Annotated in this window: 55 protein-coding genes and 7 pseudogenes (2 of these 62 cut by a window edge); 32 read left to right on the top strand and 30 right to left on the bottom strand. The window is 32.9% G+C overall.

The genetic code is table 11. The features are described from left to right. The 3 genes from AC0IXC_RS04215 to AC0IXC_RS04205 form a co-directional block, all read right to left on the bottom strand. Positions 1-412 carry the start of an alpha/beta hydrolase gene (locus AC0IXC_RS04215; RefSeq protein WP_002127565.1) on the bottom strand. 545 nt of this gene lie to the left of the window's left edge, so 412 of the gene's 957 nt are visible here — the first part of the coding sequence; the start codon lies at positions 410-412; its stop codon lies off the left edge, out of view. A gap of 849 nt (positions 413-1,261) precedes the next feature. Then, positions 1,262-2,263, bottom strand: coding sequence for an alpha/beta hydrolase (locus tag AC0IXC_RS04210; RefSeq protein WP_471652623.1), 1,002 nt, complete (start codon positions 2,261-2,263; stop codon positions 1,262-1,264). 394 nt (positions 2,264-2,657) lie between these two features. Continuing rightward, positions 2,658-3,119 (bottom strand): GNAT family N-acetyltransferase, encoded by a 462-nt coding sequence (locus AC0IXC_RS04205; RefSeq protein ID WP_002032325.1) that lies wholly within the window; start codon positions 3,117-3,119, stop codon positions 2,658-2,660. A 512-nt stretch (positions 3,120-3,631) separates the two neighbouring features. Between AC0IXC_RS04205 and AC0IXC_RS04200 the strand changes: the two genes are divergently transcribed. Then, positions 3,632-5,062 (top strand): ABC transporter permease, encoded by a 1,431-nt coding sequence (locus AC0IXC_RS04200; protein WP_002032327.1) that lies wholly within the window; start codon positions 3,632-3,634, stop codon positions 5,060-5,062. A gap of 11 nt (positions 5,063-5,073) precedes the next feature. After that, the gene (locus AC0IXC_RS04195; RefSeq protein ID WP_003189466.1) at positions 5,074-5,751 is read left to right on the top strand and encodes an ABC transporter ATP-binding protein; all 678 of its coding nucleotides are present in this window, start codon (positions 5,074-5,076) and stop codon (positions 5,749-5,751) included. A 257-nt stretch (positions 5,752-6,008) separates the two neighbouring features. Here AC0IXC_RS04195 and bla read toward each other — a convergent pair whose 3' ends face one another. Beyond that, positions 6,009-6,941: a class A beta-lactamase gene (bla, locus tag AC0IXC_RS04190; protein ID WP_341085831.1), complete on the bottom strand. Its 933-nt coding sequence runs from the start codon at positions 6,939-6,941 to the stop codon at positions 6,009-6,011. 469 nt (positions 6,942-7,410) lie between these two features. Between bla and AC0IXC_RS04185 the strand changes: the two are divergent. Further along, a pseudogene (locus AC0IXC_RS04185) lies at positions 7,411-8,477 on the top strand (hypothetical protein). 57 nt (positions 8,478-8,534) lie between these two features. On the opposite strand, the gene AC0IXC_RS04180 reads toward AC0IXC_RS04185, so the two are convergent. Both AC0IXC_RS04180 and AC0IXC_RS04175 read right to left on the bottom strand, forming a co-directional pair. Next, entirely contained in the window at positions 8,535-10,007 is a 1,473-nt protein-coding gene (locus AC0IXC_RS04180; RefSeq protein WP_471652772.1) for a sensor histidine kinase, read from the bottom strand. Next, positions 10,000-10,665 carry a response regulator transcription factor gene (locus tag AC0IXC_RS04175; protein WP_000800741.1) on the bottom strand — a complete coding sequence of 222 codons (666 nt, stop codon included), beginning with the start codon at positions 10,663-10,665 and terminating at the stop codon, positions 10,000-10,002. Before AC0IXC_RS04175 ends, AC0IXC_RS04180 begins: the two co-directional genes overlap by 8 nt. A 216-nt stretch (positions 10,666-10,881) precedes the next feature. Here AC0IXC_RS04175 and AC0IXC_RS04170 point away from each other — a divergent pair, with 216 nt between their 5' ends. From AC0IXC_RS04170 to AC0IXC_RS04155, 4 genes and pseudogenes are all read left to right on the top strand, one after another. Continuing rightward, positions 10,882-11,016, top strand: coding sequence for a hypothetical protein (locus AC0IXC_RS04170; RefSeq protein WP_002141907.1), 135 nt, complete (start codon positions 10,882-10,884; stop codon positions 11,014-11,016). A gap of 212 nt (positions 11,017-11,228) precedes the next feature. Further along, positions 11,229-11,903 carry an HAD family hydrolase gene (locus AC0IXC_RS04165; RefSeq protein ID WP_471652622.1) on the top strand — a complete coding sequence of 225 codons (675 nt, stop codon included), beginning with the start codon at positions 11,229-11,231 and terminating at the stop codon, positions 11,901-11,903. 171 nt (positions 11,904-12,074) lie between these two features. Next, positions 12,075-12,432: pseudogene (locus tag AC0IXC_RS04160) on the top strand (DUF4180 domain-containing protein). Positions 12,433-12,622: 190 nt separating this feature from the next. Continuing rightward, positions 12,623-13,390 carry an arylamine N-acetyltransferase family protein gene (locus AC0IXC_RS04155; protein ID WP_471652621.1) on the top strand — a complete coding sequence of 256 codons (768 nt, stop codon included), beginning with the start codon at positions 12,623-12,625 and terminating at the stop codon, positions 13,388-13,390. 19 nt (positions 13,391-13,409) lie between these two features. On the opposite strand, the gene AC0IXC_RS04150 is transcribed toward AC0IXC_RS04155, so the two are convergent. Then, complete coding sequence (locus tag AC0IXC_RS04150) at positions 13,410-13,592, bottom strand: hypothetical protein (protein ID WP_002141911.1); 183 nt, start codon at positions 13,590-13,592, stop codon at positions 13,410-13,412. A gap of 143 nt (positions 13,593-13,735) precedes the next feature. Between AC0IXC_RS04150 and AC0IXC_RS04145 the strand changes: the two genes are divergently transcribed. Both AC0IXC_RS04145 and AC0IXC_RS04140 read left to right on the top strand, forming a co-directional pair. After that, on the top strand, positions 13,736-14,389 hold the full coding sequence (locus AC0IXC_RS04145; protein WP_471652620.1) for a YdeI/OmpD-associated family protein: 654 nt from the start codon (positions 13,736-13,738) through the stop codon (positions 14,387-14,389). Positions 14,390-14,515: 126 nt separating this feature from the next. Beyond that, entirely contained in the window at positions 14,516-15,631 is a 1,116-nt protein-coding gene (locus AC0IXC_RS04140) for an NAD(P)/FAD-dependent oxidoreductase (RefSeq protein WP_002085346.1), read from the top strand. A gap of 442 nt (positions 15,632-16,073) precedes the next feature. Here AC0IXC_RS04140 and pssA read toward each other — a convergent pair whose 3' ends face one another. Continuing rightward, on the bottom strand, positions 16,074-16,565 hold the full coding sequence (pssA, locus tag AC0IXC_RS04135; protein WP_002085344.1) for a CDP-diacylglycerol--serine O-phosphatidyltransferase: 492 nt from the start codon (positions 16,563-16,565) through the stop codon (positions 16,074-16,076). 442 nt (positions 16,566-17,007) lie between these two features. Here pssA and AC0IXC_RS04130 point away from each other — a divergent pair, with 442 nt between their 5' ends. From AC0IXC_RS04130 to AC0IXC_RS04100, 7 genes are all read left to right on the top strand, one after another. After that, positions 17,008-19,254, top strand: a complete 2,247-nt coding sequence (locus AC0IXC_RS04130) for an ABC transporter ATP-binding protein (RefSeq protein WP_471652619.1) — start codon at positions 17,008-17,010, stop codon at positions 19,252-19,254. After that, positions 19,251-21,125, top strand: a complete 1,875-nt coding sequence (locus AC0IXC_RS04125) for an ABC transporter ATP-binding protein (protein ID WP_471652618.1) — start codon at positions 19,251-19,253, stop codon at positions 21,123-21,125. Before AC0IXC_RS04130 ends, AC0IXC_RS04125 begins: the two co-directional genes overlap by 4 nt. A gap of 382 nt (positions 21,126-21,507) precedes the next feature. After that, positions 21,508-23,226, top strand: coding sequence for an alpha-keto acid decarboxylase family protein (locus tag AC0IXC_RS04120; RefSeq protein ID WP_471652617.1), 1,719 nt, complete (start codon positions 21,508-21,510; stop codon positions 23,224-23,226). A 91-nt stretch (positions 23,227-23,317) separates the two neighbouring features. After that, on the top strand, positions 23,318-24,748 hold the full coding sequence (locus AC0IXC_RS04115; protein ID WP_471652616.1) for a PQQ-dependent sugar dehydrogenase: 1,431 nt from the start codon (positions 23,318-23,320) through the stop codon (positions 24,746-24,748). A gap of 198 nt (positions 24,749-24,946) precedes the next feature. Beyond that, positions 24,947-25,519, top strand: coding sequence for a YybS family protein (locus AC0IXC_RS04110; RefSeq protein ID WP_002189725.1), 573 nt, complete (start codon positions 24,947-24,949; stop codon positions 25,517-25,519). A 68-nt stretch (positions 25,520-25,587) separates the two neighbouring features. Continuing rightward, complete coding sequence (locus AC0IXC_RS04105) at positions 25,588-26,151, top strand: GNAT family N-acetyltransferase (RefSeq protein WP_002189726.1); 564 nt, start codon at positions 25,588-25,590, stop codon at positions 26,149-26,151. A 77-nt stretch (positions 26,152-26,228) separates the two neighbouring features. Continuing rightward, the gene (locus tag AC0IXC_RS04100) at positions 26,229-26,609 is read left to right on the top strand and encodes a nucleotide excision repair endonuclease (protein WP_002013261.1); all 381 of its coding nucleotides are present in this window, start codon (positions 26,229-26,231) and stop codon (positions 26,607-26,609) included. A gap of 126 nt (positions 26,610-26,735) precedes the next feature. Here AC0IXC_RS04100 and AC0IXC_RS04095 read toward each other — a convergent pair whose 3' ends face one another. Further along, positions 26,736-26,942: a hypothetical protein gene (locus AC0IXC_RS04095; RefSeq protein WP_002127593.1), complete on the bottom strand. Its 207-nt coding sequence runs from the start codon at positions 26,940-26,942 to the stop codon at positions 26,736-26,738. Between the two features lie 155 nt (positions 26,943-27,097). Between AC0IXC_RS04095 and AC0IXC_RS04090 the strand changes: the two genes are divergently transcribed. From AC0IXC_RS04090 to AC0IXC_RS04070, 5 genes are all read left to right on the top strand, one after another. After that, positions 27,098-27,877: an undecaprenyl-diphosphate phosphatase gene (locus tag AC0IXC_RS04090; protein ID WP_002013258.1), complete on the top strand. Its 780-nt coding sequence runs from the start codon at positions 27,098-27,100 to the stop codon at positions 27,875-27,877. 80 nt (positions 27,878-27,957) lie between these two features. After that, positions 27,958-29,280 (top strand): FAD-dependent oxidoreductase, encoded by a 1,323-nt coding sequence (locus AC0IXC_RS04085; RefSeq protein WP_471652614.1) that lies wholly within the window; start codon positions 27,958-27,960, stop codon positions 29,278-29,280. A 63-nt stretch (positions 29,281-29,343) separates the two neighbouring features. Continuing rightward, complete coding sequence (locus AC0IXC_RS04080; protein ID WP_002032360.1) at positions 29,344-29,865, top strand: GNAT family N-acetyltransferase; 522 nt, start codon at positions 29,344-29,346, stop codon at positions 29,863-29,865. Positions 29,866-29,888: 23 nt separating this feature from the next. Beyond that, positions 29,889-30,410 (top strand): YfiT family bacillithiol transferase, encoded by a 522-nt coding sequence (locus AC0IXC_RS04075; RefSeq protein WP_002085329.1) that lies wholly within the window; start codon positions 29,889-29,891, stop codon positions 30,408-30,410. Then, positions 30,350-30,874, top strand: coding sequence for a GNAT family N-acetyltransferase (locus tag AC0IXC_RS04070; RefSeq protein ID WP_131929169.1), 525 nt, complete (start codon positions 30,350-30,352; stop codon positions 30,872-30,874). Before AC0IXC_RS04075 ends, AC0IXC_RS04070 begins: the two co-directional genes overlap by 61 nt. A gap of 120 nt (positions 30,875-30,994) precedes the next feature. Here the strand turns inward: AC0IXC_RS04070 and AC0IXC_RS04065 are convergent, their stop codons facing one another. Beyond that, positions 30,995-31,372, bottom strand: coding sequence for a PH domain-containing protein (locus AC0IXC_RS04065; protein WP_002065713.1), 378 nt, complete (start codon positions 31,370-31,372; stop codon positions 30,995-30,997). 179 nt (positions 31,373-31,551) lie between these two features. Between AC0IXC_RS04065 and AC0IXC_RS04060 the strand changes: the two genes are divergently transcribed. The 6 genes and pseudogenes from AC0IXC_RS04060 (at position 31,552) to AC0IXC_RS04035 (ending at position 36,024) form a co-directional block, all read left to right on the top strand. Beyond that, positions 31,552-32,403, top strand: a complete 852-nt coding sequence (locus AC0IXC_RS04060) for a patatin-like phospholipase family protein (protein WP_471652613.1) — start codon at positions 31,552-31,554, stop codon at positions 32,401-32,403. 12 nt (positions 32,404-32,415) lie between these two features. Continuing rightward, positions 32,416-32,787 carry a YxiJ-like family protein gene (locus AC0IXC_RS04055; protein ID WP_341085818.1) on the top strand — a complete coding sequence of 124 codons (372 nt, stop codon included), beginning with the start codon at positions 32,416-32,418 and terminating at the stop codon, positions 32,785-32,787. A gap of 270 nt (positions 32,788-33,057) precedes the next feature. Further along, positions 33,058-33,423 (top strand): hypothetical protein, encoded by a 366-nt coding sequence (locus tag AC0IXC_RS04050; protein ID WP_471652612.1) that lies wholly within the window; start codon positions 33,058-33,060, stop codon positions 33,421-33,423. Positions 33,424-33,506: 83 nt separating this feature from the next. Next, positions 33,507-34,702 (top strand): annotated as a pseudogene (locus tag AC0IXC_RS04045) (alpha/beta hydrolase-fold protein). A 21-nt stretch (positions 34,703-34,723) separates the two neighbouring features. Beyond that, positions 34,724-35,131 (top strand): DnaJ family domain-containing protein, encoded by a 408-nt coding sequence (locus AC0IXC_RS04040; protein ID WP_002032371.1) that lies wholly within the window; start codon positions 34,724-34,726, stop codon positions 35,129-35,131. 78 nt (positions 35,132-35,209) lie between these two features. Continuing rightward, positions 35,210-36,024 (top strand): annotated as a pseudogene (locus tag AC0IXC_RS04035) (YwqG family protein). Between the two features lie 740 nt (positions 36,025-36,764). Here AC0IXC_RS04035 and AC0IXC_RS04030 read toward each other — a convergent pair. Beyond that, on the bottom strand, positions 36,765-37,160 hold the full coding sequence (locus AC0IXC_RS04030; RefSeq protein WP_326997887.1) for a RidA family protein: 396 nt from the start codon (positions 37,158-37,160) through the stop codon (positions 36,765-36,767). 140 nt (positions 37,161-37,300) lie between these two features. Beyond that, positions 37,301-38,382: pseudogene (locus tag AC0IXC_RS04025) on the bottom strand (hypothetical protein). Positions 38,383-38,891: 509 nt separating this feature from the next. On the opposite strand from AC0IXC_RS04025, the pseudogene AC0IXC_RS04020 reads away from it, so the two are divergent. Further along, positions 38,892-39,665, top strand: a pseudogene (locus AC0IXC_RS04020) (MBL fold metallo-hydrolase); the annotation flags it as partial. On the opposite strand, the gene AC0IXC_RS04015 reads toward AC0IXC_RS04020, so the two are convergent. The 14 genes and pseudogenes from AC0IXC_RS04015 to AC0IXC_RS03950 form a co-directional block, all read right to left on the bottom strand. Continuing rightward, entirely contained in the window at positions 39,661-40,542 is an 882-nt protein-coding gene (locus AC0IXC_RS04015; protein WP_471652611.1) for a hypothetical protein, read from the bottom strand. The pseudogene AC0IXC_RS04020 and the gene AC0IXC_RS04015 sit on opposite strands and share 5 nt — an antisense overlap. Before the next feature lie 64 nt (positions 40,543-40,606). Then, positions 40,607-41,128: an NUDIX hydrolase gene (locus tag AC0IXC_RS04010; protein WP_078176600.1), complete on the bottom strand. Its 522-nt coding sequence runs from the start codon at positions 41,126-41,128 to the stop codon at positions 40,607-40,609. 22 nt (positions 41,129-41,150) lie between these two features. After that, positions 41,151-42,281 carry a DNA polymerase III subunit beta gene (gene dnaN, locus AC0IXC_RS04005; RefSeq protein WP_471652610.1) on the bottom strand — a complete coding sequence of 377 codons (1,131 nt, stop codon included), beginning with the start codon at positions 42,279-42,281 and terminating at the stop codon, positions 41,151-41,153. A 30-nt stretch (positions 42,282-42,311) separates the two neighbouring features. Continuing rightward, positions 42,312-42,755 carry an NUDIX hydrolase gene (locus AC0IXC_RS04000; protein WP_002192873.1) on the bottom strand — a complete coding sequence of 148 codons (444 nt, stop codon included), beginning with the start codon at positions 42,753-42,755 and terminating at the stop codon, positions 42,312-42,314. A gap of 184 nt (positions 42,756-42,939) precedes the next feature. Beyond that, a pseudogene (locus tag AC0IXC_RS03995) lies at positions 42,940-43,355 on the bottom strand (GNAT family N-acetyltransferase). A 179-nt stretch (positions 43,356-43,534) separates the two neighbouring features. Beyond that, positions 43,535-44,743, bottom strand: a complete 1,209-nt coding sequence (locus AC0IXC_RS03990; RefSeq protein ID WP_002013226.1) for an L-lactate MFS transporter — start codon at positions 44,741-44,743, stop codon at positions 43,535-43,537. 279 nt (positions 44,744-45,022) lie between these two features. Then, a complete protein-coding gene (locus tag AC0IXC_RS03985; protein ID WP_002013225.1) occupies positions 45,023-45,166 on the bottom strand; it encodes a hypothetical protein in 144 nt (47 codons plus the stop codon). Between the two features lie 31 nt (positions 45,167-45,197). Next, positions 45,198-46,226, bottom strand: coding sequence for a serine hydrolase domain-containing protein (locus AC0IXC_RS03980; protein WP_471652609.1), 1,029 nt, complete (start codon positions 46,224-46,226; stop codon positions 45,198-45,200). Positions 46,227-46,339: 113 nt separating this feature from the next. Next, a complete protein-coding gene (locus AC0IXC_RS03975) occupies positions 46,340-46,615 on the bottom strand; it encodes a heterocycloanthracin/sonorensin family bacteriocin (protein ID WP_002032388.1) in 276 nt (91 codons plus the stop codon). 199 nt (positions 46,616-46,814) lie between these two features. Next, positions 46,815-47,261, bottom strand: coding sequence for an NUDIX domain-containing protein (locus AC0IXC_RS03970; protein ID WP_002032390.1), 447 nt, complete (start codon positions 47,259-47,261; stop codon positions 46,815-46,817). 372 nt (positions 47,262-47,633) lie between these two features. Further along, entirely contained in the window at positions 47,634-48,203 is a 570-nt protein-coding gene (locus tag AC0IXC_RS03965; protein ID WP_215591263.1) for a DUF4256 domain-containing protein, read from the bottom strand. A gap of 183 nt (positions 48,204-48,386) precedes the next feature. Beyond that, positions 48,387-48,851, bottom strand: a complete 465-nt coding sequence (locus tag AC0IXC_RS03960; protein WP_002032392.1) for a GNAT family N-acetyltransferase — start codon at positions 48,849-48,851, stop codon at positions 48,387-48,389. A 77-nt stretch (positions 48,852-48,928) separates the two neighbouring features. Then, a complete protein-coding gene (locus AC0IXC_RS03955; RefSeq protein WP_002189748.1) occupies positions 48,929-49,852 on the bottom strand; it encodes a nucleoside hydrolase in 924 nt (307 codons plus the stop codon). A gap of 283 nt (positions 49,853-50,135) precedes the next feature. After that, positions 50,136-51,047 (bottom strand): DMT family transporter, encoded by a 912-nt coding sequence (locus AC0IXC_RS03950; protein ID WP_471652608.1) that lies wholly within the window; start codon positions 51,045-51,047, stop codon positions 50,136-50,138. A gap of 152 nt (positions 51,048-51,199) precedes the next feature. Here AC0IXC_RS03950 and pdxR point away from each other — a divergent pair, with 152 nt between their 5' ends. Beyond that, positions 51,200-52,633, top strand: coding sequence for a MocR-like pyridoxine biosynthesis transcription factor PdxR (pdxR, locus tag AC0IXC_RS03945; protein ID WP_471652607.1), 1,434 nt, complete (start codon positions 51,200-51,202; stop codon positions 52,631-52,633). Positions 52,634-52,678: 45 nt separating this feature from the next. Here pdxR and AC0IXC_RS03940 read toward each other — a convergent pair whose 3' ends face one another. Then, a complete protein-coding gene (locus tag AC0IXC_RS03940; RefSeq protein WP_471652605.1) occupies positions 52,679-53,209 on the bottom strand; it encodes a DUF4269 domain-containing protein in 531 nt (176 codons plus the stop codon). A gap of 175 nt (positions 53,210-53,384) precedes the next feature. Here AC0IXC_RS03940 and AC0IXC_RS03935 point away from each other — a divergent pair, with 175 nt between their 5' ends. Beyond that, positions 53,385-53,852, top strand: a complete 468-nt coding sequence (locus AC0IXC_RS03935) for a DUF2306 domain-containing protein (protein WP_471652603.1) — start codon at positions 53,385-53,387, stop codon at positions 53,850-53,852. Between the two features lie 144 nt (positions 53,853-53,996). Continuing rightward, positions 53,997-54,410, top strand: a complete 414-nt coding sequence (locus tag AC0IXC_RS03930) for a magnetosome magnetite crystal formation protein family (RefSeq protein WP_471652602.1) — start codon at positions 53,997-53,999, stop codon at positions 54,408-54,410. Between the two features lie 133 nt (positions 54,411-54,543). Here AC0IXC_RS03930 and AC0IXC_RS03925 read toward each other — a convergent pair whose 3' ends face one another. After that, positions 54,544-55,419, bottom strand: a complete 876-nt coding sequence (locus AC0IXC_RS03925; RefSeq protein WP_471652601.1) for a glycerophosphodiester phosphodiesterase — start codon at positions 55,417-55,419, stop codon at positions 54,544-54,546. Positions 55,420-55,465: 46 nt separating this feature from the next. Then, positions 55,466-56,266 (bottom strand): GNAT family N-acetyltransferase, encoded by an 801-nt coding sequence (locus AC0IXC_RS03920; RefSeq protein ID WP_471652600.1) that lies wholly within the window; start codon positions 56,264-56,266, stop codon positions 55,466-55,468. Between the two features lie 507 nt (positions 56,267-56,773). Between AC0IXC_RS03920 and AC0IXC_RS03915 the strand changes: the two genes are divergently transcribed. Continuing rightward, entirely contained in the window at positions 56,774-57,472 is a 699-nt protein-coding gene (locus AC0IXC_RS03915; protein ID WP_012261012.1) for a hypothetical protein, read from the top strand. A gap of 91 nt (positions 57,473-57,563) precedes the next feature. On the opposite strand, the gene AC0IXC_RS03910 is transcribed toward AC0IXC_RS03915, so the two are convergent. After that, positions 57,564-57,671, bottom strand: the final stretch of a protein-coding gene (locus AC0IXC_RS03910; protein WP_002032407.1) for a winged helix-turn-helix transcriptional regulator. It continues 276 nt past the right edge of the window; 108 of the gene's 384 nt are visible here — the last part of the coding sequence; its start codon lies beyond the right edge, outside the window — the gene reads right to left on this strand; the stop codon is at positions 57,564-57,566.

Below are 57,671 nucleotides of genomic sequence, written 5' to 3'. Positions count from 1 at the left end.
CAGCAATCCATTTTAAAGCTGAATAACAATCCTCAATTGGTGCTGGGTAAGGGTGTTCAGGTGCTAAGCGGTAGTCTACAGACACGACCACACAGCCAGCTTCTTTTGCAAACCTCATACAAGTATCATCGTTATCATCTATAGACCCTAAGATATAACCACCACCATGTATCCATAATAAGACAGGTAAAGGCTCATTATTTGATTTTGGACGATAAATTCTTAATGGTAACGGATTATCATCAGGTCCAACAATGACTTCATCTGTTAATGAAAGGGATTCATCAACAACGGTAGGTGGTCTCATTTGAGCTATTCCTTCTCTGATTGATTGCAAGTTTTCCGGGTGTAAATCGAGATTTGGAAACATCTCTAACCCTTGTAATAACTCTGGATTTACTCTTGTTTTCATTTTAGCACCTCTATTTGTAATTGTTTTCGAATAAATGAAGTGTATTCTAAGTAGTTTAATTGTGAAAAAATATCACAATTAAATTGTAAATTGGATATGCGACAACAGTCAACAGAATATTCGGAAATTAAAACCTTTCTCAAGAAGGAGTTTCACGCAACCAATAATACAAGTAGTGGATTTAGGAGAAAAGTGTTTTCATGTCGTTGTATTTATGTACACTTAGTTTTCTAATTAAACCAAGTGATAATCCTTTTTATTTTAATGACATATTGCAAGTGATACCTATTCGAATTCATACTCGGAAAGAATTAATACATTTTCATTCCTTAATATATAATTCAGGGAAATACTCATGGGCAGGCATTAATATAGGAGAACAGTACAAATTAAAATAACTGTTTAAAAAAATTCCTTTTATTTGGCTAGAAAAGGAGTAGATTCTTTTTTCTTATCTAGACTCATGAAGAAGTATGAAAATCAGAATTTATAATTCAAAAGCCAGCTTAAAGTAATTGCAATAATTACTTTGGATAGTAATCTTAAAAAAATATAAAAAAGAGAAGAACTCACCAAGGTTCTTCTCTTTTTTATATGTAATTAGGGTTTCCATAACTGTAGATATGGATGGTGTAAATTAATGGATGAATAATTTACTCTTAAAATTATAACAGAACAATTAAAGATTTTTATATGTAATATTGCATATAAAGGGTAAACAACAATAATTTCTTTTTATAAAAATAAGCCCCTGGTGAAAATGATGAGTAACCCTTTTCTATATGAAATGAACTTGGTATAAAATGAAAGATTACAAGTATAAGATTCTATACTTAGTAATCCCTCACTTTAAGGTATGTCTTTGGGGAAGTGTGAGGAGTTCAATCGATTCTGAATAAAATTGATAGTATCAGTTGCAATTTTATTACGTTTAAGAACAATCCCGGCATGTCCACATGTATAAATATATCGCGTAGGTCTTTCCCAGGATTCCCACAAATAGTCCGTATCCTCAGAGTGTACATATAGATCGTGCTTACCTGAAATTAATAAAATATTTTCTTTTTTTACTTTTGGTAACGCTTGACTCGGTTCAGTGATTTTCCAATAAGCTATTAAATCATCATACGTAACACCATGATGTTCCAAATCTTCTCTAATAAATTTACCTGGATTTGTCTTCCAAATTGAATAAGAGAGTCGATTCGCGTAGAAAATGGATGCTAACATATCAATTTCTGGTTCAACAAGAGATGTTAAGTTAGTAATAACTCCACCTAAACTGATTCCTATTAAAATCAAGGGACCATTTTTATTTTCTTTAATCCATTTGATCAAAGTTCGTAAATCAGCTACCGCTTGTCTAGTCGCTTCTACAGTTCGTTCAACATTGGCACTTACCATGTACTCTCCACTGTATAGGGATTGGTTCGGTTTTCTGTCAAAATGATATGGTAAAGTGAAATAATACATATTCCACTTCAAGTTGGTCATATGGTCGTGGAATATTTTTTTTACACGTTCGTTAGAATCCATTCTCCAACCGTGAACAAAGATAACATGAGGTGCATCTTCATTTTTATGTAAAAATAATTCTCCAGTGGCAGAATCGTTGCGTGAATCACCAGATTGAACCGAGCTTTTATATTTGAATTGTCCAACCATGTATTCCTTTTCTTGTTTTAAATGCTTAATGTTAAAATGAATATGAGATGGTTTTACTTTATAAAAAAATTCTATGTCCTTTATATATAGTGAGGTGTTAGAAAGAGAAGTATACTGGAACTTTACACTTCTTTTTTTGTGCAAATCATACAAGGCGTATCGATCAATGAGTTTTGAAAAAATCAAATTAACCTCCTCCAAAATACATATCGTCTAAAAGATGGACAAAATTTATGCTGTAAATTAATTGTAAAATATTCTCTTTTCCTAATAGTAGATGCTTGAATTATAAAACAGGTGGGGAATTTGCATATTATATTATAAAGCTATCAATAAAATAAAACTATAAATATCTTTTACAAAAACTTAAAAAGCAAGTTAATGTTCTCTTTTATGAATGAGAATATTAACTTGCTTATTTTCGTATCAAAAGGTACACCTTTTGAAGTGACGTAATTTATATGAAAGACAATGTGTCAATTTGTATATTTAATACAGTGATAGTTACCATAATTTTCGAATCCTATAGTTAATTAACCTTACAATATACGTCTTTTTGGTATATAAATAGCTATATTCATTAGAGAAAGAGTTTTAATCCTTCATGAGAATCTTTAAAACCTAATTTCTTATAAAAGTGTAAAGCTTCTTGTCGTTCTTTATCTGTTGTTAACTGTACTAAATGACATCCCCGTAATTTAGCACGTTGAATAGCCCATTTAATAAGTTTACTTCCTATACCTTTACCACGTTTTGATGAGGCTGTCCGTACACCCTCAATTGTAGCTCTCCACCCCCCTTGACGTACAATGTAAGGCGTAAATGTAATTTGTTGAATACCAACAATCTCCGTCCCATCACACGCTACAATCAACTCGTTATTTGGATCACAATCAATAGCATGAAATGCTCTTATATAACTATCAGGGAGTGGTGTTTCATAGCGCTCTCTTTTATTTCCTAAAACATCATCAGCAAGCATTTTTACAATTTCATCTAAATCATCTGCCGTTGCAATCCTAAATGTTATAGTTTCTGTCACTATCAAAAAACCTCCTTAATGTATGCACTTGTTACTTTTATTTTACTTGTTTAAATACAAAAGGTTAAATTATAAAATATTATGAGTCTCTATAACTTTTTCTTATAGATAGCATAAAAGCCTAACTTATAAAATTATAAGTTAGGCTTTTTAACACAATATTATTATTAGAGAATCCGACCAACTTCAATAAAAGTCCATATTCTTTAATGAATTTTCATATTTAACAAGCACACATATAACCATCCAAATAGGGTGGTTTTTATTTTTTGTATAGAAATTACGAAATAAGCATGGATTTGTATGCTCTCATTCAATGCTATCTAAAGCCATAACTTCCTTGCCAATATTCAAAACGATTACGTTTTTGAATATGTGTTCCGGTCTTTCTTGACCAGGTCAATGAATAACTACACATAAACTCCTTATATCTCTAGATAAACTACCGATTAGCTCCATATAGACTCTAGATAACCTATATAGAATACAAGTTATCAAGGAGGTAAGAAAAAATGAACTTTATGAAACGAGCAATTCTCAGTATGAAAAAAAGAGTAGGAACATCATTAATTTTGATGGCAGTTTTCCTAATTGTTACAAATTTAGTGTTGGCAGGATTCACAATCCAAAATGCATCAAAAAAAGCTGCTGATGCAGCAAGAAAAAAACTCGGTGCAGATGTTACTTTAAGTCTTGATTTTGACAAATTAGGTCAACAAGCTAGGGAAACTGGAGAGATGCCTAATCCACCGAAGCTTAATACAAAAGAAGCAGATCAATTAGCGAAGTCAAAGTATGTAAAAGACTATAATTACATAACTAGCACTCTCGGAATTTCTGACGGACTTAAACTAGTAGGAGCTTCAGAAGGAGAAGAAGAAGGAAAAGGTAAGGCGGGAATGGCGGCTGTACGAGGCGGTTCAGGCTCCGGTACAGAAATAGATATGAATTCTTCTTTTATGATTGAGGGAGTTCGCAAAACTGCATTACAAGAAAGCTTTAAGAATGGAAAAAGTAAAATCATTGATGGGAAACCAATTACAGAACAGATGAAAGATCAGAATGTAGCTTTAATGGAAAAACGATTAGCGGAATTAAACAACTTGAAAGTAGGAGACAAAGTTAAAGTGCAATCAGGGGATAAGAAGGAAACCCTGGAGGTTGAAATTATCGGTATTTACGAAACGAATGAGCAAGCAATGGGGCAACAAGCTCCTCCTATAATGGATCCAGCTAATAAACTATATATGCCGCATTCAACTATGAAAAAATTAGAAATAGATCAAGGTATAAGTAGCATTCAAGTCGTGTATTTCTTGAAAGATCCACAAAACATTGAAGCATTTAAAGAAGAAGCAAAAAAATCTGATATTGATTTTAATTATTATAAATTAGATGCACATGATTCGTTGTACAAACAAATGATTGGGCCTATCGAAAATATCTCATCTACTTCTCAAATGATTATTTATATTGTATCAATTGCAGGTGCGATTATTTTAGGGTTAATCATTATGTTATCGATTAAAGCACGTCGTAAGGAAATGGGGATTCTATTGTCCATTGGAGAGAAAAAGTGGAAACTGATGGCGCAGTTCGTAGTAGAAGTAGTATGTATCGCTATTTTAGCATTTGGATTATCCATAACAACAGGAGCAAAAATTTCTCAATTCATAGGGAATAATTTACTTTCGAGTGAAATTGCTACAGCAGGAGAAGAAACAAACACCTCACAAAATGGAACTGTAATGGTAGCTGGACCTGGTGGAACTGTACAAAATCAAAAAGAGGATCCAATTGATAAAATTAATGTAAGTGTAACAGGCGAAGATGTAGGGAAAATGGGGGGCATTGGACTAGCTATTGCTATATTAGCAACGCTTCTTCCAGCATTATCTATTCTACGCCTGAATCCAAAACAAATTCTTTTAAAAGATGAATAAGGAGGCTCGATATGGAGACGATTTTACAATTTAAAAACTTAGATTATTATTATGAAAGTAATGGAAAAAAAGTAGCGATACTAGAAAATGTTAACTTTTCTTTTCAAAAAGGACATTTCTACACGATTCTAGGACCATCCGGATCTGGTAAAACCACTACGCTTAGCTTAGGTTGTGGGCTAGATATACCTAAAAATGGTTATGTACTATTTAATGGAAAGGATATTCGGAAAATTGGTTTGGATCGGTACCGTAATCAAAATGTATCGGTAATTTTCCAATCTTATAATTTGATTACCTATATGAGTGCTCTTCAAAATGTCTTAACAGCAATGGAAATTACAGGTGTTAAAGTGCAAAATAAAACGGCAAGGGCATTAGAATTATTAGAGAAAGTAGGACTTACAGAAGTAGAAGCGAAACGAAATGTTCTGCAACTAAGTGGCGGGCAACAACAGCGTGTTGCAATCGCTCGAGCGTTATCTTGTAATGTTGATTTACTGATTGCGGATGAGCCGACAGGAAACCTCGACGAAGAAACGGCAATGGATATAATAGAACTGTTTCAAGAACTTGCACATAAAGAAAATAAATGTATTATTGTTGTGACGCACTCACAGGAAGTTGCTAAAAAATCAGACCGTGCAGTCTATTTAAGTAAGAAGAAGTTGGTAGTAAACGAAATTTAATATAAACACCCTAGTTTTTTAATTCACATAATTTTCGAAATCAGTTTCTTCAAATATTTATATTTGATATACAATATAACCAAGCCATAATCAAAATGGTCTCCCTGTATTGAATGTTAAGATAGTTTGTTATTCCCTTTTTAACAATTTTTGAAAAAGAACTTGTAGTATATTCTACAGGTTCTTTTTTGTGCTCTTTCAATATCAACGGTCTTCAAATGAAATATGAATTTTAACTAAGTCATTCTTTGGAGTAATTATTTATTCGTTACTTTTAAATTGTCTAACACTATTTTAGTTGCATCTGCAATAAGTTTATCATCGTATTTCGCATCCTCTTTAGCATGATTAGAAAGTATCGCAAGCATAATTGGCTTTTTATTTGGTGGCCAAATGATTGCAATATCATTCCTTGTTCCATAAGACCCAGAGCCGGTCTTATCGGCTACTTCCCATTCTCCTGGAACTCCAGCACGAATTAAGTTGTCCCCCGTAGTATTTCTTTTCATCAAATCTATTAAAAAGTTCCGTTTCTCAATGGAAAGTATATCGCCTAGCGCGTATGCTTGAAGACTAGTAGCTAACGCCTTTGGGGTACTAGTATCACGAGTGTCTCCTGGCTGCACTTCGTTTAATTCTGGTTCAAAACGTTCAGGATTCGTGACAGTATCTCCTATTTCTCTCAGTGATTTTTTGAATTCACTTGGCCCACCTAATTGCTTAAGAATAAGATTTTGTGCAGTATTATCGCTATATCGAAGGGAAGCATCCGCAAGCTCTTTAAGAGTCATACCTGTATCTACATATTTTTCAGTAATTGGATTGTAATTCACAAGATCTTTGCTAGTATACTTAATTCTTTGATCTAAATCTTCTATTGATTTCTTTTGTAACAGTGCTCCAACAGCAAGGGCTTTGTGGGTAGATGCGTATGCAAACCGTTCATCTGAACGATAAGTAACAGTTTGATTCGTACCTGTGTCCAATGCATAAATACCAAGTTTAGCATCATATTCTTTTTCAAGCTTTACAAAAGAATGATTACCTGTATTTTCTTGTTTGGTTTGTTTCGGTGGTTCGGATTGAATATTACTATTGGAACAGCCTATAAGCGTTGCACATGAAAGTAATACTACAGGGAGCATCTTTTTATAATGTGCGATGTGAAAAAACTTCTTTGAAACTAGCATACATTTTCAACCTCTTTCAAGAATATATGGATTTTGTTTAGGTATTTTACATACCGATACAATTAACAAATGTACCAGATAGCACTCATCTTGTGTTTCTTGCATTACAAAATGAGAGAACTACCAAAAGCACCTTTTTTATACGTAATAGACAATCTAAGTAACACATTTGTTCCATTTATGATTAAGGTTTTGAATATATCCATTAATTTTATTTATAAGAATCACAAAATCCACCTTTTCTGCACGCCACTTAATTTAATGTGGATTTAGATTGAGTTTACCTCGTAATGGGAATTTCAATTGGATTGCGTATATATAACAACCTCGTTCCGGACAGAATAAGTAATAACAACTACTGATTTCATTTTAAGTGAGGTGTTATACGATACATACGACAAAGCAAAAAAGACTTGTGGTGCAAAGTATAACTACATTTAGTCTACTAATAACGACTATCTTTACACCCATGCTTATTTACATTGTTTATGGATTACAGATTTCGAAAGGCTTTGAGGGATACTGGCCATCAATCTTGTTTTATACAACTTATATGACGGGTGTGTTTATCTGGATACCTATTGTGAATAAGGCTGGGATTCACCGCTCTTTATATTGGACTGTTTCTATTCTGATAGTATCATTACTTAATGTTACTTTCTTTGGATGGAGTTCAAGATGGCTAGAAATAAGTGCGTTATTTTCTGGTTTTGCAGTTAGTACAATTTCTACCATGACGAGTACTTTATTGTTTCTACATGTGGAAGGCGGGGGAAAGGTTTATAATAAAAATCAACAAGCGATTATTATTGGTATCGTTTTTCTTTTACTAATAATCGTATTGTTAGCGATTAGTTTTTTATCGCCGCCGCTGATAACATGCATATATGGGATTTGTTTAATCAGTATCCTTTTTGCTATAAAAAAAATGCCGAGAACAGAGTTAGCCAAAGGGCTTTTACCTATCTCCATTGTATCGGTTGTAGGAAAGTTTCTTTTTGTCTCAATGCTTATTCTTTTGATTCGAACAAGTCGTAACATAAATAATGAACAATATATTTTTTATTTTTTTCTACTTTCTATAGCGCTTATTTGTTTCATGTTTTTGAGTTTGTTGAAAGGAAAGTTCTTTCATAAACTTTCATCTTCTTTACCAATCCGCTTAAAGGCAGAATCATTTTTACTTGGATTAGGAAATGGATATTTATTTTTGATGGGTATTTTTTATAGTTTTACTTTCTATAACATGTTAACCTGTATTTTCATTGTAGTTGGACCATACCTATTAGGGATTTTGATGTCCATATTTTTAGATATCAAAGCTGCTAAGAAAGTTAATCTAATCCATTTATTTTTAGTAAGTACTTTAATCATGATATTCGGGTTTTATTCTCCAATATTTATAGTCCTTAGCGTTACATTTGGGAGCTATGCCATTAATAGTATTTCTTCTTTATGTTAGCAATTTGCTGTTGGCTTGGCATGGTGGGCTTAGGTATGTGGATTGGTAAAAAAGCTAATCCCAATATTGCTTAAAAAGTAACTCGAAAAATATCAATACTAAAACTACAAAAAACAAACAAACTCGTCCTACTAAAAGGGGAGTTTGTTTGTTTTTTGTTTAGATAATGGAATGTTCATGCAAAATTGTACACTATGTTCCATATTTTTTATAGAATATTTTATATCTAGCGTTTCAAGAATTTGTTTAACAATATATAGCCCCAAACCACTTCCTCCAGTATTTCGATTCCTTGATTTTTCAATTCGATAAAATGGTTTGAAAATTTGTTGTATATCCTCTTCTTTAATATTGACACCTGTATTCATAATTTGCATTTTGATTTGACCTTGTTTAGAATCCTCACTTAACTTTATATAGACTTTTTCATTATGTGGTGAATACATAACCGCATTATGGATAATATTTTTACATGCTTTTTCAAAAAGAACACGATCTGTATAAACAGAAAGATCAGAATCAATTTCTTTTATTATTTGGATGCTTTTTTGAGAAGCAAAAAATTCGAGATCTTTTGTGATTGTATCTATTAACTTCGAAAGATTAACTTCTTCTACTTTTAGTTTAAAGGTGTGTTGTTCTAATTTCGACATGCTTAAAATTTCACGAACTAATTGTTCCATACTTTCAATAATTTGATGATTTTTCTTTAAATATTGATCACGATTTTGATAAGGGCCAATATTGTATATCATCCCTTCTAAGTATCCTTTCATTACAGTAAGAGGGGTCTTTAATTCATGTGCTACAATCGCAAAAAACTCTCTGCGTTTTGTTTCTATTTCTCGTTCTTTTTCAATATCATTTTTTAATTGTTGATTTGCTTTTTTTAAATCAAACATAGCTTGTTGTAAGTTAATAGACATGTCATTCAAACTATTAGATAGTTCTCCTAACTCATCTGTAGAGCGAACCTCAATTTTTTCGGAGAAATCTAAATTTGCCATCTTTTGTGCACCCTCATTAATATAAATAAGTGGTTTTGTAATAAACCTGGAATAGAAATAAGCACTCCCTACACCAATTATGAGTACAATGATACTAATATAGGGGAGAAAGCGTACTAAAACCTGTGAAGCTTCATCAATTGGTTGAAATGTAGCAAAGACTATAAGCGTTAAACTACCATCTTGGAATTGAATTGGTTTCGTAACGTTATATGAATTGCTAAGGGTACCTGCATTCTCGAACCGTGTGGCTCTAGTAACTACTGTTGTTTGCGAACCATTTTGAGTAAAAGAAAATGAAGGAGAGTATTTAATTATTCCCTCATTATTTTGAAGATAAAGCATCGCATTATTTTTTTTTGCATATTCATCAAAAAGTGGTATCGCATCTTGAAACGTAAGATCTTTAGATTTATCAATGATTTCTTTTATCCCTGTTTGAAGTTGATCTGTTTTGTATTGCTCATAAAACGTAGGGAGAAAGAAGTATAAAGTTAAATAAATCAATACTGCAAAGGATAACAAAATGAGAGAGGTAGTCATAAAGAGTTTATAAGTAATTTGCTTCATCTTCATGATTTTCACAATACTATTCATCAATTTTATAACCAATACCCTTTATTGTTTTAATATAAGGGATAGCTAACTTTTTACGTAGGTTTTTAATATGTGTATCAATTATTCGTGTTTCTCCAAAATAATCGTACCCCCAAACTTTTTCTACGATATTTTCTCTTGTGAGTACTTTTCTCTCATTTTGAAATAGTAGTTGTAGAATTTCAAACTCTTTTGTCGTTAATAAAATTTCAACGTCATTTACATATACTCTATATGCATCAACATCGATACGCACTTCTTTAAATACCAAATGATTATTTACATTTTTATCATAACTTCTTCTAAGTACAGCTTCGACTCGTCTAATCAAAACATGAAACGAAAAGGGTTTTGTTATATAATCATCGATTCCAAGATCGAACCCTTTCATTTGATCTTCCTCTTCTTCCAATGCAGTTAGCATAATAATTGGTACGTTTGACTGACTTCGAATCATCTTGGATACTTCAAATCCATTAAGATTGGGCATCATTACATCTAGAAGAATTAAATCAAAGGATTGCTTATTAAATTGTGTCATACCCTCTAATCCATCTGATGCGACTACCACTGTATACTGTTGTGTCATTAAAAATTGTTTAATTAATTCCTGAATTTCTTGATCGTCCTCAACCACGAGGATATGATAGTTTTTCATAATATCACCTCTGGTAGTCATTATAGCCGTACTATCTGTAGTTTATGTGGAGATAAATTAGGAGATTCCACAAGACGATTATTGTGTTAGCTCCACGTTCAATAAAATGAACATTAATATTTAAGTAAAACTAATGTATAATAATGTAAATCGGGTGTAATTTCTTGAATTGTATGAAAATATATTTTTACTTCTTTACCAAGAGGAGAAAAGGAAATGAATTTCAATATAAAAGAAGCTACTGTAATTCTAGAGCGTGTGCCACAAACTTTGGAGTTTTTTTATCTAGTTTATCAGGCGAATGGCTACATTGTAATGAAGAGGAAGGAACTTGAAATACATTCGAAGTAGTTGAGCATTTAATTGATCTGGAGAGAAACAACTGGATTCTAAGGCTAGAATTAATTCTCCTGGAAGGTAAAAATAAATCCTTTACTCTGTTTGATCGTTATTCTCACATAAATAACAACTCTCTTGGTAAACCAAAAGTTTAAAGGTACGAACTAGGGATTATTTATATAATGCGAGAAAGGTTGTGAAATTATTTGAGGGGTTATAAAGCGATGCTATTTGATTTAGATGATACGTTACTTGATAGGGATAAGGCAGTAGATAACTTGTTTTTATTAGTTTTAGAGAAGTGTTATGAGGATGTTAGTGATACAGTCAAAAACAATATGTTACAGAAATTCAAAGAATATGATAAAAGAGAATATGGCATTAGTGATAAAATAATAGTTTTAGAATCATTATTTGATGAATTCGCGCCGAAATATAGATTGCCACGCAATTATATCCAAGATTTTTGGAATGAAAACTTGCCTAAATGTTTTTCAATTGACCAAAATACTATTCTTTTCTTAAATCATATAAAGAGGCACTTTAAAGTTGGAATTATTACAAATGGCTCAACTCAGAGGCAAAAAGCTAAAATAATGAATACGGGTTTAAATGAGTATTTTGATACGATTATTATTTCTGAAGAAGTGGGATTTAGTAAACCTGATAAACGTATATTCGAACTAGCATTAAATAAGCTAAATGTACAATCAGAAGATGTACTATTTGTTGGAGATGACTTAGAAAAGGATATTGCCGGTTGTCAAAATGCAAATATAAAGGGCATATGGTTCAACCCTAATGTGATTAAGAATAATACCGACACTAAACCATATGCCGAGATTACTTCTTTTGATAATTTATTAAGTTATTGTGGAGAGATAAATTTTCAAAAATAGTAAAAAGATAGATTACCCTTAATTTCATTGACCGTATGAGAAGTTTTAAAACAATATTTATTTACGAGGATATAAAGGATATTGGGCCAGGGGCAAATCATTTATGTGTGTTAATGAAGAGCTACACAGCGTGTTTAATATATACTTTATAAATTATAGAGGGGTGAGACTATGGAAATAAAGAAAGTAGTAATTGGCGGAATAAATATTGCCGTCGTCAGAAACGATACAGTATTAATATCCGACGTTCAATCTGCATTAGATCTCATGGCAACAGTTCAATATGAAGTGGATTGCTATCAATAAATCATTAATAAGTGAAAGCTTCTTTGACTTAAAAACACGGCTTGCGGGTGATATTCTTCAAAAGTTTATAAACTACAGAGTAAAGATTGCTATTATTGGGGATTTCTCTATGTATACGAGTAAAAGCTTAAAGGATTTTATTTATGAATGTAATAAAGGTAAGGATATTTTTTTATTAGCAACTGAGCAACAAGCAATTGAAAAATTAAGCTCATTGAAATAAAGATATAAAATGTAATTCGAAAGAGGCATCCGTGAAGGTGCCTCTTATTTGTATTTTTATATAAATATGTTTTTCAAATTTAAATTTTGTACCGGTACAGTAACTGCAAATGTACATTGTTACTATATCCCTTCAAATTTACAATCAGCATATATTATTTTAATTTATAACTTATTAAGGGGTGCTGAATATGACAAAGTTACAAGATCAACTCTTTACAAGATTAAACCTTGAAAAACGTACTGAAATAAAATTTGAAGAATTAAGTACAATACTCTTTGCATTTGCCCACACAATCCCGTTTGAGAATTTAAATGTAATAGCAAGTAATGCGAATACAATTTCTATGAAAAACTTACAAGAGAAAATTTTAACTAGTTCTCGAGGTGGGCTTTGTTATGAATTAAATACTCTTTTTTACTATTTTTTAAAAGATAGTGGTTATGATGTACAACTCGCACTAGGTACCGTATATAAAAATGATATAAACGATTGGGCACTTGAAGATGGGCATATAACAATTATTTTAAATTACGAAAACGTAAGGTACTTAATTGATGTAGGTATTGCTTCATTAGTACCTCTTGTACCAGTACCGTTTACTGGCGAACTTGTTTCTTCTAAAAACGGTTCGTATCGAGTAAGACAAAAAGATACGAGTAAAGGAAACTATGTTCTAGAAAGAATAGATGTTGATGGAGAATGGAAAGTTTGTCATGCTTTTTATAAACATATTATTGATGAGACAGTAGTAAACGATGTTCAAAGCAGAGTGATAAAAGATGAGAAATCTATTTTCAATAAAGGACCCATTGCAGTAAAATTGACGAACTTTGGCCATGTCTCATTAACGAATACTAGTTTAACTGAAATTATTTATGGAGAAAAAACGAAGCGTGAAATTACAGAAAATAAATATAAAGAGCTTTTATATACTTTATTTGCTATTGAGTTGTGAATATAAAAATAGCCGGTTCTTATTCAGAATCGGCTATTTTTATTATTTTTGGTTTAAATGGTTTTCGTCTAATATGTTTCGGAAACTGCGGTATAGTTAACGTTTTTAACGTTTCCTCAGCTTTTTCATATGTATGAAAGACTGGCTCTTTTCCATTATCTCCTTGCAAAACTAGCCCTTCATCCCGGATTACATACGGCATAAAACCACTCCTTATAGTAAAAAATTATGGTCTATTGAAACAGAATGATACGATTTCAAGTTTAATTTTCTTAATAGATATAATACACTAGAACAGTATAAAGAAGTATATAAAATGAATATTGGATACAAAGGAAGATTATAATGTCAGTTATTGATAAATTGAAACTAAATAAGTATACAAATATGGTCGTAATTAACGAACCAAGTGATTATGACATTTTCACAGGTAAAGAAACCTCATTTTCAAAAGAACATGATGCTATTTTTATTTTTGTTGAAACACTTGATGAAATGGTGAAACAAACGAATTTTATTATTAGTAATGAAGAATTACTAATTGAAAAAGGTTACGTGTTTTTCGCATATCCGAAAAAAGGTAATGCTCGTTACAGTACGTTTATTCACCGTGATGAGATGTTTCCGGCATTAAACGTTGGAGATGATGGATATGTGGGGGAAAGCGAAATTAAATTTGCGCGAATGGTAAGTATGGATGATGTCTTTACAGTTGTAGGTTTAAAACGTGAAAAGAAAAAAGCGAAGAAAACACCTGCAGTGAGTCAATGTGTTGCTGATTATGCAGACCGTATTCAAGATGTTGAAGCATTATTGGCTAATCATCCAGCTGAACTTAAGTTTTATCAAAGTTTAACTCCTGGTTATCAAAAAGATTGGGCACGTAATTTATTTTCTGTGAAACAAGAAAACACACGCGATAAACGTCTTGAGAAAATGATTGAAATCCTTTCACAAGGCTATAAAACAATTGAATTATTCCGTAAGAAGAAAAAATAATGATTAGGAACGTCACAATGATGCAACAATTAATTACGTTGAGCACATTGAAAAAAGGATTCCTTTCAGTATACTAAAGTATGTTCTTATATTTAAATAATTAGCAAAAGAGAAAAGGTGTTTGAAATGAAATCGTATATTGTAGTTGGATCTGGAATTTTAGGGGCATCTACTGCCTATCATCTTGCTAAGGCTGGTGCGAAGGTTACTATTGTAGATCGTCAAGATTTAGGTCAAGCAACTGATGCAGCAGCAGGTATTGTCTGTCCGTGGCTGTCGCAACGTCGTAATAAAGCATGGTATAAAATCGTTAAAGGCGGTGCACGTTACTATTCTTCGTTAATTCAGCAATTAGAAGAAGACGGTGAAACGGATACAGGTTACAACCGTGTAGGTGCAATTAGTTTACATACTGATGAGAAAAAACTAGATCAAATGGAAGAGCGAGCGTATAAACGCCGTGAAGATGCACCGGAGATTGGTGAAATCACTCGCTTATCAGCTGAAGAAACGAAAAAGTTATTCCCAGCATTATCGGAAGAATATAGTTCTGTTCATATTAGTGGCGCTGCACGAGTAAATGGAAGATTATTACGCAACGCATTAATAAGCGCTGCGAAAAAACATGGTGCAACTTTCATTAAAGGTGATGCAGTATTAGTCCGTGAAGGGAATCATATTACGGGAGTTAAAGTAAATGACGAAACAATTGTAGCGGAAAAGGTAATGGTAACTGCAGGCGCATGGGCGAACGAAATCTTGAATCCATTAGGAATTAATTTCTTAGTTACGTTCCAAAAAGGACAAATTGTTCATTTGCAAATGGAAAATACAGCAACAGAAAATATGCCAGTTGTTATGCCGCCGAACGATCAATATATTTTAACATTTGACAATGGCCATGTTGTAATTGGTGCAACGCATGAGAATGATACTGGTTTCGATCACCGTGTAACAGCTGGTGGTTTACATGAAGTATTCCATAAAGCGTTAACAGTAGCGCCTGGTTTAGAAGATGGTACAATGCTTGAAACTAGAGTTGGCTTCAGGCCATTTACGCCAGGATTCTTACCTGTTATTGGCCCACTCCCTAATTTTGAAGGCATACTCATTGCAAACGGATTAGGTGCTTCAGGATTAACAGCAGGTCCATACTTAGGATCAGAACTTGCGAAACTTGCGTTAGGGCAACCGATTGAATTAGATTTAAATGATTATGATGTTGCTGGGGCAATGGAATAGTAATAAACAAAAAGATTAGGAGTGATTTCCTAATCTTTTTGTTATGTTATTTGGGCGTAACTAAGTATTTTGAGAGGTAGGAGTTCTTTTAAACAAGCGGGATCACCACATCGCTATCAAGCTAAGAAAATAGATAACCTACAAAACGAAAATTTTTTGCCCTTTATAGCAACGAAGTGCATTTTTATCGTTTGAGGTATTAGAGAAGAAAGATTGATTCGTTCAATATAGAGGCGAAAATACATATCAGAAATATAAACAATAGCCCCAAAAACTGGAGGCTATTCAATTTCACAATCTATTATGAGTACAATAGGTAAGCTCTTTAAAGTCTGTCCCATCGCTGCATTCGTAAAATGATGAATAAAATCAAAACCCTCAACTTGATGGATATTAGCGAACCGTTCCACAAATGAAATTAAAGCGATAGACGGGATCCCAATTAAAGTTTTTTAAACCTAATTGGACTTACCATTAAGAGAGCGAGGATTAATGTAATCCATGCATTGCTATATGAAAACAATCCCATACCGGCCAATGGTAATCCAGCAGCTGGAATAGGTAATCCCTTAAAATATCCAATGGTTGGTTTTACACTAAATTTAGCTAATCTTAAAGCACCCATCGTTGGGAAAAGGATAAATGCCAAAGAAGTTAAAATAGATGGTGTTGCTATCGAATGAAATAAAAGTGCAGGAGCAACTCCGAAACTAACAATATCAGCTAAAGAATCCAATTGTACACCAAACTCACTGTTCACTTTTAATTTTCTCGCAATTCTTCCATCAAGGAGATCTAAAACAGCTGAAAAGAAAATAAAAATGGAGGCTACTTCCAAATAGTCACTCATATTCATGGTAATTGAAAAAACACCGCACAATAAATTTCCAATCGTAAATAAATTGGGTACAGCTTTTACTATTTGATTGAACAAGGTTGTCCCCCCTAAGTTGATCAAACTTCACGTTTATGTAGCATTTTCTATATATTCTTCCGTTATTCTTGAAAAAATATGACCACTGTATGCTAAGTAAATTTCGACAAGAGAAAAGTCAATTTCCTGTACGTTATGTTGGTTTATAAACATGTTTGATCAAAGATAAGTCTATTACTGCTAATTTACCTAATATAAAAACCCCGTTTTTGAAAAAAAGAGTTATCAAAATAGGCTTTAAACATATTTTATAGAATCACTTTTTATAAAATATGTTTGATTATTTTCGGTGCATCATATCTTCATATAGTCATAAAATTAATCTGTAGTCGAAAATACGTAAAGAGCTGCTAGAATGAATTACTGAGAATACGAAGAATAAAGGAGAGAAGCAGGGTAAAAACTAAAAAAATTAGACAAAGAAAATGGAGAGATGAACTAAATGTTAAAGATCATCAAACATTTAAAACCATTTATTGCTTCTATCATTGCAGTTGTATGTCTTTTAACTGTACAGGCAGTATGCGATCTATCACTGCCAGACTACATGTCTAACATTGTCAATGTAGGGATTCAACAAAAAGGTGTAGAAAATGCAGTACCTGAGGTTATTCGTAAAAGTGAAATGGATAAACTTACGCTCTTTATGAATGAAAATGAGAAGAAAAAAGTTGCTGACAACTATGTGCTTTTAGATAAGAACAACCTCTCTCAAAGTGAACTAAAAAATGACTTAAAAGATTATCCGCAGCTTGATAAAGAGCCACTTTATAAGTTACATACAGAAGATAAAAAAATAATTAACGAACTTAACGATATCTTTGGGAAACCAATGTTAATTACACAAGGAATTGAAAAAGGTGGCTCATCTGCTTTCTCTCCTGCTGCGACAGGTGACAACAACACACCAGCGAAACTTCCGCCAAATTCAGATCCTTTTGCAATCATTGCGAAACTTCCTCAAGATCAAATCAATGCAATGAAAGAAAAGGCAGATGAAAAGTTTAAGAATATGCCAGGCAGCATGGTAACACAATCAGCTGTTTCATACATTGAGAATGAGTATAAGAAAATCGGTATCAATACTGATAAACTTCAATCTAATTTTATTCTTACTTCCGGCGGGAAAATGCTACTTTTATCCTTAGTAAGTATGGCAGCTACCGTTATCGTGAGTTTACTTGCTGCAAAAGTAGCTGCAGGACTCGGCAGAGACCTTAGAAAGAAAATATTCCGGAAAGTTACAAACTTCTCGAATGCGGAGTTTGATAAGTTTTCCACTGCATCTCTAATCACAAGAAGTACAAATGATATCCAGCAAGTTCAAACACTTATGGTTATGATGCTTCGCATTGTATTCTATGCACCAATTTTAGGTATCGGCGGCATTATTAAAGTACTTACTACAGACCTTTCAATGGGATGGATTATCGCAGTTGCGGTAATTGCGATTTTAAGCCTAGTCATTGGTTTATTTAGCATCGCGATTCCTAAGTTTAAGCGTATCCAAAAGTTAGTAGATAAAATTAACTTAATCACTCGTGAATCTTTAACCGGTATGCTCGTTATTCGTGCTTTTAATACTCAAAAACATGAAGAAAAGAAATTTGAAAAAGGAAATCAAGATTTAACAAAAACAAATTTATTTGTAAGCCGTTTAATGTCATTTATGATGCCAATGATGATGTTTATCATGAATGCCGTTACTGTACTTATTATTTGGGTTGGATCACACCAAGTGGATATGGGACATATGCAAGTTGGTGATTTGATGGCATTTATGCAATATACAATGCAAATCATCATGGCCTTCTTAATGATTTCAATGGTATCTATTATGGTTCCACGTGCTTCAGTTTCCGCACAACGTATCGCAGAAGTTTTAGATACTGACATTACCATTAGTGATGTAAAAGAGCCGAAAACATTTGCTTCAGACAAGAAAGGTTACGTTGAATTTAAAAATGTTGGCTTTAGATACCCAGGTGCAGAAGAAGATGTGCTTTCCAATATCACCTTTACTGCAAAACCTGGTGAAACGACAGCTTTCATCGGAAGTACAGGTAGTGGTAAATCAACATTAATCAACTTAATTCCACGCTTTTACGATGTCACAAGCGGCCAAATATTAATAGATGGCACGGATATTAGAGAAGTATCTCAGAAGGAATTAAGAGAGAAAATTGGTTATGTACCGCAAAAAGGAGTTCTCTTCTCAGGTACAATCGAGAGTAATTTGAAATATGGTAAAAAAGAAGCAACTGAAGAAGAACTCGAAAAAGCGGCGGAAATCGCGCAAGCTATGGAGTTTATTAACGCGAAGCCTGAAAGCTTCCGCACAGAAATATCACAAGGTGGTACGAACGTTTCCGGTGGTCAAAAACAAAGACTTTCTATTGCGCGTGCTCTTACGAAAAAATCGGAAATCTTCATATTCGATGATAGTTTCTCAGCTCTTGACTTTAAGACAGACGCAGCATTGCGCAGAGCTTTAAACAATGAGATTACAGGAAGTACTATTTTACTTATTGCCCAAAGAATCAGTACAATCATGAATGCCGATAAGATTATTGTACTTGACGAAGGAAAAATAATTGGAACTGGTACTCATGAAGAGCTTATGGAAAACTGTGAAGTTTATAAGCAAATTGCTTTATCACAACTTTCAAGAGAGGAGTTGTCATCATGAGTGATAGAAAAATAGAAAATAGAAAACAAAGCGGCCCTGGTCCTGGCGGTGGCGGTCCTATGGGCGGCGGCATGAGAAAGATTGAGAAAGCAAAAAACTTCAAAGGAACGATGAATAAACTCCTTCAATACTTGAAGCCCTATAAATTATCAATCTTAATCGTTATCCTTTTCGCAATCGGCAGTGCAGCCTTTACAATCGTTGGTCCAAAAATTTTAGGAAACGCGACAACAAAACTTTTCGAAGGACTCGTAAGCAAAGTATCAGGAGGACCCGGTGCGGCCATTGACTTTACCTATATCGGAAACATTGTCATTTTACTCCTTGGATTATATATACTGAGCACTGTGTTTGGTATTATCCAGGGGTACATTATTTCTGGAGTAGCTCAAAAAGTATCTTATAACTTCAGAAAAGAAATCGATGAAAAAATTAACCGTATGCCGCTGAAATACTTTGATAAAACAACGCACGGCGAAGTATTATCGAGAATTACAAATGACGTAGATACGGTGAGCCAAACTTTAAACCAAAGTATGTCGCAAATCATCACATCCGTTATTACAATCATCGGTGTACTTATCATGATGTTATCAATCAGCTGGCAAATGACATTAGTGGCGCTTTTAATATTGCCAGTATCGATGATTCTCATCATGGCAGTCGTAAAACGATCACAAAAATACTTCAAATCCCAGCAAGAATATTTAGGACACGTAAACGGTCAGGTCGAAGAAATTTATAGTGGTCACAATATCGTAAAAGCCTTCAACAAAGAAGAAGAAGAAGTGAAAAAATTCGAAAAGGTAAATGATACCCTTTACCATTCCGCATGGAAATCTCAATTTTTATCTGGAATGATGATGCCGATTATGACATTTATCGGTAATATCGGTTACGTCGCTGTATCTATTTTAGGTGGATGGCTTGCGGTAAAGAGAACCATCGCAGTTGGAGACATTTTAGCCTTTGTGCAATATGTTAGAAGCTTTACGCAACCAATCGCTCAAGTAGCACAAATCGCGAACGTACTTCAATCTACTGCAGCTGCTGCAGAAAGAGTCTTCGAATTTTTAGAAGAAGAAGAGGAAGTGCCAGAAGCAGAAAATCCAGTGAAGCTGCAAAAAGTTAAAGGAGAAGTTACCTTCCAAGATGTTCAATTTGGATACAATCCAGATAAGATCATCATCAATGATTTCTCATCTAACATTAAACCTGGACAAAAGGTAGCAATCGTCGGACCAACCGGAGCTGGTAAAACAACGATTGTAAAACTGTTAATGCGTTTCTATGACATAAACAGCGGTGCAATATGTATCGACGGTCACGATATAAAAGACTTCACGCGAGAAGACCTGCGCAACATGTTTGGTATGGTACTTCAAGACACTTGGCTATTTAACGGCTCCATCATGGAAAATATACGTTACGGTAGAATCGATGCTACAGACGAAGAAGTAATTGAAGCAGCGAAAGCAGCTCACGTTCACAACTTCGTAAAAACATTACCAAATAAATATCAAATGGAACTAAACGAAGAAGCAAGCAACGTATCCCAAGGACAAAAGCAACTACTAACAATTGCACGTGCCCTTATAGCGGATCCGAAAATATTAATACTCGATGAAGCAACAAGCTCCATTGACACTCGTACAGAAGTACTGATTCAAAAAGCGATGGAAAACCTTATGGAAGGTAGAACAAGCTTCATTATCGCTCATAGATTATCAACAATACGTGATGCAGATTTAATCCTTGTCATGAAAGACGGAGATATTGTAGAACAAGGTAATCATGAAGAGTTATTGAAAGCTGATGGTTTCTATGCTTCGCTTTATAATAGTCAGTTTGAAGGTGCGGATGCTTCTTGAGTTAGTAGGTGAAAGTCCATTTAAATAACTAAACCCACGAAGAAAATGCATTTTCTTCGTGGGTTTTTATTATTTTTAAGGTTCTGTTACAAAATTTTAAAAAGTAAGCTAGACTTTTGCAAAACAGAGTGAGGAGCATGATAAATGGGATGTTTTAAAGGGAAACAATTTAAAAAGAACATTAGAAGATTAATTAATACATTCTTGTAATGTTTTAGTGTTTCTCCTCCTTCTCTTGTTTTATGAATATCTCCAAAGATAAGGAGCATTTCTTCCCGATTAATTGTTGCACAACGGATAACCGGTTTAATTAAAGGGAATTATCAAAAAGGGTACTATAAAATAGAACAAGCCAAAGAAATAGATAAGGAGTGAGCAAGCGATGGACAACATGATTAATACGGGCAGCTTTGGTTTACAAAGGGGACCTGATCCAAAAACGGTTGGCCAGTATTTGTTCGATTGCCTGAAACTCGAGGGCATTACCGAAATTTTTGGTGTCGCAGGGGACTATAATTTTACACTTCTTGATACTTTGGAGTGTTATAACGGCATCCGTTTTATAGAAGGACGAAATGAACTAAACTCGGGCTACGCTGCAGATGGCTATGCAAGAATCAAAGGAATATCGGCTCTTATTACGACATTTGGGGTCGGGGAGCTCAGTGCATGCAATGCGATAGCGGGAGCCAACAGCGAGCATGTGCCAATTATACACATTGTGGGTGCGCCTCCTGAGAAGGATCAAAAAGAGCATAAGCTTATGCATCACACCTTAATGGATGGGAATTTTGACGTTTTTCGCAAGGTGTATGAGCAGATTACGGCATATACCGCGGTGCTTACGCCGGAAAATGCCAAGATTGAAATTCAGACTGCGATTCGCATTGCTAAGGAAAAGAAAAAGCCGGTATACCTGGTTGTGGCTAATGATTTAGTGACCAAGCCGATTAAAGTCTGGGCAGAACCGGTACCACCACGTCCAACATCCAATCCGAATACCCTTCAGGCTGCAGTGAATCATGTCCGTCCGCTTTTGGAACGTTCCCACCGACCAGTTATCTTGGTGGATGTGAAAACGATGCGATTCGGCCTTCAGACAGCGACTCGGCAGCTAGCCGATGCAATGAATGTGCCTGTTGTAACGATGATGTACGGGAAGGGAGGATTCGACGAGAACCATCCAAATTATATCGGAATGTATCAAGGCTCTTTCGGGAGGACTGAAGTCCAAAGTACGGTAGAGAATGCAGATTGTATCATTGCGATTGGCATGGTATGGGCGGACACAAACACCGCAAGTTTTACCGCAAAGCTGAATCCGCTGATAACTGTCAATATTCAACCGGATATAGTTAAAATCGCTGAGGCGGAATATCCGAATGTTCTTGCAGCCGACATGCTACTTGCCGTTCAGAAGGTGAATTATAAGGGCAAAGGTTTGACAAAAAAATTGTCATTCCCTTATGAGCAATTCACAACTACTGCCGACGGACCTCTAATGGCTGACGGCTATTATCCGCGTTTTCAGCGCATGCTGAAAGAGGAGGATATTGTAATCGCCGAGACCGGAACGCTTTATTACGGAATGGGAGAGATAAGACTGCCGGGCAATGTAACATATATTGGACAAGGTGGATGGCAGTCCATCGGTTACGCAATCCCTTCCGCGTTTGGTGCTATTATGGCCGCGCCGGAACGCCGAGTATTGGTGTTTACAGGTGACGGTGCCCTGCAGCTAACGGTACAGGAAATCAGTTCTATGCTCTATTACGGCTGCAAGCCCATAATCTTTGTCTTGAACAACGATGGTTATACAATTGAGAAATATTTAAATGTCAAAACAGAGGATCAAAAGTACAACCAAATCCCTCGATGGTCTTACACCAAGCTGGCCGAAGCTTTTGGAGGTAACGCGTTTACCGTTACGGTCCGGACCTATGGAGAGCTTGATCAGGCTATAATCCATGCTGAAAAGGAAAGCGCCAAAAGACTCTGTATTATTGAAATGATCGCAGGGAATCGAATGGACGCACCTGAATATATGCGACGGATGCGTAGTTATATGGAGAAGCAGGGAAAGCAGCGCAGTCAGAACTAGTATCCAATTCCCTAGTCCCTAATTGAATACTAATCGAACAGTTCTAATCATATTCTTTTAATAAAACGCAATTAAAGGGGTGTAAAGTGAGTTGACAAAAGTTAAGGTTAGTTTACGGCCCATTGCAAGTAAGTTCAATTTACCTACTGTTTTGAAAACAACTATACTACCAGGTGACTCAATTGAAAGGTTATTTATTGCAACCCAGGTAGGAGAAATCTTTTACATAGGAGACGGAGTTATAAGGACTTTTTTAGATATTCGCCCGCGAATTATCAAATTAGGCACGTTTGAAGAAGGTGTCTCTAGTAGCGGTTATGATGAACGCGGATTGCTAGGACTAGCGTTTCATCCACAATTTTATCAAAACGGTTTATTTTACCTTCATTATTCAGTAGCTGGCACTCAAGGTCCGGGTGCCCTTTCTGAACCTTTTAAACCTAATCCGTGTGATCCGAAAACTTTAAACTTAAAGTGGGTAAATAGAGATACTCAATATGATCATATTGATACGGTTGAGGAATGGATTTTACAATCACATAGTCAACCTCAAAAACGACGGACATTACTTAACATAAGAAGGCCCTTTTTTAATCATAACGGAGTCAATAGTTTAAACTTTTCACCTGAGAGTGGAAAACTTGTTTTTACAAATGGAGATGGTGGATCGGGTTATGATCCATTTAATTTAAGCCAGGATGATTTAGAAATAGCGGGTAAAATAATTGAAATTGATGTAAGTAAAAATACATTCATAAATAACCCTCCAGTAGTTACACGCTTTAATGAGTTTCCTTTATCTATACAAGAAACACTTACAGTAATTGCGAAAGGAGTTCGGAATATAACAGGTATTTCATTTCAAAGGTTTTATAATCAGTATATCAAATATGCTGGAAATGTCGGGCAGGATATTGTAGAGTCTGTTTTTTCGTTTGTTCATTATAAACCCATACCGGTTACCGAACTTGTTCAAACGCATTTAATGAGATCCACTCCCAATCAAGATGGATTTATTAATTTTGGTTGGCGAGGATGGGAAGGAGAATTTCCTACTTCTTTTATAAGGCACTGTTCTGAGAACCCTACTTTGGATGAGAGAACAATGGCTTATTATAATGAAACAATAGAAACATCAGTGAGGCGCATACAGCCCCTAATTAGTTATTTTCATAAAGATTCCAGAGCAGATAAGTTTGGAGGAACCTCACTTACAGGAGTACAACCATATATGGGAACTACAATTCCTAGTTTAACTGGTAGTATCGTGTTTACTGATCTTGCTAAGAAAGAAGAATTTCAATCTCCAGTAAAGGGAGTGTTAGCTTTTACTAGAGCAGTTCTAGACGGGAAACGTAATGATTTTCATGTTATTGAAACCACTTATGATTTTGGGACTCAAGCAGCTTATTATGTTAGTTTAGGAACAAACTTAGATCAAACTAGATTATATTTAGGAGTTTATGGTTCTATGAAAGTAACTGAATTTAACAAAGGTACTATTTTTGAAATTGTTCCATGATACGGTATAAACTCTTAGTCTAAAAATATATGGAATTCATACTTTTTCAAACGCACAACTTAGCGCCTCTTAAAAAACCTTCTATGGATAAACATCTATTGTATAGTGATTCCTAACAAGCAGAAAGTAAAACATAACCAATAAGTATTTGAATAAAAATAGAAAGTGGTGAATTAAGTCTCTTTAGGGGGGAATTTGATGAATCGCTTTAGAAGCTATTGGTATCAATGGATGATAGAGCAGGATGCGAATTTTGTTCATAAAAGAAAGGTGACGCCTGCAAGTAGGTTAGTCATTACAGCATTACTCGGTTCATTTGCTGCTATTTTTCAATCTGCGGGGAACTTAATCCCTGGAATTGGGTTATTTATTAGTCCTTTCGCGACGCTACCGATTTTTCTGGCTATTTGTTATTCTATTCGTGAGGGAGTACTTTCTTATATTCTTACTATTTTCCTACTATTCATTATTGAGCCAAGTGAACTAATTGTCTTTCCCTTTACTACAGGCTTATTAGGTATAGCGTTAGGAGTATCCTTTTTACAATTCAAGAGGAGGATTTGGGTAATTTCCTTTTCAGCGATATGTCTACTTATAGGAATTATGATCATTCTCGATATATTCCGTTTTCCTGTACTTGGTCCTAGTATTCATACGACTATGGATATAAAAGTTATTACATTAATATTTATACTGAGTTTTTTATACTGCTGGATCTATGCAGAGTTGTGTAGAATAATAATGAATAGAGTATATAAAGTATGGTCTTAGCAATTGCATAAAATCTTTTTGAACAAATACACTTTCTCATATATTTTTAAAAATTGGAGATGTAAGCCATGTATAACATTGAAATTAGAAGGCCGAATTCGAATGATTTAGATGAATTACATTTGTTTTTTCGTCTTGTTATTACTAATACATTTAAAAACGAAGGGTTATCACATCTATTAGATGACATAGAAAATGAAATTAACTCGAAAAAGAAATATTTAAAAAATGATTTTGATAGTAATGGAGAAAATCGTTACTTTTTATTAGCGATAGATACAAGTAACGATAAAATCATTGGAACGATTGAAATCGGTCCAGCAAGTGCATTGATTAATAGTTGTACAGACGGTGTACTTAAGGATTTGTATGAAATAGGAACTGTATTAATACTTCCGGAGTATCAAAGAAAAGGTATAGGGAGTTTACTACTAAATACAATGTATCTTACATTACTTAGCAGAGGAATAACCGAATGCTGTTTAGATAGTGGATACAAAAAAGCACAAAGTATATGGACAAAAAAGTTTGGAAAACCTAGTTATGTGCTGAAGGATTATTGGGGCGAATCAAACGATCATATGATTTGGAAAAAAAGTTTACATGATATACCTATAATATTTGAATTATAAAATGAAATATCTCTCTTAACATAGCTTTTCTTACATACTTATGCTATTATTTATCTTTATAATAAAAGAGGACGTGAATGAACTTGATTAAAATTAATATTCCTGAAGCTGATGTTTCCATTACTGAACGTAACCAAGTTATTAAAGGAGACGAGCCATTAATTACTCCAATTAACGGTTTTATCGATTTCCACTTGTTCCCTAGAGATAAAGGCGGCATTTTTATGTTTTACAATATTAATGACGAACTTCTTTTCGTAGGTAAAGCTCGTAAAATTAGACAACGTATTAAAAAGCATTTTGAAGATAATGTTTCACCAATCAAAAATAATCGTGATGAAGTATACCGTATCGATGCATGTATCGTAGAAGATCCAACTGAAAGAGAAATTTACGAAACATACATCATTAATAAGTACAAAGCGAAATATAACGTTGATAAAGTGTTTTATAAATAAACAACATTAGCGAAATGAAACAATCCTAGTACATACACTAGGATTGTTTTTATTTATATAGCTTTGTAATTTTTGTCCGTAATGATTTTCCTCGCATTTGTTCCTCCTTATAAGGGAATAGATTATTTAATCGGCAGAATTTTTTCGTATTTTAAAGTAATGAGCGGCAATTAAACAAAGTACCCCTATAAATAACATAATAATTCCAAAAGTTTTATGCTTTCCTTCGAAGAAAGGTATGTCTGTAATTACATTTGTCATACATAAGCCTAAGAACACAAGAATTGGTCCAATCCAAAGTAATATGTTGCCTAATTTTGTATGTTTCTCCATGTAAACCCTCCTTTTTTACATATATATCCATCTTTATCGCAATCCATAACTTCTAAATAAAGGTTAAAGTAAATCCCCAAGAGAAATATATTTTCTTTCATAACAAAAATTAAAGCATCATATATTGGTACAAGCAAATGAGAAAGGAGATCATCATGAATTGGCTAGAAGCTTTTATTTTAGGAATTATTCAAGGGCTGACAGAGTTTTTACCTATAAGCAGTACAGGTCACCTATATTTAGGGCGACATATTTTTCAGTTAGATGAGGCAGGTTTGTTTTTAGATACGATGCTGCATATAGGGACGTTACTTGCGGTGTTTATTTATTATAGAAAAGAATTTATTTATTTAATAAAAAATCCATTTTCAAAGCTTATGCTATTACTTATTGTCGGGACGATACCTGCGGTTGTAATCGGCTTATTATTTAAAGACTTTTTTGAAGATATTTCAAAAACAGGTATAACAATAGGTTGGGAGTTTTTAGTGACGGGTTTATTTCTTTATATGGCCGATAAACAAAAGAACGGTCGTAAAAAAATGAATGATATTACATATAAAGATGCATTCATAATTGGTTCATTTCAAGCAGTAGCTATATTTCCAGCAATTTCCCGTTCTGGAATGACAATTGTCGCTGCATTATGGAGAAAGTTAGACCGTGAAACAGCGGCGTACTTTTCCTTTTTATTATCAACACCAGCTATTGTCGGAGCTATCATCTTGCAATTTGCAGATGTTTTTCAAGGGAAAGCTGAATCTATTTCTAGTACATCATTAATTGTCGGAACATTATCAGCAGCGTTCTTTGGTTACATAGCAGTTTCATGGATGATCCAATATTTAAAACGTCATTCTTTAAAAGTATTCGCGTATTACGTATGGGGATTAGGTATTTTAATTTTAATGTTGCAATTCACACAGGTGTTTTAAATATAATTATCAAGGAATTATTAGTTAAGATCCTGTTCCATTCATACACGACAGGATCTCTTTTCATTAAGGGGGAAAAAATGTTTACTAAGGCTATTGTTATTGGTGGAAGTATCGCAGGAAAACTCGCCGCAAAGGCTTTATCAAATACGTTTGAAGAAGTAATCATTGTAGAAGCTGGTGAAGAATGGGATGGAAAAGGCCCGCGAAAAAGAGTTCCGCAAAGTAATCATCCGCATGTGTTATTAAAAGGCGGCGAAGAAGCACTTGAGGAGTTGTTTCCTAACATTACTAATGAATTAATTGAAGCAGGTAGCATCGTAAATAATTTTACTCGCGATTTAAAATGGCATCAGTTCGGCCTATGGAAGCAGCCTTTCAAAGGCGAAATAAATATGATTCAACAAAGTCGTCTTCTGTTAGAATCGCATATTCAAAAACGAATTGAACAAGTTTCAAATGTTACTTCGAAGTATGAAATGTTGGTTGAAGGATTACTAGTAGATAACAAGCTTAATAAAGTCTATGGAATAAGAGCTAAATGTTTGAAAACAGGAATGAAAGAAGAATTTCATGCAGATCTTGTTGTTGATGCGAGTGGATTTGGTTCGAAAAGTATAGATTGGTTAAAAGAATACAATTTCGAAGTACAAGAAGAGAAAATAAGAATTGATTTGTTTTACGCAACTAGAATGTTTAGGCTCAAAGAAAAAGAGAAATTAGACTGCTGTAATATGCTTATGTCTCCAAGTTTTCCTGAGAATCCTTATGGTGTTCTAATTCAAACGATTGAAGATGATCGTTATTTTGTTACTTTTAGTGGATATGCAAATGAAAAAGCACCGCAAACAGATGATGAATTTTATGATTTTGCTGAAAACCTATCAATCACTAATGTTACAGAGTTTCTAAACAAATCTGAGGCGATTACCGATATAAAAACGTACAAAATTCCATATCAAGTACGCAGGCGATTTGATCTAGTTAATAATTTGCCTGAAGGATTGTTAGTAGTTGGAGATGCGCATTGTCGTTTTGATCCAGTTTTCGGACAAGGTGTTTCAGTTGCAGCTATGGAAGCTCACCAATTACAACTAATTCTTCAAGGGAGAAAAAGGCTTGATAAAATATTAACTCGAGAGTTTTATAGGAAGACTGCTATGATTATCAAAACACCTTGGGAAATGACCACAACGGAGATAGCACGTCATCCTAAGTTACAGAAAGAATTAACTACGAAACAAAAATTTCAGCAATGGTATACGAAACAAATATATCAACTTTCTGCAAGTGATTCTGATATTTATATTCGGTTAGTCAGAGTTATGAACTTAATTCGTAGTCCATTTCATCTTTTTCATCCTAGAGTATTACTTACTGTATTACTCAGACGAAAGAAATAGCAGGAAAATTATCGTTTAAAAAAGAATGTATAACAGTTAGTAAATCAAGAAGGGGTAAACGGGATGGAAATATACATAGAACAATTAAAGAATCAAGACGCTGAAGATTTATTTAATTTTGAACTCACGAACAAATCATTTTTTGAAACAATGGTACCAAGTCGTGGCTCTAATTATTACGTGTATGAATACTTTCAAAAGCAACTTGCCGAACTATTAAAAGAACAAACTGAGGGGATTTCTTATTTTCATCTCATACGTAATACAGAAAAAGAAATTGTAGGACGTATCAATTTAGTTGATGTAGATAAGGAAAAACGAATTGGGTCGTTAGGCTACCGAGTTGGAGAGGGTTTTACAAAAAAAGGAGTTGCAGCAGCATCTGTAAAATTGATTTTGGCTCAAGCAAGAGTCTATGAAATTAATGAAATACGTGCTATGACAACAACAAATAACATAGCTTCACAAATTGTATTAGAAAAGAACGGATTTTCTCGTGAAAAGGAAGCGGAGACAACTACTGTAGATTTAAACGGGGAAAACGTAAATTTCGTACATTATATTTGGAGGACTACTAAGGGTTAAAAATAATAGGGAGGGACATGTACATGAAGGATTTACGTTATCCAATAGGTCAATTTACTTACGTAGGAACTATTACAGAAGAAATAATTGATAAATGGATTCAAGAAATAGAGGATTTACCTAATGAACTAGCAAGAGCGATAAAAGATTTAGATCAGAAGCAGTTAGATACACCGTATCGCGTCGGTGGATGGACTGTTCGCCAAGTTGTTCATCATGTTGTTGATAGTCATATGAATAGCTACATACGCTTTAAATTAGCAATGACAGAAAAGAATCCAACTATTAAACCGTACAAAGAAGAAAAATGGGCAGAGCTACCTGACTCGAAATTACCAGTAGATGTTTCACTTGTAATGCTAGATTCATTACATAAAAGATGGGTTAACTTATTATATTCTTTAGAACCGGCAGATTTAGAAAAGACATTTAATCATCCTGAATCAGGAGAAACAAAACTTGCTGCTGCAATTGGACTATATGCATGGCACGGTCGTCATCATACAGCTCACATTACTTCTTTAAGAGAGCGTTTAAATTGGTAACATTAGAGAAGGCGACAGAAATTGATGCAGCAGTTTTATTTCAAATGCAAATAGACTCATTTAGTCCTTTATTAAATAAATATAAAGACTATGAAACAAATCCAGCAAATGAATCTATTGAAAAAACTATTTTAAGAATAAATAATCCGAGCAACAACTTTTATAAGATGATAATAGATTCGAACCTTGTTGGAGCGATATGTATATCCCAAAAAGAAAGACCTTATAAATTTTGGATCAGTCCAATGTTCATTCATCCAATCTATCAAGGGAAAGGAATCGCTAAGAAGGTACTTATTTTAATTGAAGAGATGTTTCCAGAAGCACGGAGTTTTGAACTTGCTACGATTTTAGAAGAAGAAAGAAATTGTTTTCTATACGAAAAAATGGGATATAAAAGAACAGAAGTAATAAAGAAATTAAATGATAAAACTACACTTATTTATTACAAAAAAGAAAGGTAAAGCATTTGAAATACGCTTTACCTTTTTATGTTTTTTAGATTAAATATACAAAAATAACGCATATTCTTCCAAAATACTCGGGTTAGTAATTTCGATAATGAATAAATATACGGAAAGGCGTTATTTCGTCGTATATGTTACTAACGCTTTTTGAATGCTTAAAATACTATCGTCACCTTTAAATTCTTTCGTAATTGGATCATCCATACTAGATACCCAAATTTTAAGCTCTGCATCTAAATCAAAATGCCCAGCTGTTTCAATGCTAAATTGTGTAATACTTTTATAAGGAATAGAATGATACTCTGTTTTTTTACCTGATATCCCTTGTTTATCAACTAAAATAAGACGACGATTTGTAAATACGATTAAATCACGAATTAATTTATAAGCATGCTCAACTTTTTCATCATCTAGCATAATCTTTTCTAAATCACGTTCAACGCTTTCTGTACTCGCACTTGATGCATTTCCTAAAATACCACTAAATAAACCCATATGAAATTCCTCCTTTATAATATGTGGAATGAGTTTCTTATATTGTACCATGCGAATGACTAATAGATTATGACATTGCTTCAATAGTTTTTTGTTATTATTGCAACTAATTTATATAACCTCATCCTAAAATCTTGTGCTAACATGTAATTAAGAAAACAGAAGCAGAGGGACTGAGCATGAAGAATATCGGTTTAGTATTAGAAGGCGGCGGAATGAAAGGATTATATACTGCAGGAGTACTCGAATATTTTATGGAAAGGGACTTATTCTTTCCGTATGTAGTCGGTGTATCCGCTGGAGCATGTATGGGAGCGACCTATTTATCACGTCAAAAAGGAAGAAATAAGAAAGTGAATACAGAGCTAGTAGGAGATCACAGGTATATATCTTATCGAAACTTAATTAGCAAACGTGAATTATTTGGAATGGATTTTTTATTTGATGAAGTACCAAACAAAATTGTACCGTTTGATTTTCAAACATTCCTAAATTCAAATGAACAGTTTGTAATCGGAACGACTGATTGTGAATCAGGACAGGCAGTTTATTATAATAAAACAGAACATGGAAATGATATTTTAAAAATTATTCGTGCATCAAGCTCTGTGCCGTTTATAGCACCTGCTGTAGAATATGATAATCGAAAATTGTTAGATGGAGGGATTACAGATCCTATTCCAGTATTAAAAGCGCAAAATGATGGTTACCAAAAGAATGTTGTTATTATGACAAAGCCGGATGGATACGAGAAGCAGCGGAATAAATTTTCTGGGCTGGCTAAAATATTATATAGAAAATATCCGAATATCGCACAATCTTTAGTAGAACATTATCGTTTTTATAATGAGACGATAACTTATATGAATCAAATAGAACAAAAAGAAAATTTTTATATCATTCAGCCTAGCGTACAGCTTCCTATAAGCGGAATAGAAAGAAATAAAGAGAAACTTGTTAACCTATATAATCTTGGCTATACAGATGCTCAACATCATTATGAAAAATTATTAAGTTGGGTAAGGAAATAAAGGGGTGGAAAATTGCTATTAGGTAAAAAGGTTATTTTTAATGAATTGCAGAAAATGCATAGTCCACTGCATAAACCGTTTCCGTATCGTGCTACAGGAAAATTGCAACGAGACTTAAAAAGTAAATTTACAGATGATGACTGTATAAATGCTGATTTAAATTATTATTGGATGCATACAGCAGGTACTTTAAGTTACATACTTAATAACAACGAAAAGGAGATTGTGTTTGATCAAATAAAGTGGCTAAAGAAATCGTTTTTTGAATGGTTTCCGCAATATCGTTTTATAGAAACAGAAATTGTGAAGTATCCCATTTTGTATAGAGATTTCATGAATTATGAGAAGGCCCGGAAACTATTACTGTATTATATTACTGAATAAAAATAAAAACGTACAAGTTATGCTGCTTGTGCGTTTTTTTGTTCATAAAAAATACAATTTTAATACCTTGTTTATATAGGGATTCTAATACGAAGAAAGAAGTACATATAGAATGATGTAAAGGAGGGAGAGGCGTTTATATACCGTTTTCCTTTAATCCATTATCCAATTCGAATATAGTTAGTTATTTATGATAAAATATTTCGAGTGAAATCAAGTACTTATTATATCCAGTATTAAATAAGTTAAGCCAGGAGGAACAATAGTAACATGGAAAACGTGTCAAATATAGATAAATTGGAATCAATAAAATCTTTACAATCGACAATTCGTAAACTTGAAAATGCTTTTTCACAGATGACTCAAAAGGGAGCAAATACTACCTTAGTGAAAAAAAGGCTTAAAGCCGTTTGTATAGGGCTAGCAGTGTTAGAGAACGTGTGGAATCAAGAAAGTCATCGGTATAGCCAAGAAGAGTTAGCAGAAGCACGTAATGTCCTTGCTGGTTTGCTCCCATCAATTGAGAGAGCCTATGATAAGTCTAAGGCTGGTAGTCCTCAAAGAACACTTTTAGAAAGAAGAATAAAAGCGTTGAAACTTTCTATTCAGGCAATTGATAAACCTTCTAATAAATAACTCATCTAAATACATAACATACTAATCTTAAATTTTATAAAAGCAATCTAATGAAAAGAAAGAAATACAAAGGAGGCAGATGGGTGACTTCAATAATTAGTCCTAAGTTAGAGGAGCTTAATAATCAATTAAAAAAGGAAACGAGAAAGCAATTTATACTTTTTTGCATGAAATAAAGTCAAATAATACGCCACTAATAGAACAATGTCCTGTAGAAAATCAGTATAAGCTTATAACGTATATATGGTTAGGGGATCAAAAAACTGAAAACGTCTATGTATTCGGTAGTTTTCCTGGTTGGGATCTGTCTGTAAATCAACTACAACGGTTGTTACAGACAGATATTTGGTATGTAACGTTTAGGACGGATGAGAGTTTTATTTCAACGTACTATTTTTCAGTAAACGATTTTTTCGAAAATGATTGGATAAAGCGCAGTTAAAAGTACCAACTAGACCGATTTAATAAAAATACATTTGGAGAAGATGCCAATAAAGCGTCTGTGTTAAACATAGGAATGGAAGTACAGTATAGCAGTCGTTTTCCTTCAGATCATTATCCATCTGGAAAAATTGAAACATATTCTTTTCATAGTACGATTTTAAATGACACACGTAAAATTTATATTTATACGCCTCATGACTATTCTCACACTTCACATCTTCAAGAACTTCTCATTGTGTTTGATGGGAATTCATTCATTAATAACCTTTCAATCGCAAGAACACTCAATTATTTAATATACGAAAAAGAAATCCCATCTTGTATTGCTGTTGCAATAGAACCCGTTGATCGACTAGAAGAGCTAACTTATAACGATAAAATGAATACATTTTTAACGGAGGAACTACTTCCATGGATTCAAGCTAGGTATCACGTATATCAAGAAAAGAATCATACAACAATTGCTGGTTTCAGTCTTGGTGGCTTAGCAGCTTTTTATGCAGCGCTTCAAAATCCACATGTTTTCGGAAACGTGTTGTCAATGTCTGGATCCGTGCATTGGAAAAAGGATGGTTATGAAAATCAAATTCCTTGGATTGAAAATCAAATTTCATCTATAGATTCTAATACGAGTCAACCTCATTTTTACATAGCAGCAGGAGAACTTGAAAACAAACCTCTTTTAACGGCTAATAGACGCCTGTATAAAGCTTTAAAAGAAAAAGGATACCAAATTACTTATGAAGAGTTTCAAGGCGGTCATGACGATGTTTGGTGGCGAGAAAAGTTATTTGATGGGTTGAAAGCATTAAAATATACAAAAACCACACTATAAAATAAAAAGGAGAGAGAATCTATGAATCAAGATGAGCTAGATAAAAAACTTAAAAAACAAGAAATTTTAGTAAAAGATGAAAAAGTTTGGTCGTTCACGTATGAGGATCATATTAGCTCTATCGTTAAAGAAGCAGAAAAGAAAGGGTCTTTTGATAATTTGCCAGGTAAAGGGAAACCTCTAAATCTAGATAAAGATCTTTCGTATAATCCTGAAAAACAACTGTATAGAACTTTAAAAAATAATCATGTTTTACCTAGGTGGATTGAGCTTTCAAAGGAAATTGATGATTTAAAAGAAAGGCTAAAAGAAACTACAAATACTGCAGAAGCAGCGGATTTAATTCGAACTATTAATAAAAAGGTTTTAGAACATAATTTACTTTGTCCACCAAGTGCGCAAAAAACGAGGGTGAAAACGGATATTTAACGATTTTCAATGAAGTTATCTTTTGCTATATAATTAAGTAAGGCATTTTCAATTCATTATTAAGGGGAGGCAAATGTAATGAAGAATACGTATCAACTTCAAATTCCGAAAGAACTAGAGCAGTATCGTAGTATTTTAGAAGAAAGTGTGAAACCGTATATTAAAGTGTCTGGAACGCAAGCAGAAACAACTCTTTTTGAAAGTAAGTTGGTGGCTATCCGTATGTACCTATATATCAAGAGCATCCTAAAGATTCAAATGGACAACCTATGATGTTACTTGCGCAGCTAAACTTTGAAGAAATGCCGCATGTTGAATATATGCCTCAAAAGGGTATGCTGCAGTTTTTCGTAAGTGCTGAAGATGAGCTTTACGGAGCAGATTTTGATCATCCAACAATCCAAAAAGACTTTCGAATTATTTATCATTCTACAATTATAGAAGATTTAAATAAGGTTATTACTGATTTTAGTTATTTAAACACTTCAGAATTAGAGGACTTTATCATACCTGAAGCAGCGAAATTAAAGTTTGAATTGGGTTATCAACCCGTAACATCAAGGGATTATCGATTTGAAAAGATGTTTAGTGAGGAAATTGATTGGGAAGAAATTGTTGATGAAGAAAATAATACAGAATTAGGCGAACTGTATGATGATTTATGTAAAGATCAAGGGCATAAAATTGGTGGTTATCCATTTTTCACACAGACAGATCCAAGGGAATGGGAAGAAAAATACCAGCAACATGATATATTATTGCTGCAAATCGATACAGATGATTCATTAAATATTATGTGGGGAGATTCTGGTGTTGCTAATTTCTTTATAAAGAAAGATGATTTATTAAATCTAGATTTTTCCAATGTTATTTACAATTGGGATTGTTACTAAAAATAGATAAATGGATTACTAGCTAGCAAAAGAAATCTTCCTGAAGGTGAGGAGGATTTTTTTACGTTAAAAATAAACGTTATGTTAACTAGAATGAAGAATACAATGAAAGTCAAGCGTAAATAAAAGAAATAACAACAAAAATATAAAATAATAAAACATATGTAATAGCAATAAATCTATAAAGCAAAACATAAAATGAAATTTATCATTTGTATAGAAAAATTTATTTCGCATAAAAAAATTCCGTGCTAATCAAAATTATTTTTGACTCGTTAAACGATAATTAATCGATTAAGATTTGCTGTGATTAATTTATAGCAAAATAAACGATAAAAACTGTAGAAATTCATTTAGATAAGATTTTATGTGAATCTCATTAAAAATACCTATTTCGTCTCATTAAGTATAGTTTACTTGGTTTTTGATACAGATGAACACTTACTCTATACAACTTCGTATAATATATATTATGTTAACTAGAAAAAAGTAATAAACTTATTACACATTGGTCTCGGTTGTTACACTTCCCTTTTCTTTGTTTGTTCATGATTGGTTGTGTGTTATATGAATTGATACAGCTTAATAGCTTAGATAAATTGTTCTAATATATTTTTGTTGTTTATTTTCATAAATAATGCCGCAAACAAATTTTAGTTAAGACAAAAAAGCAATTTGTTTAATCGTTAACTTTAAACAAATTTCTTCGATGTTAATTTAATTGATGATAAGTTTTTAAATTAGTTTGCTACAGCAATTGCTTCGATTTCAATTAATAAGTTATCGTTAATTAACTTTCTAACTTCTACAGCTGAACTTGCTGGTGGATTCTTAGTATCAATGTATTGATCTCGAACATCTCTAACAATGGCCATTTGAGAAATATCTGTTAAGAAAAATGTTAATTTTACTACATCATTAAATTTTAATTCCAAAGTTTCTAATGCGCTTTTAATATTTTCGAATACTTGTCGCGTTTGTGTAGCTAAATCATCAATGCCAACTATTTGACCATCAGTATTGATCGCTACTTGTCCAGATATGTAAATTGTTCGTTTAGCGTTACTAACTTCAACTACATGTGAGTATCCAAAAGTTACTGGCATTGTTTCTGGATTGATAAATTTCTTTTGCATGGCTCTTCTCTCCTTTTAATATCTTATTTTCTTTATATTAGGTTTTAATTTCGGATTATCCTCTATTTACTAATTATTGTCTATACATCATTCAGCTGCTACATATGCAAAAGGATATTAGTCACTTTAATTTAAAGTTTTTAATAGATTATGTACGTTTGATTTTTTTGAGCGCTTGTTATAATTACGCCTTTTTGTATTAATTCTTCAGTTATTTTTGTATAGAAAAAGTGATACCACCAAATAAAAAATTCTTCGTAAGTTATTTCTTTTGAGTATCTGCTGCTTGCAAAGTATTCTTTTAAAGGTTTCTCATTTTCTTTACATAATAAAATCAAATCTGCACTGATCGTGTTCGCGATTTCGTTAAGTATAGATAAATCTAGGGCTGTAAACACTGGGATAACAGGTTGTGAATTTTTATACAAGCCTAATTTTTCGTATAATAAATTTAAATTTAAGTCTAATTGTCTATCTGCCGCTACAAAATTTTTAACTAATTGTTTTTTGTATAATTAATATCAGTAATAGCATCGTGAAAATACTCTTCAAACGTTTCTTTATTCGCAGTTATTAAATTCAAAGTTGTATATCGAGTGTTTCCATAAAGACCAATTTGATATTCCCCTAAATCCAAATACGTATTACCATACATTCCAAAGGACTCTTTGTCTGTTTGTTCTTGTTCTAGAATCGCATAATAATATCTTTTATTGTTTCTCAAAGGCCGTTCTATTTCTAAATAGTTTTCTTCAATGTTAATTATTTGTCCAAAATCTAATAACACACCACTATATAGTAAAAGACTGTACGATTCTTTAGGTAAATGATTAAATGTCTCGATTCTTTTAGACATAGCATCAATTTGATTGGAATATTTTTCAATAATTTTAAGTGCAGTTTTAATTAGAGGCTCACAGAGGCTATACAGTTTTTCTCCTTCATTAGCTGTTATAACCATACACGTTGGATAGTAACTCCCTCCTGTCTTTTTCAATAAACCTTCTAGTTCTAATGTATGCATTTGTTTTTCGAATTCCTCGTTAGTCCAATTTAGCTTCGTTTTTATAGCATTGGATCCTATACCAAGATGCAGCATCACAAGTAAATATTGAAGATTTGTTCCACTTATTTTTATAGATGGCGAATTATCTCCAGATGAAATCATTTTAGTCTCATAAGCTTTTTGTAGTATTTTCTCTGGAGTATTATTAGCAAGCATCATTACATCCCTCCTTTTTAAATAAGTTAATTGTAAAATCTATGTATTTACTATGTTCTATAAATAAAAATAAGTATCCTTTAATGATTTCAAATAAAAAACCTTAGTATAGCTATGTTAATACCTATACTAAGGTTATCTAGAATTCTATATTTAGTTATTGCTATTTAATAGTTTGCATTTAGACTTCTTTTTTCTTTCTTCTAGCATTTATAGACTCTCCTTCCTGTGGATAATTAGTTACCTATCTGCTTCTATAACATACAACGAAACGTACGTTCTTTGTTGTTTATGAGAAAGAATTTACTTAAGCAAAACAATTTACAAATACATAATATTAGTTTTAGCTGCTGCTAAATGAATTCTGTTTTTTTATATATAAATAATAAATTTGAAGAATTTATGAAATGTACTGCATTTAAGATGTGAAAGGTAAAATGATTTCGTTTAAACTACAATTAGCTACAATAACAACATACGTATATTGTTAAACGTAAAAAGGAGAACTAATGAAAAAGAAATATATGAATCAAATTCCGACTGATGTAAGTTTTAATCCGAAAGATATTATCGGTTTAATGACTGATTACTTTAAAATGAAAACAAAGCTACGTCCTGTAAAGAATTTACCTATTGTTTTATCGAATAAAAATAATGAATCTTTAGAGAGTGTGACATGGTTTGGGCACTCTGCTTCTCTTTTGAAAATAGAAGGTAAAAAGCTGTTATTAGATCCTATGTTTGGCGACGCCTCTTCCCCGTTCCCTGTTTTTAATAGTAAACGTTATAGTGGTGCTTTTTCTTTAGAACGTGAAGATTTCAAGGAAATTGATGCGATTATCATTTCTCATAATCACTATGATCATTTAAATTACAAAAGTATTATGCGGTTAAAAGATCGTGCGAAGCATTTTTATGTCCCGATTGGAGTTGCACGTTATCTTATTAAATGGGGTGTTTCACCTAATAAAATTAGTGAACATAATTGGTGGGATGAAATTACGTTTGATAATATTAAGTTAGTTTGCGCTCCTGCAAGGCATTTCTCTGGACGAAGTATGACTGATAAAGATCGTTCTTTATGGTGTTCATGGCTTATTCTTGGTCAAGAAACGAAAGTTTTCTTTAGCGGTGATAGTGGCTATGCTCCGCACTTTAAGGAGATTGGTAATAAATATGGTCCATTCGATCTTACTTTAATGGAATGCGGGCAATACGATACGAGATGGTCTGCTATTCATATGTTGCCAGAAGAAACAGTACAAGCTCATATTGACGTTAAGTCGGCACGGAGGTAATATCAATGACTGTATTCATGCTCTTATCAGTTAGTTCAATGAGTTCGTTTTCGTGATTAATTTTATTTAAATCCCACACCATTGCATTGAACTCGTTATGCTGTCCACTCACCCTTAAAATATTTTTTGTTTTACTTGAAGGTTGTATTTGTAGATTTGTAAATTGATTCCCGCTAATCTCATTTGGCGTAGTTAAATTACTATCCATATAAATCATATTTACACAATCCTCTAGAGAGAAGTTCATAAAACGGTTGGCATTTATCCAGGAATGTCCAGCTTTCGGTTTTTTCGCTACTAATTTTAGCCCTGTTTCCATTCCTGCTACTTTAATGTTTTCGAAGTTAACAAACGAAATCTCATTTTCTTTGCCACCGGAGTATAAAGAAATCCCTGTACCTTTGTTCGTTTCCGTCCAATTGATAATGTTAATATCTTTTACTTGTGTTTTGTTCCAAGTGTTATAGTACTTATTTTTGCCGTCTAAATATATAACTTCAGAATTAAATTTAGGATCGTCAATAGCTATATAAGCTCCTTCAATAGAAGCATTTTTTTCTAGTTCCAGAACCCTAAAGTTTCCCTCTACAACAAATTGTGTTCCATAACCGAATAATAGTTTTACACCTTGTTTAACGATAATTGGTGAAGTGATTTTATACTTTTTATCATCGAGCAAAACCGTTTTAATTTTACTTGATTCTGCTTTATTAATAGCTGCTTGAATTTTATTTGAATCATTTTTACCTTTAAAGTCTTCAACAAACAGTTTATCATTTTGAACTAAACTTTCTTTATTGTAATGAAAAAAAGCAAAAGTAATTAGAACAATACCTAAGAGTAAAGCGATTATTTTCTTCATAATACTCACCCTCACGTTAAAATTTATCTTTAGTTACATTTCGATTACACTAACTATTTTCTGTTCATGCTTGCACTAATTTATGTATTGAATCTATTGGGCTGGTTTGCTTAGCTAATTCTTTATTCTCATAATCTACTAATTTATGATTTGATAAAATGCAAGAGTGCTCTAATATTAATTCATTATAAAGTACTTCAGTTAAAAATTTAGGTATCATCTCTCCTACGCCGTAATTATAGTCACTTAGAATCCAAGATACCTCTTTCCAATCTAGAATTCCTTCTGAGACTTTTTTTGGAGTGTGATATGTAAATTCATTAAGTAGCTTTACTAAATAGACATACATGCCACCAGAATATGAAGAATCCTCCCATTTAATAATGCCTTTAAATTGAATTTGATTTTGTTCAACATCTATATTTGTTTCTTCTTTTATTTCACGAATTGCATTTTCTAACGGTGTTTCTCCTTTTTCTATCTTCCCTCCTACACCATTCCATAATCCTTTTACAGGATCATATTCTCTATTTAACATAAGTATTTCTTCATCTCTTTTTATAAAACATAAAGTGTGCTTGTACATAATTCAATTCCTTCCTTTGTTCTCAATAAGTTCTAACAGGTGATATTAAATATACTGCTGCAGATTGTTCACCTGCTTCAATTAATATCGGTCTCATGGAACCACCAAAACTTAAAGTAACTCTATCTTCTTTTATTGCTTTTAAAGTATCGACCATATATCGTCCATCGAAAGATATATTTAATTGCTTTTCACCGTGAATAGCATCTATTTGTTGTGTCTCGGATATTTTACCAATTTGAGAAGCGTTGGAAGAAATTTGTATTGTGCATTCGTCGATGATTTCTAAGTTAACGTTGTTGTTTGCCCATTCACTAGCCAATAAACTTGAACGATCTACACCTTGTAAAATCTTTTTTCTATCTATATTAATAATCGTTTGGGATTCATTTGGAATTAGGCCGGATATATTAGGATATTTCCCTTCAATAAGCCTTGAATACAACGTAATTGTACCGAATTTAAAAATAATGTGACTCTCTGAAAGATATATGTATACTAAATTTGAATTACTGTTCATTAATTTTAGTAGTTCACTAATAGTGGAACTTGGTACAATGCAATTTAATTTCGCATGTGAAGAAATGGGTATTTCACGTAAAGCCAGTCTGTGCGAATCAGTAGCAGCACAAATTAATTTGTTATGATCAATAACGAAATGTACGCCAGTAAGAACTGGTCTAGATTCATTTTTAGCAGTTGCAAAGACAGTTTGTTTGAATACCTCAATCAGCTGTTCCGTTTCTACTTGTATTTCTGTATGTGAGTCTAAAAATGGTACATTAGGAAATTCATTTGCCGAGAGTCCATTTAAGTTTAAAGTAATTTCATCTGATTGAATTGTAATCAACTGCTCATTCATACTTTTTATTAAAATCTCACTTGGCATTTTCTTAATAATTTCAATGAAATACTTTGCTGGTACAACAATACTTCCTGCTTTTAAAATAGTTGTAATTTGTTCGTCTTCAATTGAAATAGGTATAAATTTTTCAATGGAAATATTCGAATTACTTGCGATTAAAGTAATTCCAGATTGATCTGCTGTTATCTTTATTCCGGATAATATAGGAATTAAAGTTTTTGTTGAGATAGCTTTACTTACTTCTGAAAGAGCTTGTGTAAATTGTTTGTGATTAACGATAAACTCCATTTTTCCCCCGCCTTAAATGAAATACTATCTTTATGAAGATTGATGAATAATAGTTCCATTAAAAATATAAGGAACTGTTTCTTTCTTTTGTAAAAGGCTTTTTAAGTGTTCTGGTATACGTAAATAAGGTTCTGCTGAATCTAATTCCATCCAGGTAATCTCCTCAATCTCTTTTGGCCGTGATATACAGATTTCCCCTCCGATTATTTCTCCTAAAAAATTAAAGAAGATTGCATGATGTCCTCTCTCCACAAAAAAGGCTTCACTAATGGAACAAACCCCTTTTACAGATATGTCTAGCCCTGTTTCTTCTTTTACTTCACGAATTGCTGCCTCTTCTAACGTTTCCCCGAATTTAACTGCTCCACCTGGTAAAGTGTAATAAGACCCATTTTCCCCTTTGTTTTTAACCATTAATAGCTTTTCATGAGTTTCATCATATAGAAGTGCGTATGTAACATTTACTTTTTTCATATGTAACCCCCTTGAATGGTGAAAATTTTCTGTCTTTATTTTATTCTATCATTAAATTGTTTGGATTCATAAAAAGTAATTTGAGTAAATAACTAATACGAAACGATATCGTGTTCATAGACACACAAAAGAAAAGAGCATATTTTGAAAAAGATTAATCATAATACACTCTTTAATGATTCATTTATAACCTTTTTTCTAAATAGTAATGATTATGCCCTTTAGGATGATCTTCACTTACCCCTATCACTTTATACCCATGCTTCTTATAAAAATTAGGGGCTTGGAAACTAAAAGTATCTAATTTGATTAGCCTACATTCTTTTTTTATTGCAAATTCTTCAATAAGATTCATTAAATTGCTTCCATAACCTTCATGCCTGTATTCTTCAGAAACCCATAGGAAGTCAACATATACATGATGCCAGAATGTTATTGCTGTTATCCCTCCTACTATTTCTTCTTTTGCATTTTTTACTATAAAACTAACCGTTTCTGAAGGTGTTTTTTCTTCATTTGAAAGTTGCTTTTGGTTATATTCAATTACTTTTCTCTTATGTAATCACTATCTTCTTGTACCCATTGCTTTACTATTTTCATTTTAACTAGCACGCTCTTTTATGTTATTTATTCAATTTAATAATCGGAATTCCCTATCTTCTTTAATGTTAGTTATGTAGTAAGTACAGGGACAAAATTAGATTATTTGAATGGCATCCATTGTTTATACATTATGCTGTAATGAAAAAGAGCCCTAGCATAAGGACTCTTTCTTAGCATTAAGCTATTTTTCGATTTAACTGTTTTATTTCCTTCTTCTTTTCTGCATTTGGAGGGCGGATTACTATAGAGATAACGAAAGATATAACACATAGAACACCGATTGTAATGAAGGTTGGTTGAAATCCGCCAAGTAGTGCTCCAATGAATGATCCTGCAAGTGCACCAAATCCGAAACCTTGGTAAACAATCCCGTAGTTTGTACTATGGTTTTTTAATCCGAAGAAGTCTCCCACAATGGCTGGGAATATGGTGATATTACCACCAAAGCAAAAGGCGACACTTGCTACACAAGCAAAATAAATCCCGTAATTTAGTGGAATAAAACTTAAAGTGAAGACGGATAATCCAATAATAATAAATGTAGCCGAGACGATTTTTAATCGGCCTATTTTATCTGATAACGTTCCAAGAATAATTCTACCTATTGTATTAAAGATTGCGATCATTGCGACGGCATTTGCGGCAGTCGCTGCACTAAGACCAACGAGCTGCACCCCGATGTCTTTTACCATACCGATTAAATACAGTCCGCCCATACATGATGTGAATAACATGAAAAATAAGAGATATACTTGTTTCGTTTTCATCATTTCACGCGGCGTATAATCATTGTGTAATGTTTCAGTTGCAGTGTTACTTACAATTGCTTCACGTAAGAAGAATGATCCTATCAACACTAATAGTAAGACGATAATACCCCAGTATAAAAATGCTTGTGATACTCCAAGACTGTTGATAAGATTTCCGTTTATATATCTAAAGATTAAGCTTCCCATTCCATATGCCGAAACAGATATACCAGAAATAAGTCCTTTACGGTTTGGAAACCATTTAATTAAATTAGATAGTGATGTAATATATGCTGTTCCATCAGCGTATCCAACGACAACACCGGCTAACAAATAAAGTAATGGTAATGAGGAAACTTGTGAACTAAGTATTAAACCGAGTCCTAAAACAATTCCTGCAGTAGCGATAAGTTTACGAAGCCCAAATTTTTGTTGTAGCTTTCCTGCAAATAGAGTTGAGAATGATAAAGAAAAACTCGTAATTGAGAACGTAATCGCGACTGAATTGAGGTTCCATCCAAACTTACTTACAAGGGGTTGATTAAATAAACTCCATGTGTAAATTGTTCCTAGGCCAATTTGAACAATGATTGTACCTAGAACAATTAGCAATGGATTTATAGATGTTTGTTTCATGCTAACTGTCCCCTTCTTTTATCATGACATGAATTTTCACAGTTAGTATATCCATGATAAATTGCAAGATACTGTACGGAAAATGGAAATTGAGTTAGCTTACACAAAAAAGACACTTCATCAAGAAGTGCCTTTTTGTAGGTTATATACAGCATTTAAAGAAAGCTTTGTTAAGATAAGACATTTTCGAATGCTTATGTATATATGTTATCAAATAATTTGCTGAAAGTGATGAGACTTAAGACGTATTTTTCTTTCATAAATAAGTCGGAGAGAAAATTAATATTCAATTTCCTCAAAGTCTTTCGGCTGCGGTACAGTTTGCATATTAGCTGCATCTTTCGGATCGCTATAAATCGCGTTTTGTTCTGTGTTTACATCCTTTATATTTTGCTTTTTATTTTTATTCACTTCATTTTTCATTAAAGTTCACTCCTTTTTATTATAGGAGTAGTTATACCCTAACCATAGTATTTTTACTGCTACTAAATGTATCAGTGACTAAATTGCTAAATTCACGTAAATAATATAAATAATTATCCCCACCATAGTTGTATCTTTTATTGTACATTTTAGCAACGACGACATTATATTCTGGAATGACTAATATCGTTGGTCCTGTAATTCCTAATATTTGATAGGAACCTTTAGGAACTCGCTCACCAAGTTCGCTAAATAAAGAAGGTTCATTTTGAACGAACCAAAACAACCCGTTTTGAGGTAGTTCTTTATTTGTATACTCTGGACTTTGTAAGCTCGTAGCAAGTGCTATAACTTCTTTTGGCACAATTTGTTTACCATTTAAAAACCCTTTATTTAAATGAAGGTTACCCCAAAATGCAAATTCTCTCGCAGAGACAAAAAGATTTTTCTCGGAGCCTTCATCTACTGCACCAACACTACTTATTGCATCTTCATCTGGATTTACAACAACCTTAACTAAATTATCATCTTGTTTTATTCTCCATCCAGTTTCCTTGAAGTCAGCAGGTATGAATACACGCTCCTTTAATAGTTCAGGAAAACTTTTGTTATACAAGTGATAAATAAGCTGCGTCACCATTCTTACATTAATATCTCTGTACGCCCAAGCTTGTCCCGGCTCAAATTCACGAAAAGCTGTCCCATCATCGGTTTCATTTAAACCGTGTGAATGAGTTACTAAATGTCTTATCGTTGTCTTTCCAAGTAATGAAGGATCATATTCTTTAAAATAATTTACAGCCTCGTCATCAAGAGATTTTATTTTCCCCTCATAAACTGCATAAGCTACCATTAATCCTAAATAGCTTTTTCTTGCGGAAGCGACATTGAATTGTGAAGATATAGTTACTTTTTTACTAGTAGGAATATTTGAATGCGCTCCACTATAATGCTCTAGCACAATCTTATTATCTTTCATAATACAAAGTGCTGCCGTAGAACTTTGATTTGTCTCTTTAATGTTTTCTACCCATGAAATTAATTTTTCATATTTGTACAAATAAATATCCCCCTAAAACATATAAAAATAACAGCATGAAAGAAAAGTTTCAATACATTATAACTTTGCATCTGTACTTTTCTTTCATGTGAAATATTATTGATCTATAGTACTTAAATAATCCACCAGTTCCAGCAATTAGAACAGCTGAAACAACCAACACAGCCTACACAACCTACGCAACCGCCGCAACGTCCGCCGCCACAACCACCACAGCGACCACCACATCCGCCACAACGTCCGCCGCCACCGCATCCGCCACAACGACGTGCATCGTCTTGAATGTAGTAATATGGATATTGATTTTGTTGTTGATCCCAATACACAACATTACCAGGTTGATAAGCATTAAGGTTTAACGCTTGTAGTTCTTGTTGAAACTCATTCATTATGAAACCCTCCATTTACAAATGTAAATTCCGTCCAAATTTTCGAGTTTATTTACTTTTAAAAATAAAGTAGAAATAAGGCTATAGACTAAATGCGTACATCAACAAAATATGACTTTACACTAGGTGATGTACCTTGTTTATGAGCCTATTTTCTTTATATTCTTTTAGTGGACGGAATTAATATAAATAGAGACAATTAAAAGTTACTAATCCAGCAAGTTAATAGTTCATCACTTAATTTTCTTTCTAGTAATTCTTTTACTGAAGGTGTCGGCATTATTGTATAGGAATTTATATTTTCTTTATTAAAATCAATCCAGTGAAATGCTAAATGGGACTCTTTAGATATTGGAGTGAAATCGGATTTTAACTCATTTGAATCAATTTCAAAAATGTGGTTAATTTCATGGTGGAGGGTTTCTTTGGCTTGCCATTGATTTTCTATGACGCCTAAAAATTGTTTTATACTGCAAGTTACTCCAAGTTCTTCTCGTAACTCTCTTATTAGTGCATTCTCTGCTGATTCCCCAATTTCAACATGGCCACCGGGTAAAAAATAGTGATGGCCTATGTATTCAGCGACTAGTAGTTTTTCATCTTTTATCATGATAGCTCGTACAATATGATGGAATTTACTTTTCATTTTGTATTCCTCCTAATCATCCACTTTATACTTGCTCGAAAATTTTCATTTAAAAGCGGGATAATATAAATCATAGGTGTTTCATATGGGTGAATTTCATTGATAATTGCAAGAGTACCTTTTACAAGTTCTCGTTTATACGTTAATTAAAACTAATAATTTTGATAAATGATTCTAAAAAAGAGTATGTTTATGATGAAAATTATCAAAACATACTCTTAATATTTTTAGTTGATTCATTCTTTTACAATAAGGTTTGATTAGCCCTATTCTTTGCGGCCTCAAAATCGAATCCGTAGCTAAAGTATGCAATCACTACTATTCCCTAAGCAAATCTATTCTCTACTTCAAATTTACCTGCCTGTACAAATTTTAGACTCTTAACGAACCACGAAAGCCTCTTGCGGCATAGTAAGATTCTGCCCCATTGTGATACACAAAGACGTGTCCAAAGCGATAATCGCAAAAAAGGGCACCGCCAAGTTCTCTAATATCAGAAGGTGTTTGCACCCAACTCGATGTCTTCAAATCGAAATCCCCAAGATTTTGAAACGTACGATATTCTTCTTCCGTTAATAGTTCAATACCCATGGCAGTTGCCATATCAATAGCGTTATTTTCTGGTTTATGTTTCTTTCTTGATTCTAGCGCTTCAAGATCGTAACAAACACTTCTACGACCTTTAGGACTTTCTGCTGAACAATCATAAAAAATATATTCGCCTTTTTCTTTATCAAAATCAACAACATCAGGTTCGCCACCAGTTCGTTCCATTTCGTTGAGCGACCACAACTTTTCAGTATTAGCATCCAGCCTTTCTTGAACATTAGCCCATTCTAAACCTTTATGACGGTTCATATTATTCTCAAAACGATCTTTCAATGTTTGTAGTAATTCTTCACGTTGCTCTAGTGACAACTCTTTTTTATTGCTTTCTTTCATATTAGTTCCTCCATTGATGTTTTTATTAATGATAGTTTAAGTATATATAAATACTGTTTTATAATAAAATGTTTAAATAATTGCGTGAATTGAGTTTGCGATAATTTATATGAATTAGTACAACCAATTCTCCGCGATATGACCCTTTAACGGAACAACTTATTGTTTCAAAACAGTATATCTTTATTTCAATAACAATAAGCGATATACTTCCTCACCGTCATATACATTTCCTAATGGTTTAAAATCATAACATTCATATAGTTTCTTTGCAGAAATATTATCTTTATGGACAGTTAATCTAATTTCCTCACACTCTTTAAAGTTATTTTTTATTAAGTTAATGATTTCCTGTAATGCTGCTTTTCCATATCCTTTTCCTTGCTCTTTTTCATCAATGATAAATCCGTTAATCCAATACATATCTGTTGACTCTCGCACAAAAGCATGCATAATAAAACCAACTATAAGGTCACCATCATATATAGCGAATGGAATATATTCGACATTTTCACCATCTGGTTTTATGTATACTTTAGCAAGTGATACTGCCACTGCCGGAACAAAGTGTATTTGGTTTTCTTTAACTTGTAACTTTAATGCGTCTTCCCAATTTTCTCTCGTAACAATTTTTAATTGGACGTTCACTATTTTAAGCTCCTTTAAAAAGAGAATTTATCTTTTATATTCAACGGAGTGAAATGATTCCCTTTTTCGACATCAACTTATAACATGATTTTCATAAAATCCTGAATAAATTTTTCCTCATCTAATTGTAACGCTATACGCGCCCCTTCAGATTTAGAGTGTGGACGAAAATCAGCAAAAGTTTGTCCCTTCGTTTCGCCACATATATCCACAGTCACTTTTCGGGATGTATAATTTAAAAATGTAGGATTCACTAAACCGCTTATAGCAAGTACATCGTGTAATAATGGCCCTTCAATATATGGATTGAGTTTTTGGTATGCTGATAAATAATAATCGTACAGGGGTTTCATAATCGGCTTAAATGGATTTTGTGTATTAACTAAAATATAAGTAAATACACTTGGGGTTAAAACCGTTTTATTTGTTACATTTAAAGGGAATAACGTTATATTTTTCGCTTGCTGAAATACAATTTGACTTGCTATAGGATCTCCGTACACGTTTGCCTCTGCTAATGGAGTAACATTCCCTGCTTCTAAAAAGACACCACCCATAAAATAAATTCCTTTTATATTTAACATCAAGTCGTTCCATAAATTAAAAGCAATCGCTAATGAGGTAGATCTTCCTACATCGACAATTGTTAAATCTTCTCCATACTTTACAAGAATCGCAGCAATACTACCAAAATTGTATATAGGAATAGATAACACACTTTCCGGTACATGGATGGGCCCTAATCCTTCTGGTCCATGAATTTCAGGGTAATACGTTGTAATTTCATTTGTAAGTGGGCCTGTTGCACCGCTAATTACAGGAATATCTTGTCTGTTTGCTAACTGTAAAATATATGCGGCATTATGAGCGGCATGTATATGTTCAACATTTCCATATCCAGTTACGATACCAACGATTTCAATTTCAGGATGCAGTAAGCCATACATAATTGCAAACGAATCATCAATACCTGGGTCTCCAAAAAATAAAACCTTCTCCAAGAAATGCACTCCTTTCATAGGTAAGATAATTATGTATATGTGGAAATAATTTAAATCTATACAGTTCTAAGCAAATATTAATGGTGAGTAATGTATTGATAAAAAAGAACTAGCATTATGCTAGTTCTTTTGCAGATAAATAATCTACCAGTTTAATTAAATCTTGTACAAATATTGGACTAGCTGATTTTAATATAGATTTTTTTCACTATATTTATAGAACTGAAAGCCTGTTATTAATCCGAAATTTTGCATTTAAATTGCAAATACTCGCAGGGATGTCTTACCATACTTTTTCACTCTCAATTTGCTTATAATCATCTTTATTAAATGTTAAATGAGCAATCACAACTCCAAGTATAGTAATTCCTCCTCCAATTATTGAAACAAAGGTTGGCACCTCACCTAACCATATCCAAGCGATAAAACATGCAGTTACTGGTGTTAAATATAGAGAACTTGTTGCCTCAGAAGCACTGGCATGGGATGTAATATATGCTAATGCAATATACGGCAGTACTGTCGGGAACACACCTAAATATATAACACTCAAAGTAACTTCTATAGGAGCTGCTACAATTTCTTCATAAATCCCTGGCAAAAAAATAAGCATAAATACAGTACCAGACCAAATTGTATATATTGTAAATGGCAAGAAACCGTACTTTTTTAAGTATGGACTTTGAAAAACGAAAAATAGACTTTCTGAAATTGCCGCCAATAAAATTAGTAATCCCCCACTATTCAATTGAATGGAATCTCCTTGACTTAACGATAAAAAAGCAATTCCTACAAAACTAATTACACCACCGATCCAACCATTTAATTTCATTTTTTCATTCAAAAAAACAGAAGCAAGAATTGCCGTTAATATAGGTGTTACTGATACAATTAAACTAGCAGGTCCAGCATTCACACTCTTTTCACCGTAGTTCAGTGCAATATGATAAATTGTAAATCCAAGAGCACCAAATATAAAAATTACTGGAATATCTTTCAAATCAGGTAAACGTAATTTGTATATAAGTGAAAACAGAAAAAGAATCAAAGAAGCGATTAATAATCGTAGCAAAGTAAGGTGTTCAGGGGTGTAAGCTTCAAGCCCCATCCGAATTCCTGGAAAAGCTGTTCCCCATATAAGAATCGTAAAAGCGTGAGCACATACAATACGAAAATCCCATTTTTTATTATGCATATTTTCTCTCCCTCTCCAATAAACCAGCCATTTTCTAATTACCAATTATTTCTTTTCATCATATTTAATAGTTGATACAATGTCTTCAACCAGTTAATCCTCGAAAAAACCAACCACTTTGCATTTTTAAAATGAATGAGGGAGTTTTTAATATGTCTACTGATAAAAAACTGCCTAAATATCGGCAGATAATAGACTATATGAAAGAAAAAATTGAATACGGAGAATGGCCGATTGGAAGTAAGGTTCCTAGCCAGCGGCAGTTAGCGAAATTATTTCATGTAAATCGTAGTACTGTAATAACTGCACTAGAAGAACTTATGGCAGATGGCTTAATTCAAGGGAAAATCGGGTCAGGAACAATTGTAACGAATAATACATGGTCATTATTAGCCACCAATCCCCCGCCCGATTGGAGTGAATATGTAAAGGCTGGTATTCATAAACCAAGCAAGTTAATGGTACGGGAAATAAATGAAGCAGAAGCAAATAAAAAATTGATTCATCTTAGTAAAGGAGAACTCGCACCTCATCTTTTCCCGTTAGAAACTATGCAATTCATTATGCGTAACGTATGTGAGGAACTAGATTATTTCGGATATGAAGAACAAAAAGGATATCTCCCTTTACGTGAAGCAATAAGTAATTATGTAAAATCATTTGGAATAAATACATCACCAAGCTCTATATTAATAGTCTCTGGTGCATTACAGGCATTACAATTAATATCAATCGGTCTTTTACATAGAGAGTCAACTGTTTTACTTGAACGACCTTCTTACTTATATTCTCTTCACGTATTTCAATCGGCTAATATTCACCTTTCTGGAATACAGATGGATCAACATGGAATTATCCCTAATGATTTGTTAAGAAAAATTAATTATAGTCAAAAGAAAAATATTTTATATTCGATTCCTTGTTTTCAAAATCCGACGAGTGTATTAATGTCCAAGGATCGACGAAAAGAAATACTAAGAATATGCGAAAAAGAACAATTGCCTATCATTGAAGATGATATTTACCGTGAGTTATGGATGGATGAACTACCGCCCCCTCCTTTAAAGTCGATGGATAAATATGGACATGTTTTATATATCGGTAGTCTATCTAAAACACTTAGCCCAGGACTTAGGATTGGTTGGATTATCGGACCAGAGCCTGTTATTGAGAGATTATCAGACATAAAAATGCAAACTGACTATGGGTCAAGTTCTTTATCTCAAAGAGTTGCTGCAGAATGGTTCAGTAGAGGTTTTTATGAGGAGCACGTAGCGAATGTAAGGATTCATCTAAAAGAACGAAGACAAATAATGATACAAGCATTAAATATGTACTGTGCTGACATTACTACATGGGATATTCCTAGTGGTGGATTTTTTATATGGCTAAGGGTAGTGCCTAACATTTCGATGAAAAAACTATTTTCAGAGGCTCAATCAAAGGGAGTTCTTTTTAACCCGGGACGTATTTATGAAGAAGAATCAGATCAGTTTATACGTTTATCTTATGGCTATTCTTCCCCTGAACAAATTACTCAAGGTATTATTATATTAAGTAATTTGATTCGTAAGTTAATGGCATAATAAAAAAATCCTCTTTTTATAAAGAGGATTTTTTGTGTGCCTTTTTTACCATAATCTCATTTCCTGTCCTAATAAAATAAGTTCTTTATAGGGATCACCGTCAATGTTTAATACTTGAGCAAAAGCCGGTTCTGTTTTTAACCCTTGTTCTTTTAATTCAATTACTTCTTCTCTAATGTGTGTGTGCTGCATTAATAGCATGTGCTCCACTATCATATGTTTATATGCATTTTGGTTACGTACTGGCCGCGGTTGAGCAAATAATTCAAATTCAAAACCTTCAAATTGAAAATTCACCTTTATTGTTAAGATATTTTTAATGATTTTCTTTTTCATTTCAAATCCTTCGTATGAGCCATACAATGATCTAATTTCCTGTTCAAAAAAATCATAATTATGTACTTCCATTACAATGTCTAAGTCAGAATGAAGGGTATCAACTCTAATAGGGATTGTCCCGCAAAGTACAGGGCTATATAAAGCTAAATCCTCTATTATGTTTAGTTTATTAATAACTTCGTAAACTTTTTGTTGCTTATCATTCCCAGATTGTAAATATGTAATAGATGTAAACATAGAAGTCTCTCCTTCATTTAACGTAATACTCGTCTCACTAAATTTGAGAAAAAATTTAATCATTCCATTTTGTTCTAGGAGTACCTTTATTTCAATATATTAAGGCGAACTAACTATATTGTTCAACTTTTCTCCTATACTGCAATACTATAAAAATAAAAAAGGAGGAACTTTTATGAGCATTTTCAACATTCTTTTGACCATACACATATTATTTGGAACCATATGTTTAATTACTGGTATTGTAGCGATGGTTGCTCAAAAAAAGAAAGGAAAACATACGGAATGGGGCGAAATATACCATGCGTCCTATGTTGTCATAACCCTTACTGCAATTATATTGTCTATTTTAAACTGGGATAAAATCGCATATTTATTTTATGTAGCAATTATCTCTTATTCATTTGCGATTTATGGCTACCTTGCAAGAAAAAAGCGTTGGAAAAATTGGATTCGCCACCATATTAGAGGTATGTTAGGCTCCTATATCGGTGCCGTAACCGCACTTTTAGTAAACGTCGGAATTCATATTCCAATTATTAATTTACTGCCGCCTATATGGTTTTGGTTTTTACCTACCTTAATTGGCATTCCTCTCGTAGCCAGTGTATCAAAAAAATATAAAGAACAGAAGAAAAATTAGTTGCATTTTGATTACTTTCTGAGTAATCTTATGAAAAATTACGCTTAATACAGCGAATAGCATGATTATTTTGATTCAATATAACCTATGATATAATAGGTTATATTGTTTTTTACCATCTAAATTAAATATAGGAGGATTTTAATGATACTATCACAAGATAAAAACATTAAACTAGTGATACATGCAATTACTTTATTATCTTTCTTGGCCTTTTTCCTCTTTGGTAATACACTTTTCTTTATACCGCTCATACTTTATTTCGTTTTCAAATCACAAAGTATAAAAGAGATGAATCTAGAATCAGCCCTTTTCCAATTTGGAGTATGGCTCGCTGTATTTCTTTGGAACTTCGTAGTAATCCGTACGATTATGCTTTCTTTATTACACATTGACTTGAGTACAAATTCCTTATTTGTTATTTTTGGAACAATTCCACTATATACAATACTTTTAGCCGCCATAATTTTAGGACCACTTAAAGGGATTTTATATGAATTACAAAATAAAGAATTTCATTATCCTATTGTTTCACGATGGGTGCATAGAACTAAATAAAAAGAATCCAATATTTTTATTGGATTCTTTTTATTTTCTCTTTTGCATAGTTATTTAAACTTCGGCTCAATGTATTCAATTATGTTACCATCAGGAAAACAGCCGTACATCATTTCCTATCGGGTAATTCTTTTTATTTATGATTTTTCAAATCCAATATTGAATGTAAACGATCCGGATAATTAGTAAACATGCCGTCTACACCCCATACTAGTAACTTTTGCATATCTTTTTCATTATCTACTGTAAATGGATGCACTTCTAATCCATATTTCTTTATTTTTTTTACATAGGCTGCATCAATATATTTAAAGTTCATCCCTAGGCCAATGCAGTATTTTTTATAATTCTCAATTTCTAGTTCTGTTAATTGCACTGCTTTTTTATATGATAATAATTGTACTAACGGTATATTATCATTTAAACTGTGAATCTTTCGCAGACTTTCTTCACTAAATGATTGAATAATAACTTTATCATTTATTTGGTAGTGATTAATAATTTCTAATAGTTTTTCCTCCATTCCAGGATATTCATCTGGTGATTTTGTTTCGATATAATAATTAGCATTATGTCCAAACGTTTCAATAATCTCTTCTAATATTGGAACTTTAGTATCTTCAAATTCTTTCTTTGCTAAATTTGGATGCTTTTTATTGAAAAAAGAACCTGCATTCAGTTGTTTTATTTCATCTAATGTATGATCTTTTACAAAACCAGTACCGTTTGTTGTGCGGTTTAATGTTTCATCATGCATAGCTACTAAATGTCCGTCTTTTGTCATTTGGAGATCTATTTCTATATAGTCACCTTTTAATTGCTGTCCTAATTGATACGCTTCTAATGTATGTTCCGGTGCATATGCAGAAGCCCCTCTATGCGCAATATTTTTAATATGATTTGATTGATTAATAGCTTTTGTATATTTTTGTTCATTTACTTGCTGAAAAACAAAGATGCTTATTACTGTGAAGAAACAAATGATTGTAATTATAGATGTTTTTTTCATAACGGTATGTTAACTCCTATATTTAAAACAATTTGACTTGGATGATTTACTCAAATAAATGCCGATTTTCAAAAACAGTCATTTGTCCTACAACTTGAAAGCCGGATTTTTTATAAATATTTATTCCATCAGGTGAAGCTTGTAATACACAATACGTATTTTTTAATTGTTTTGCTTCTTGCAGCAGGAAATTAAACATAGTAGAGCCAAAACCTTTTCCTCTCATTTCTTCTTTAGTCGCTATATCATAAATACCGACACTATCTTTCGTACATACTAAAGAGCCAACAGATACTACCTCACCTTTATAAAGACCTAAGTATAGTTTCATATTATCGCTATTCCATAAATTTAAAGAAGAAATTTGATTATAGTATGCTTGTACATTTTTACCTTCCTCTGATGTACCAAATAGATTAGCTAACGTTTCTCCAAACTTTTTGATTTGTCCTGAAGAAGATGCTTTTTGTATCGTAAAACCTACTAGCATGTTTATTCTTGGATGAATTGTTTTTAATTCTGCTACCATCGCGATATTCTTTTCAGCTTCTTTTAAACCAAGTTTGATTAATTCGCTTTTTATAGTCTGTTCTTGCTTATCATCCCAAAACCAAACACTCATTGGAAATTTCTTTTGATTATAGCATTCTGCCTCCTTATATAATTTCTCGATTCCTTCCGTTACATTACTATTTAGTAGTGTGATAATATTAAATGTATCTGCAGGTAATCCGCAGTCGACAGTAATGTAATCCTTCGTTTCTTTTACATCCATTCCATTTACCTGCCGCGCAATATATGAGGTTTTATATGTAAAATTGTCTATTAGTAACTGTTTATAATTCATTCATTTTGCTCCTTTCATAAAAATTCGTATTCGAATCCTTCAGTATTAAATATATCATATAAGAAATGTACCTATTTCTATAAAAATATCTCTATAAATCACTCTTTGCGCCCTAAAAGAATTAAAAATGATATAACGTTGTCGGAATGAAAAAAGTGGTATATAATAAATATTAACATTACTAGTAATTATTTTAGGTATTCCTAGAATAAAGGAGCGATACATATGAAAATTACTATTTATTTCGGAAGTCATGAAGATCAAGATGTTCGTACTATGGACTGTCATTTAGATGTAGAAGATACAGAAGAGATTGTATCTGTATCTTAATATAAATAATGGGATGAAACCTCTTCCCTGCAACGTTTAAGGCACCTTTTATAGGTGTCTTTTTTATTGTTTTTTCGTCAAAAACCCTTTACTTTAGTGCGTTTTAATAGTAAAATATAGATATACGAACAAATGTTCTTTTTTAATTTATTTGTACATGAAGGGATGATTTCAACAATGACTCAAGCAAAGCGCAGAGGAAGAAAAAAGCAAACACCTATTATTTCAAATACAGGCTTTATCGGCTCTGTCTTTATTGATACATTGGAGTTACAAAAGAAATCCTATTATTTCGCTCGTAAAAAACTTCAAATTGTGCATCACGTACTAGATGGTCTATCTGGAGCAACGAGTGCATTATTTAAAGAACATAATACCGCTGCATACATGTCATGTGTGTATTTACATAAACAAAAGAAAATCGGCTTCGTTCTTTCAACAAAACCTTTTGAACAAAGTGATGGTGTTTCTTATTTTATAAATTATTTAATTGAAAAGAATTTTTACGGTAACGAAGAAGTAGAATATCAAGAAGTATTTAATACAGGTTTTATTGGTGTAGTATTCGCGGATTTATCTAGTATAGATCGCTTTAATTTTGAGTTTGAAATGGGTATGTTAACGAAATTAATGAAAGATATGATTATTCCGGTTAAAGAGCTCTTTTTACGCCACAATGTACCGGCTTACATCTCCACTTCTCATTTAGAGGAGCAAAATAAATTAGGTTTCGTTCTATCTGTAAAGCCATATGATGAACGTGCAGAAGCAGATTTATACTTTGAAACATACTTAAAAGAACGAGGGTTATTTATTGGTGATGAAGAGGATGATATTGATAAGATTGTTATTAGAAAGACGGCTGAATTACGATAGTTTTCCAGTACAACTTACATTAATAAATTTTTCAGTATTTAATTTGAACTTAATACCTTCCTATTGGTAATAGGAAGGTATTAATAATTTATTAGTCCTTATGCTTTTCATACATCTCTATTTTTTTATTTAGTAAATCTTTACCCCAGACTTGCATTGCTTCTAATACAGGTATAAACTTTTTCCCCTGCTCTGTTAA

This window comes from Bacillus sp. AC266 (assembly GCF_979253805.1).
The sequence above is the reverse complement of the archived record's forward strand: the minus strand, read 5'-3'. Positions and strand labels throughout refer to the sequence as shown.

Coding starts and splice junctions, on each gene's coding strand:
- AC0IXC_RS04200 (WP_002032327.1), top strand. CDS start 3,632: ATGAACTTTATGAAACGAGCAATTCTCAGTATGAAAAAAAGAGTAGGA.
- AC0IXC_RS04195 (WP_003189466.1), top strand. CDS start 5,074: ATGGAGACGATTTTACAATTTAAAAACTTAGATTATTATTATGAAAGT.
- bla (WP_341085831.1), bottom strand. CDS start 6,941: ATGCTAGTTTCAAAGAAGTTTTTTCACATCGCACATTATAAAAAGATG.
- AC0IXC_RS04180 (WP_471652772.1), bottom strand. CDS start 10,007: ATGAATAGTATTGTGAAAATCATGAAGATGAAGCAAATTACTTATAAA.
- AC0IXC_RS04175 (WP_000800741.1), bottom strand. CDS start 10,665: ATGAAAAACTATCATATCCTCGTGGTTGAGGACGATCAAGAAATTCAG.
- AC0IXC_RS04170 (WP_002141907.1), top strand. CDS start 10,882: ATGAATTTCAATATAAAAGAAGCTACTGTAATTCTAGAGCGTGTGCCA.
- AC0IXC_RS04165 (WP_471652622.1), top strand. CDS start 11,229: ATGCTATTTGATTTAGATGATACGTTACTTGATAGGGATAAGGCAGTA.
- AC0IXC_RS04155 (WP_471652621.1), top strand. CDS start 12,623: ATGACAAAGTTACAAGATCAACTCTTTACAAGATTAAACCTTGAAAAA.
- AC0IXC_RS04150 (WP_002141911.1), bottom strand. CDS start 13,592: ATGCCGTATGTAATCCGGGATGAAGGGCTAGTTTTGCAAGGAGATAAT.
- AC0IXC_RS04145 (WP_471652620.1), top strand. CDS start 13,736: ATGTCAGTTATTGATAAATTGAAACTAAATAAGTATACAAATATGGTC.
- AC0IXC_RS04140 (WP_002085346.1), top strand. CDS start 14,516: ATGAAATCGTATATTGTAGTTGGATCTGGAATTTTAGGGGCATCTACT.
- AC0IXC_RS04130 (WP_471652619.1), top strand. CDS start 17,008: ATGTTAAAGATCATCAAACATTTAAAACCATTTATTGCTTCTATCATT.
- AC0IXC_RS04125 (WP_471652618.1), top strand. CDS start 19,251: ATGAGTGATAGAAAAATAGAAAATAGAAAACAAAGCGGCCCTGGTCCT.
- AC0IXC_RS04120 (WP_471652617.1), top strand. CDS start 21,508: ATGGACAACATGATTAATACGGGCAGCTTTGGTTTACAAAGGGGACCT.
- AC0IXC_RS04110 (WP_002189725.1), top strand. CDS start 24,947: ATGAATCGCTTTAGAAGCTATTGGTATCAATGGATGATAGAGCAGGAT.
- AC0IXC_RS04105 (WP_002189726.1), top strand. CDS start 25,588: ATGTATAACATTGAAATTAGAAGGCCGAATTCGAATGATTTAGATGAA.
- AC0IXC_RS04100 (WP_002013261.1), top strand. CDS start 26,229: ATGAACTTGATTAAAATTAATATTCCTGAAGCTGATGTTTCCATTACT.
- AC0IXC_RS04095 (WP_002127593.1), bottom strand. CDS start 26,942: ATGGAGAAACATACAAAATTAGGCAACATATTACTTTGGATTGGACCA.
- AC0IXC_RS04090 (WP_002013258.1), top strand. CDS start 27,098: ATGAATTGGCTAGAAGCTTTTATTTTAGGAATTATTCAAGGGCTGACA.
- AC0IXC_RS04085 (WP_471652614.1), top strand. CDS start 27,958: ATGTTTACTAAGGCTATTGTTATTGGTGGAAGTATCGCAGGAAAACTC.
- AC0IXC_RS04080 (WP_002032360.1), top strand. CDS start 29,344: ATGGAAATATACATAGAACAATTAAAGAATCAAGACGCTGAAGATTTA.
- AC0IXC_RS04075 (WP_002085329.1), top strand. CDS start 29,889: ATGAAGGATTTACGTTATCCAATAGGTCAATTTACTTACGTAGGAACT.
- AC0IXC_RS04070 (WP_131929169.1), top strand. CDS start 30,350: ATGGCACGGTCGTCATCATACAGCTCACATTACTTCTTTAAGAGAGCG.
- AC0IXC_RS04065 (WP_002065713.1), bottom strand. CDS start 31,372: ATGGGTTTATTTAGTGGTATTTTAGGAAATGCATCAAGTGCGAGTACA.
- AC0IXC_RS04060 (WP_471652613.1), top strand. CDS start 31,552: ATGAAGAATATCGGTTTAGTATTAGAAGGCGGCGGAATGAAAGGATTA.
- AC0IXC_RS04050 (WP_471652612.1), top strand. CDS start 33,058: ATGGAAAACGTGTCAAATATAGATAAATTGGAATCAATAAAATCTTTA.
- AC0IXC_RS04040 (WP_002032371.1), top strand. CDS start 34,724: ATGAATCAAGATGAGCTAGATAAAAAACTTAAAAAACAAGAAATTTTA.
- AC0IXC_RS04030 (WP_326997887.1), bottom strand. CDS start 37,160: ATGCAAAAGAAATTTATCAATCCAGAAACAATGCCAGTAACTTTTGGA.
- AC0IXC_RS04015 (WP_471652611.1), bottom strand. CDS start 40,542: ATGAAGAAAATAATCGCTTTACTCTTAGGTATTGTTCTAATTACTTTT.
- AC0IXC_RS04010 (WP_078176600.1), bottom strand. CDS start 41,128: ATGTACAAGCACACTTTATGTTTTATAAAAAGAGATGAAGAAATACTT.
- dnaN (WP_471652610.1), bottom strand. CDS start 42,281: ATGGAGTTTATCGTTAATCACAAACAATTTACACAAGCTCTTTCAGAA.
- AC0IXC_RS04000 (WP_002192873.1), bottom strand. CDS start 42,755: ATGAAAAAAGTAAATGTTACATACGCACTTCTATATGATGAAACTCAT.
- AC0IXC_RS03990 (WP_002013226.1), bottom strand. CDS start 44,743: ATGAAACAAACATCTATAAATCCATTGCTAATTGTTCTAGGTACAATC.
- AC0IXC_RS03985 (WP_002013225.1), bottom strand. CDS start 45,166: ATGAAAAATGAAGTGAATAAAAATAAAAAGCAAAATATAAAGGATGTA.
- AC0IXC_RS03975 (WP_002032388.1), bottom strand. CDS start 46,615: ATGAATGAGTTTCAACAAGAACTACAAGCGTTAAACCTTAATGCTTAT.
- AC0IXC_RS03970 (WP_002032390.1), bottom strand. CDS start 47,261: ATGAAAAGTAAATTCCATCATATTGTACGAGCTATCATGATAAAAGAT.
- AC0IXC_RS03965 (WP_215591263.1), bottom strand. CDS start 48,203: ATGAAAGAAAGCAATAAAAAAGAGTTGTCACTAGAGCAACGTGAAGAA.
- AC0IXC_RS03950 (WP_471652608.1), bottom strand. CDS start 51,047: ATGCATAATAAAAAATGGGATTTTCGTATTGTATGTGCTCACGCTTTT.
- pdxR (WP_471652607.1), top strand. CDS start 51,200: ATGTCTACTGATAAAAAACTGCCTAAATATCGGCAGATAATAGACTAT.
- AC0IXC_RS03940 (WP_471652605.1), bottom strand. CDS start 53,209: ATGTTTACATCTATTACATATTTACAATCTGGGAATGATAAGCAACAA.
- AC0IXC_RS03935 (WP_471652603.1), top strand. CDS start 53,385: ATGAGCATTTTCAACATTCTTTTGACCATACACATATTATTTGGAACC.
- AC0IXC_RS03930 (WP_471652602.1), top strand. CDS start 53,997: ATGATACTATCACAAGATAAAAACATTAAACTAGTGATACATGCAATT.
- AC0IXC_RS03925 (WP_471652601.1), bottom strand. CDS start 55,419: ATGAAAAAAACATCTATAATTACAATCATTTGTTTCTTCACAGTAATA.
- AC0IXC_RS03920 (WP_471652600.1), bottom strand. CDS start 56,266: ATGAATTATAAACAGTTACTAATAGACAATTTTACATATAAAACCTCA.
- AC0IXC_RS03915 (WP_012261012.1), top strand. CDS start 56,774: ATGACTCAAGCAAAGCGCAGAGGAAGAAAAAAGCAAACACCTATTATT.